General features: G+C 61.1%; 58 protein-coding genes, 1 tRNA gene and 1 pseudogene (2 of these 60 running past the window's edge). 27 read left to right on the forward strand and 33 right to left on the reverse strand.

Going from position 1 to position 55,130, the window contains the following annotated elements:
* Positions 1-298 carry the beginning of a CoA ester lyase gene (locus AB1495_RS08140; protein ID WP_074635934.1) on the reverse strand. Its footprint begins 560 nt before the window's first position, so only the first 298 of its 858 coding nucleotides appear in the window; its start codon is at positions 296-298; its stop codon lies beyond the left edge, outside the window.
* A gap of 174 nt (positions 299-472) precedes the next feature.
* On the opposite strand from AB1495_RS08140, the gene AB1495_RS08145 reads away from it, so the two are divergent.
* The 11 genes from AB1495_RS08145 to AB1495_RS08195 all read left to right on the forward strand — a co-directional run bounded on the left by AB1495_RS08145 (position 473) and on the right by AB1495_RS08195 (position 9,218).
* On the forward strand, positions 473-649 hold the full coding sequence (locus AB1495_RS08145) for a hypothetical protein (RefSeq protein WP_167543140.1): 177 nt from the start codon (positions 473-475) through the stop codon (positions 647-649).
* A gap of 120 nt (positions 650-769) precedes the next feature.
* Entirely contained in the window at positions 770-1,792 is a 1,023-nt protein-coding gene (locus tag AB1495_RS08150; RefSeq protein ID WP_074635932.1) for a PRC-barrel domain-containing protein, read from the forward strand.
* A gap of 189 nt (positions 1,793-1,981) precedes the next feature.
* On the forward strand, positions 1,982-2,944 hold the full coding sequence (gene mdh, locus AB1495_RS08155; protein WP_074635930.1) for a malate dehydrogenase: 963 nt from the start codon (positions 1,982-1,984) through the stop codon (positions 2,942-2,944).
* Between the two features lie 433 nt (positions 2,945-3,377).
* Positions 3,378-3,761 carry a succinate dehydrogenase, cytochrome b556 subunit gene (gene sdhC / locus AB1495_RS08160; protein WP_005851524.1) on the forward strand — a complete coding sequence of 128 codons (384 nt, stop codon included), beginning with the start codon at positions 3,378-3,380 and terminating at the stop codon, positions 3,759-3,761.
* A gap of 11 nt (positions 3,762-3,772) precedes the next feature.
* Positions 3,773-4,144: a succinate dehydrogenase, hydrophobic membrane anchor protein gene (sdhD, locus tag AB1495_RS08165; protein WP_037964988.1), complete on the forward strand. Its 372-nt coding sequence runs from the start codon at positions 3,773-3,775 to the stop codon at positions 4,142-4,144.
* Between the two features lie 31 nt (positions 4,145-4,175).
* Positions 4,176-5,981 (forward strand): succinate dehydrogenase flavoprotein subunit, encoded by a 1,806-nt coding sequence (gene sdhA, locus AB1495_RS08170; RefSeq protein ID WP_074635928.1) that lies wholly within the window; start codon positions 4,176-4,178, stop codon positions 5,979-5,981.
* An 82-nt stretch (positions 5,982-6,063) separates the two neighbouring features.
* On the forward strand, positions 6,064-6,399 hold the full coding sequence (locus AB1495_RS08175; protein WP_005851528.1) for a hypothetical protein: 336 nt from the start codon (positions 6,064-6,066) through the stop codon (positions 6,397-6,399).
* Entirely contained in the window at positions 6,399-7,214 is an 816-nt protein-coding gene (locus AB1495_RS08180; protein WP_074635926.1) for an FkbM family methyltransferase, read from the forward strand. The genes AB1495_RS08175 and AB1495_RS08180 overlap by 1 nt, the downstream gene beginning before the upstream one ends.
* A 53-nt stretch (positions 7,215-7,267) precedes the next feature.
* Positions 7,268-8,047: a succinate dehydrogenase iron-sulfur subunit gene (locus AB1495_RS08185; RefSeq protein WP_074635924.1), complete on the forward strand. Its 780-nt coding sequence runs from the start codon at positions 7,268-7,270 to the stop codon at positions 8,045-8,047.
* Positions 8,048-8,108: 61 nt separating this feature from the next.
* Positions 8,109-8,324, forward strand: a complete 216-nt coding sequence (locus AB1495_RS08190) for a hypothetical protein (RefSeq protein ID WP_009826053.1) — start codon at positions 8,109-8,111, stop codon at positions 8,322-8,324.
* A gap of 51 nt (positions 8,325-8,375) precedes the next feature.
* Complete coding sequence (locus tag AB1495_RS08195; RefSeq protein ID WP_074635922.1) at positions 8,376-9,218, forward strand: DUF1989 domain-containing protein; 843 nt, start codon at positions 8,376-8,378, stop codon at positions 9,216-9,218.
* A gap of 79 nt (positions 9,219-9,297) precedes the next feature.
* On the opposite strand, the gene deoD is transcribed toward AB1495_RS08195, so the two are convergent.
* The 3 genes from deoD to AB1495_RS08210 form a co-directional block, all read right to left on the reverse strand.
* Positions 9,298-10,008, reverse strand: a complete 711-nt coding sequence (deoD, locus tag AB1495_RS08200) for a purine-nucleoside phosphorylase (protein ID WP_074635920.1) — start codon at positions 10,006-10,008, stop codon at positions 9,298-9,300.
* Between the two features lie 82 nt (positions 10,009-10,090).
* Positions 10,091-10,405 (reverse strand): H-NS family nucleoid-associated regulatory protein, encoded by a 315-nt coding sequence (locus AB1495_RS08205; RefSeq protein ID WP_005851537.1) that lies wholly within the window; start codon positions 10,403-10,405, stop codon positions 10,091-10,093.
* Between the two features lie 85 nt (positions 10,406-10,490).
* Positions 10,491-12,554 (reverse strand): protein meaA, encoded by a 2,064-nt coding sequence (locus tag AB1495_RS08210; protein ID WP_083350888.1) that lies wholly within the window; start codon positions 12,552-12,554, stop codon positions 10,491-10,493.
* 109 nt (positions 12,555-12,663) lie between these two features.
* Here AB1495_RS08210 and AB1495_RS08215 point away from each other — a divergent pair, with 109 nt between their 5' ends.
* The 3 genes and pseudogenes from AB1495_RS08215 (at position 12,664) to AB1495_RS08225 (ending at position 17,168) form a co-directional block, all read left to right on the forward strand.
* Positions 12,664-14,010 (forward strand): 1-acyl-sn-glycerol-3-phosphate acyltransferase, encoded by a 1,347-nt coding sequence (locus AB1495_RS08215; protein WP_074635919.1) that lies wholly within the window; start codon positions 12,664-12,666, stop codon positions 14,008-14,010.
* 164 nt (positions 14,011-14,174) lie between these two features.
* A pseudogene (gene ccrA / locus AB1495_RS08220) lies at positions 14,175-15,454 on the forward strand (crotonyl-CoA carboxylase/reductase).
* A gap of 178 nt (positions 15,455-15,632) precedes the next feature.
* A complete protein-coding gene (locus tag AB1495_RS08225) occupies positions 15,633-17,168 on the forward strand; it encodes an ATP-dependent RecD-like DNA helicase (RefSeq protein WP_037964998.1) in 1,536 nt (511 codons plus the stop codon).
* On the opposite strand, the gene AB1495_RS08230 is transcribed toward AB1495_RS08225, so the two are convergent.
* The 12 genes from AB1495_RS08230 to AB1495_RS08285 all read right to left on the reverse strand — a co-directional run bounded on the left by AB1495_RS08230 (position 17,165) and on the right by AB1495_RS08285 (position 27,136).
* Positions 17,165-17,935: a TIGR02186 family protein gene (locus tag AB1495_RS08230; protein ID WP_074635917.1), complete on the reverse strand. Its 771-nt coding sequence runs from the start codon at positions 17,933-17,935 to the stop codon at positions 17,165-17,167. The genes AB1495_RS08225 and AB1495_RS08230 overlap by 4 nt on opposite strands.
* Positions 17,932-18,840, reverse strand: coding sequence for a sulfite exporter TauE/SafE family protein (locus AB1495_RS08235; RefSeq protein ID WP_074635915.1), 909 nt, complete (start codon positions 18,838-18,840; stop codon positions 17,932-17,934). The genes AB1495_RS08230 and AB1495_RS08235 overlap by 4 nt, the downstream gene beginning before the upstream one ends.
* Positions 18,841-18,919: 79 nt before the next feature.
* A complete protein-coding gene (locus AB1495_RS08240) occupies positions 18,920-19,888 on the reverse strand; it encodes an ABC transporter permease (protein ID WP_005851549.1) in 969 nt (322 codons plus the stop codon).
* The gene (locus AB1495_RS08245) at positions 19,888-21,018 is read right to left on the reverse strand and encodes an ABC transporter permease (protein WP_005851551.1); all 1,131 of its coding nucleotides are present in this window, start codon (positions 21,016-21,018) and stop codon (positions 19,888-19,890) included. The genes AB1495_RS08240 and AB1495_RS08245 overlap by 1 nt, the downstream gene beginning before the upstream one ends.
* Before the next feature lies 1 nt (position 21,019).
* Positions 21,020-22,648 carry an ABC transporter ATP-binding protein gene (locus AB1495_RS08250; RefSeq protein WP_074635913.1) on the reverse strand — a complete coding sequence of 543 codons (1,629 nt, stop codon included), beginning with the start codon at positions 22,646-22,648 and terminating at the stop codon, positions 21,020-21,022.
* A 2-nt stretch (positions 22,649-22,650) separates the two neighbouring features.
* Entirely contained in the window at positions 22,651-23,646 is a 996-nt protein-coding gene (locus AB1495_RS08255; RefSeq protein WP_005851554.1) for a BMP family protein, read from the reverse strand.
* Positions 23,647-23,806: 160 nt separating this feature from the next.
* The gene (locus AB1495_RS08260; RefSeq protein WP_244268925.1) at positions 23,807-24,208 is read right to left on the reverse strand and encodes a GNAT family N-acetyltransferase; all 402 of its coding nucleotides are present in this window, start codon (positions 24,206-24,208) and stop codon (positions 23,807-23,809) included.
* Between the two features lie 11 nt (positions 24,209-24,219).
* The gene (tsaB, locus tag AB1495_RS08265; RefSeq protein WP_074635910.1) at positions 24,220-24,876 is read right to left on the reverse strand and encodes a tRNA (adenosine(37)-N6)-threonylcarbamoyltransferase complex dimerization subunit type 1 TsaB; all 657 of its coding nucleotides are present in this window, start codon (positions 24,874-24,876) and stop codon (positions 24,220-24,222) included.
* Positions 24,869-25,429 (reverse strand): NifU family protein, encoded by a 561-nt coding sequence (locus tag AB1495_RS08270; RefSeq protein WP_005851560.1) that lies wholly within the window; start codon positions 25,427-25,429, stop codon positions 24,869-24,871. Before AB1495_RS08270 ends, tsaB begins: the two co-directional genes overlap by 8 nt.
* Positions 25,430-25,527: 98 nt before the next feature.
* Entirely contained in the window at positions 25,528-25,986 is a 459-nt protein-coding gene (locus tag AB1495_RS08275) for a universal stress protein (protein WP_005851562.1), read from the reverse strand.
* 32 nt (positions 25,987-26,018) lie between these two features.
* A complete protein-coding gene (locus AB1495_RS08280) occupies positions 26,019-26,885 on the reverse strand; it encodes a branched-chain amino acid aminotransferase (RefSeq protein WP_037943282.1) in 867 nt (288 codons plus the stop codon).
* A 14-nt stretch (positions 26,886-26,899) separates the two neighbouring features.
* Entirely contained in the window at positions 26,900-27,136 is a 237-nt protein-coding gene (locus tag AB1495_RS08285) for a hypothetical protein (RefSeq protein WP_005851566.1), read from the reverse strand.
* A 124-nt stretch (positions 27,137-27,260) separates the two neighbouring features.
* Here AB1495_RS08285 and AB1495_RS08290 point away from each other — a divergent pair, with 124 nt between their 5' ends.
* Together AB1495_RS08290 and AB1495_RS08295 are read left to right on the forward strand one after the other, a co-directional pair.
* Entirely contained in the window at positions 27,261-27,968 is a 708-nt protein-coding gene (locus tag AB1495_RS08290) for a M48 family metallopeptidase (RefSeq protein WP_074635909.1), read from the forward strand.
* A gap of 9 nt (positions 27,969-27,977) precedes the next feature.
* Positions 27,978-28,328, forward strand: coding sequence for a YigZ family protein (locus AB1495_RS08295; protein WP_074635907.1), 351 nt, complete (start codon positions 27,978-27,980; stop codon positions 28,326-28,328).
* Between the two features lie 17 nt (positions 28,329-28,345).
* Here the strand turns inward: AB1495_RS08295 and AB1495_RS08300 are convergent, their stop codons facing one another.
* The 3 genes from AB1495_RS08300 to rimO all read right to left on the reverse strand — a co-directional run bounded on the left by AB1495_RS08300 (position 28,346) and on the right by rimO (position 31,055).
* Positions 28,346-28,966 (reverse strand): hemolysin III family protein, encoded by a 621-nt coding sequence (locus AB1495_RS08300; protein ID WP_074635905.1) that lies wholly within the window; start codon positions 28,964-28,966, stop codon positions 28,346-28,348.
* Between the two features lie 123 nt (positions 28,967-29,089).
* A complete protein-coding gene (locus AB1495_RS08305) occupies positions 29,090-29,467 on the reverse strand; it encodes a hypothetical protein (protein ID WP_244268923.1) in 378 nt (125 codons plus the stop codon).
* A 217-nt stretch (positions 29,468-29,684) separates the two neighbouring features.
* Complete coding sequence (gene rimO / locus AB1495_RS08310; protein WP_074635901.1) at positions 29,685-31,055, reverse strand: 30S ribosomal protein S12 methylthiotransferase RimO; 1,371 nt, start codon at positions 31,053-31,055, stop codon at positions 29,685-29,687.
* 64 nt (positions 31,056-31,119) lie between these two features.
* Here rimO and AB1495_RS08315 point away from each other — a divergent pair, with 64 nt between their 5' ends.
* A complete protein-coding gene (locus AB1495_RS08315; protein ID WP_074635899.1) occupies positions 31,120-33,063 on the forward strand; it encodes an AsmA family protein in 1,944 nt (647 codons plus the stop codon).
* 169 nt (positions 33,064-33,232) lie between these two features.
* Positions 33,233-34,459 carry a tryptophan synthase subunit beta gene (trpB, locus tag AB1495_RS08320; RefSeq protein WP_005851582.1) on the forward strand — a complete coding sequence of 409 codons (1,227 nt, stop codon included), beginning with the start codon at positions 33,233-33,235 and terminating at the stop codon, positions 34,457-34,459.
* Positions 34,460-34,534: 75 nt separating this feature from the next.
* Here the strand turns inward: trpB and AB1495_RS08325 are convergent, their stop codons facing one another.
* The 8 genes from AB1495_RS08325 to trpA form a co-directional block, all read right to left on the reverse strand.
* Positions 34,535-35,128, reverse strand: coding sequence for a DUF4893 domain-containing protein (locus AB1495_RS08325; RefSeq protein ID WP_074635897.1), 594 nt, complete (start codon positions 35,126-35,128; stop codon positions 34,535-34,537).
* Positions 35,128-35,517 (reverse strand): DUF2237 family protein, encoded by a 390-nt coding sequence (locus AB1495_RS08330; protein WP_074635895.1) that lies wholly within the window; start codon positions 35,515-35,517, stop codon positions 35,128-35,130. Before AB1495_RS08330 ends, AB1495_RS08325 begins: the two co-directional genes overlap by 1 nt.
* The gene (locus tag AB1495_RS08335) at positions 35,514-36,686 is read right to left on the reverse strand and encodes a serine hydrolase (RefSeq protein WP_074635893.1); all 1,173 of its coding nucleotides are present in this window, start codon (positions 36,684-36,686) and stop codon (positions 35,514-35,516) included. The genes AB1495_RS08330 and AB1495_RS08335 overlap by 4 nt, the downstream gene beginning before the upstream one ends.
* A gap of 67 nt (positions 36,687-36,753) precedes the next feature.
* Positions 36,754-37,788 carry a DUF2332 domain-containing protein gene (locus tag AB1495_RS08340; RefSeq protein ID WP_074635892.1) on the reverse strand — a complete coding sequence of 345 codons (1,035 nt, stop codon included), beginning with the start codon at positions 37,786-37,788 and terminating at the stop codon, positions 36,754-36,756.
* Complete coding sequence (pth, locus tag AB1495_RS08345; RefSeq protein ID WP_074635890.1) at positions 37,785-38,516, reverse strand: aminoacyl-tRNA hydrolase; 732 nt, start codon at positions 38,514-38,516, stop codon at positions 37,785-37,787. Before pth ends, AB1495_RS08340 begins: the two co-directional genes overlap by 4 nt.
* Before the next feature lie 152 nt (positions 38,517-38,668).
* A complete protein-coding gene (locus AB1495_RS08350) occupies positions 38,669-39,316 on the reverse strand; it encodes a 50S ribosomal protein L25/general stress protein Ctc (RefSeq protein WP_005851594.1) in 648 nt (215 codons plus the stop codon).
* A gap of 226 nt (positions 39,317-39,542) precedes the next feature.
* Positions 39,543-40,709 carry an alpha-hydroxy acid oxidase gene (locus AB1495_RS08355; RefSeq protein WP_009826077.1) on the reverse strand — a complete coding sequence of 389 codons (1,167 nt, stop codon included), beginning with the start codon at positions 40,707-40,709 and terminating at the stop codon, positions 39,543-39,545.
* A gap of 97 nt (positions 40,710-40,806) precedes the next feature.
* Positions 40,807-41,598: a tryptophan synthase subunit alpha gene (gene trpA / locus AB1495_RS08360; RefSeq protein ID WP_074635888.1), complete on the reverse strand. Its 792-nt coding sequence runs from the start codon at positions 41,596-41,598 to the stop codon at positions 40,807-40,809.
* Positions 41,599-41,775: 177 nt separating this feature from the next.
* Here trpA and AB1495_RS08365 point away from each other — a divergent pair, with 177 nt between their 5' ends.
* From AB1495_RS08365 to AB1495_RS08380, 4 genes are all read left to right on the forward strand, one after another.
* Positions 41,776-41,967: a hypothetical protein gene (locus tag AB1495_RS08365; RefSeq protein WP_005851599.1), complete on the forward strand. Its 192-nt coding sequence runs from the start codon at positions 41,776-41,778 to the stop codon at positions 41,965-41,967.
* Between the two features lie 59 nt (positions 41,968-42,026).
* Positions 42,027-43,124, forward strand: coding sequence for a redox-regulated ATPase YchF (gene ychF, locus AB1495_RS08370; protein WP_005851601.1), 1,098 nt, complete (start codon positions 42,027-42,029; stop codon positions 43,122-43,124).
* 254 nt (positions 43,125-43,378) lie between these two features.
* Positions 43,379-43,468: transfer RNA gene (locus AB1495_RS08375), tRNA-Ser, on the forward strand.
* 181 nt (positions 43,469-43,649) lie between these two features.
* Positions 43,650-44,357 carry an SDR family oxidoreductase gene (locus AB1495_RS08380; RefSeq protein ID WP_074635886.1) on the forward strand — a complete coding sequence of 236 codons (708 nt, stop codon included), beginning with the start codon at positions 43,650-43,652 and terminating at the stop codon, positions 44,355-44,357.
* 107 nt (positions 44,358-44,464) lie between these two features.
* Here AB1495_RS08380 and AB1495_RS08385 read toward each other — a convergent pair whose 3' ends face one another.
* Together AB1495_RS08385 and AB1495_RS08390 are read right to left on the reverse strand one after the other, a co-directional pair.
* Positions 44,465-45,301, reverse strand: coding sequence for an NAD(P)-dependent oxidoreductase (locus AB1495_RS08385; protein ID WP_197145981.1), 837 nt, complete (start codon positions 45,299-45,301; stop codon positions 44,465-44,467).
* A 102-nt stretch (positions 45,302-45,403) separates the two neighbouring features.
* A complete protein-coding gene (locus AB1495_RS08390) occupies positions 45,404-46,606 on the reverse strand; it encodes an FAD-binding oxidoreductase (RefSeq protein ID WP_074635882.1) in 1,203 nt (400 codons plus the stop codon).
* A gap of 305 nt (positions 46,607-46,911) precedes the next feature.
* On the opposite strand from AB1495_RS08390, the gene AB1495_RS08395 reads away from it, so the two are divergent.
* From AB1495_RS08395 to AB1495_RS08410, 4 genes are all read left to right on the forward strand, one after another.
* Positions 46,912-47,454: a sigma-70 family RNA polymerase sigma factor gene (locus AB1495_RS08395; protein ID WP_005851609.1), complete on the forward strand. Its 543-nt coding sequence runs from the start codon at positions 46,912-46,914 to the stop codon at positions 47,452-47,454.
* Complete coding sequence (locus AB1495_RS08400) at positions 47,451-48,146, forward strand: anti-sigma factor domain-containing protein (protein ID WP_074635880.1); 696 nt, start codon at positions 47,451-47,453, stop codon at positions 48,144-48,146. Before AB1495_RS08395 ends, AB1495_RS08400 begins: the two co-directional genes overlap by 4 nt.
* Positions 48,147-48,550: 404 nt before the next feature.
* The gene (gene msrB, locus AB1495_RS08405; RefSeq protein ID WP_074635878.1) at positions 48,551-49,045 is read left to right on the forward strand and encodes a peptide-methionine (R)-S-oxide reductase MsrB; all 495 of its coding nucleotides are present in this window, start codon (positions 48,551-48,553) and stop codon (positions 49,043-49,045) included.
* Positions 49,045-49,434, forward strand: a complete 390-nt coding sequence (locus tag AB1495_RS08410; RefSeq protein ID WP_074635876.1) for a DoxX family protein — start codon at positions 49,045-49,047, stop codon at positions 49,432-49,434. Before msrB ends, AB1495_RS08410 begins: the two co-directional genes overlap by 1 nt.
* On the opposite strand, the gene hrpB is transcribed toward AB1495_RS08410, so the two are convergent.
* Positions 49,408-51,822 (reverse strand): ATP-dependent helicase HrpB, encoded by a 2,415-nt coding sequence (gene hrpB / locus AB1495_RS08415; RefSeq protein ID WP_074635874.1) that lies wholly within the window; start codon positions 51,820-51,822, stop codon positions 49,408-49,410. The two genes, AB1495_RS08410 and hrpB, sit on opposite strands and share 27 nt — an antisense overlap.
* 109 nt (positions 51,823-51,931) lie before the next feature.
* On the opposite strand from hrpB, the gene meaB reads away from it, so the two are divergent.
* Positions 51,932-52,903, forward strand: coding sequence for a methylmalonyl Co-A mutase-associated GTPase MeaB (gene meaB, locus AB1495_RS08420; protein WP_074635872.1), 972 nt, complete (start codon positions 51,932-51,934; stop codon positions 52,901-52,903).
* Here the strand turns inward: meaB and AB1495_RS08425 are convergent.
* The 3 genes from AB1495_RS08425 to fsa form a co-directional block, all read right to left on the reverse strand.
* The gene (locus AB1495_RS08425; RefSeq protein ID WP_074635871.1) at positions 52,900-53,847 is read right to left on the reverse strand and encodes a tyrosine recombinase XerC; all 948 of its coding nucleotides are present in this window, start codon (positions 53,845-53,847) and stop codon (positions 52,900-52,902) included. The genes meaB and AB1495_RS08425 overlap by 4 nt on opposite strands.
* The gene (locus AB1495_RS08430; protein ID WP_005851624.1) at positions 53,844-54,551 is read right to left on the reverse strand and encodes a DUF484 family protein; all 708 of its coding nucleotides are present in this window, start codon (positions 54,549-54,551) and stop codon (positions 53,844-53,846) included. The genes AB1495_RS08425 and AB1495_RS08430 overlap by 4 nt, the downstream gene beginning before the upstream one ends.
* 248 nt (positions 54,552-54,799) lie before the next feature.
* Positions 54,800-55,130: the 3' portion of a fructose-6-phosphate aldolase gene (gene fsa / locus AB1495_RS08435; RefSeq protein ID WP_009826101.1), read on the reverse strand. The gene runs 323 nt beyond the window's last position; 331 of the gene's 654 nt are visible here — the last part of the coding sequence; its start codon lies beyond the right edge, outside the window — the gene reads right to left on this strand; the stop codon is at positions 54,800-54,802.

Consider the following 55,130-nt stretch of genomic DNA (forward strand, 5'->3'; position numbering starts at 1 on the left):
CGACTTTGGGCAGCAAAATGGCGTCGCAGTCCATCTTCGCCGCGGCGCGGGCATCGTCGGCACCCCATTCGGTGTCCAGCCCGTTGATGCGGATCACCTTATACCGGCTGCCGTAGCCGCCGTCTGTCAGCGCCGTGGCGAGTGTTTCACGTGCAGCGGTTTTCTCTTCCGGGATCACAGCGTCTTCGAGGTCAAAGATAATCGCATCGGCCGGCAGCCCGCGGGCTTTGTCTAACGCGCGGGCCTTGGAGCCGGGGATATACAGAACGGAACGCAGGGGGCGGGTGATTTTCGACATTTGCGACTCTCCAAGAAATAATATTGCGTGCAGGTCTGCATTTTTAGACGAAAACTTCAAGCGCAAACGCGCCGCAGCGCAGCGTCAGATAATTTGCGGCTTTAACGCGGCCTTCAGGTTTTGCTGCCAGAAGGAAAGGCGTCTTGGTGCGTGTGTAAGTGTAAGAGGTGTAGAATGGTAAAACTGCTTAACCTGATCGGGCTGGCAACTGCCGCGGCGGCGGTGGTGGCGCTGACGCAGGATGTCGCGGCGGGAACGCGAACCGCAGGTTGTGACGGATACCACAAGATTTCCGCAAAAATTTCGCACCCGCCGCAGGATCAACAAACTAAGGCGGTGGGCCCCATTTGATATGTCATAGATTATAAAAGCGGCGAAAAAAGACGCGGATCGCCGGAACGCAATCGCCACATCATCGTTGATATCACAACCGAGTGATTATCACCCGGAACTTCTAAAGGAGTATCAACAATGAAACGTATTCTTGGCACAACCGCAATCATCCTGAGCTTGACTGGTCCCGCATTTGCAGATGCACATGCAGCTGGTTTTGGTACCGTGACAGCGCAAGAAACTGACTTCTTCGCGTCCGACCTGATCGGCATGCGTATCTACAATTCCGAGACAGAAGTTGAAGCAAACTCCACCATCGCCGCTGACGGCGAAAAGGAATGGGACGACATCGGCGAAATCAACGACGTCCTGCTGGATTCCGAAGGCAACGTTAAGGCCGTTATCCTCGGCATTGGCGGCTTCCTCGGCATGGGTGAGCGCGACGTGAGCGTGAACATGGACGAGATTCGCATCGTGACCGAAGAAGGTGACAGCGACGACCGTTTCCTCGTGGTGAACACAAGCAAAGAGATGCTTGAAAAAGCCCCAGCGTTCGAACGTATGGACGACGAAGCTGACATGGAAACCGAAGCAAACATGGACGCCGACGCCGACATGAAGGCTGACACAGACATGGCAGCGACCGACATGAACGCCGAAGCCGAGGTCGACACAGAGACCGAGATGGAAGCGGATGCCGAAGCACTGGCAAACGAAGCTGAAATGGAAGCCGAAGAAGCAGCCGCTGAAACAGAGCAGGCCGTTGATGAAGCGACCACCGAAATGGCCGACGGGGCAAACGAACTTGAACAAGACATGGAACGCCCCATGCTGACAGCCCCAGCGGTTGAGCGTGAAGGCTATACCAACGCCACAGTCGAAGACCGGAACGCGCTGACCGCAGAAGACCTTGAAGGGTCCTATGTTTACGGTGCCAACGACGAGACCGTCGGTGAAATCGGTGCCCTCGTTATGGGTGACAACGGCGAAGTTGGCCAAGTTGTGATCAACGTCGGTGGTTTCTTGGGCATTGGCGAAAAGCCCGTTGCTGTCACCTGGGACGAACTGCAGATCATGAAGAACGCTGAAGGCGACGACTTCCGCATCTACATCGACAGCAGCAAAGAAGCGCTGAAAGCACAGCCCGAATACCAAGGCTAAGCTTCACGCTCAGTCAAATTCGGCAATAGCTTGCTGAAACGCTGACAAAGACGGGATCGTTTCGAAAGAAACGGTCCCGTTTTTTATGGCTCTGTGCGATGTGACGTGATGCCGGACCAAGCGCAACTTGCACGGTGCGCTTCATTTCGGTATCCCGAAGCGAAATGTAACCCTGTCGGAGTATACCACATGGCCAGACCCAAGATCGCGCTTATCGGCGCAGGGCAAATCGGGGGCACGCTTGCCCATCTCGCAGCAATCAAGGAACTGGGCGACGTTGTCCTGTTCGACATCGCCGAAGGTATCCCGCAGGGTAAGGCCCTCGATATCGCAGAATCGGGCCCATCCGCCAAATTCGACGCGACCATGACCGGCGCGAACGACTACTCTGAAATCGCTGGTGCAGACGTTTGCATCGTGACTGCCGGTGTTGCGCGTAAGCCCGGCATGAGCCGTGATGACCTACTGGGAATCAACCTGAAGGTCATGAAGTCCGTTGGCGAAGGCATTGCTGCCCACGCGCCAGACGCATTCGTTATCTGCATCACCAACCCGCTGGACGCGATGGTTTGGGCGCTGCGCGAATTCTCCGGTCTGCCCCACCACAAGGTTTGCGGTATGGCCGGTGTGCTTGATTCGGCACGCTTCCGTCACTTCCTCGCCTCGGAATTCAACGTCTCCATGAAAGACGTCACGGCGTTCGTTCTGGGCGGCCATGGCGATACAATGGTGCCGCTGACGCGCTACTCCACCGTTGCGGGTATCCCATTGCCTGATCTGGTGAAAATGGGCTGGACCACACAGGATAAACTGGACGCGATCGTTCAGCGGACCCGTGACGGCGGTGCCGAAATCGTTGGCCTGCTGAAAACCGGCTCGGCGTTCTATGCGCCTGCGACATCGGCAATCGAAATGGCCGAAGCCTATCTGAAAGACCAAAAACGCGTTCTGCCATGCGCCGCCTATGTTGACGGTGCCTATGGTCTGGACGGCTTCTATGTCGGCGTGCCCACCGTGATCGGTGCTGGTGGCGTCGAACGTGTGGTCGAGATCGCGATGAACAAAGACGAACAGTCCATGTTCGACAACTCTGTGAATGCCGTCAAAGGCTTGGTCGATGCGTGCAAAGGCATCGATGAATCGCTGAAGTAATACCCTAGGGTGAAGCGGGCGGACGTGGTCGAGATCACAATAAACCCCGCCCGCTGCACCTGCACTTTGCTATTGGACGATCCCGCGGGGTGATGCCAAAGCCGCTCTCTCCCCCCGCTCAGATCAGTCTCCGCAGGTAGCCAAATCTGCCGCGTCGTAAGTTGAAGACATGCGCATCATGCGGCGCGCAAACGGACGCTAGGGGCTGAGTTTCGCCCAAACGGCTGCCGAAAAGCCCGATGAATTTGGTTGGCTTTAGTACTTGTGATCACAGCTTGAAAATTAGTGATCACAAATTGCAGAAATGTCCGGCGCTAACCGAAGGGTTTGGGCAACTGCGCCAATAAACCGCTTCAAATTCACGCCTCTGGACGTGACAGTCCCAAAAATACCGTTATCTATGACCGCAACCTGACGAGAAAAGGAATCCATCATGGCAGATGTGAACCGGGGCAATCGCCCGCTGTCACCCCACCTGACGATCTATCGCCCGCAACTGACCTCCATGACGTCGATCCTGACGCGGATCACCGGCAACGCGATGCTGGTCGCCGCGCTGCTGATCGTCTGGTGGTTCCTCGCGGCGGCAACGTCGGCGGAGTATTTCGATATCGCGAACGGTTTCATCACCAGCTGGTTCGGTGATCTGGTCATGTTCCTGTCGCTGCTGGGGCTGTGGTATCACACGCTGGCCGGTATCCGGCACCTGATCTGGGACAACGGCTATGCGCTGGATATCCCGACGGCTGAAAAGCTGGGCTGGGCCGCGCTGATCGGTTCAGTCGTTTTGACCATCATCACCGCGCTGATCATCTGAGGGATAGACACATGGCTTATTTGACAGACCGCAAACGCGCTATGGGCATGGGCTCGGCCAAATCGGGCACCGCACATTTCTGGGCGATGAAAGTCAGCTCTGTTGCGCTGCTGATCCTGATCCCGCTTTTCGTCTTTACCTTCGGGTCCGCCCTTGGGGGCACCTACGAAGAGATCATCGCCTACTACAGCAGGCCTTTCCCCGCGATCGTCGCCGCCCTGACGCTGATCGTTGGCTTCAAACATTTTAACGACGGTGTCCAAGTGCTGATCGAGGATTACGTCCACGGGCTGTCGCAGAAAGTTGCGATCATCCTGATGACCTGCCTCAGCTATGGTGCGGCCGCGGTTGGCGTTTTCGCCATCGCCCGCATCGCGCTTTAACACACGCCTACGCTATACCGGAGACCGAGACATGGCTGCATATGAATATGAAACGCATGAATATGATGTCGTTGTCGTGGGGGCTGGCGGCGCTGGCCTGCGTGCGACACTTGGCATGGCAGAGCAAGGGCTGAAAACAGCCTGCGTGACCAAAGTTTTCCCGACCCGTTCGCACACGGTTGCGGCGCAGGGCGGTATCGCGGCGTCGCTGTCCAATATGGGCCCCGATAACTGGCAGTGGCATATGTATGACACGGTCAAGGGCTCTGACTGGCTGGGTGACACCGATGCGATGGAATACCTCGCACGCGAAGCCCCAAAAGCGGTCTACGAGCTTGAACACTACGGTGTGCCTTTCTCGCGGACCGAAGCGGGCAAGATCTACCAGCGTCCCTTCGGCGGCCACACCACCGAATTCGGCGAAGGCCCCCCCGTGCAGCGGACCTGTGCCGCCGCCGACCGGACCGGCCACGCGATCCTGCACACGCTTTACGGTCAGTCGCTGAAGCATAACGCGGAATTCTACATCGAGTATTTCGCCATTGATCTGATCATGTCGGATGATGGCGTCTGCCAAGGCGTGCTGTGCTGGAAGCTGGACGACGGCACCATGCACCTGTTCAGCGCCAAGATGGTTGTTCTGGCGACAGGTGGCTATGGCCGTGCCTATTTCTCGGCGACATCGGCGCATACCTGCACCGGCGACGGCGGCGGTATGGCGGCGCGCGCGGGCCTGCCTTTGCAGGATATGGAATTCGTGCAATTCCACCCCACCGGCATCTATGGCGCGGGCTGTCTGATCACCGAAGGCGCGCGTGGCGAAGGCGGGTATCTGACCAACTCCGAAGGCGAACGCTTTATGGAGCGGTATGCCCCCACCTACAAAGACCTTGCCAGCCGCGACGTTGTCTCGCGCTGTATGACGATGGAAATCCGTGAAGGCCGCGGTGTGGGCGAGAACAAAGACCACATCCACCTGCACCTGAACCACCTGCCCAAGGAAACGCTTGATCTGCGTCTGCCCGGTATCTCTGAATCCGCGCGTATCTTTGCAGGGGTGGACCTGACCAAGGAACCGATCCCGGTTCTGCCGACCGTACACTACAACATGGGCGGTATCCCCACCAACTATTGGGGCGAAGTGCTGGCACCGACCGAAGACGCGCCGGACCGCGTGGCACCGGGCCTGATGGCCGTGGGCGAAGCGGGCTGTGCCTCGGTGCACGGGGCGAACCGCTTGGGCTCGAACTCTCTGATTGACCTTGTGGTCTTTGGCCGTGCCGCCGCGATCCGCGCGAAAGAGGTCGTCGACGCAGAGGCACCCGTGCCAACGCCGAACCAGAAATCGGTCGATGCCGCCTTTGAACGCTTCGACAGCCTGCGCTATGCCAAGGGCCAGATCCCGACCGCCGAGCTGCGCCTTGAGATGCAGAAAACCATGCAGGCCGATGCTGCGGTTTTCCGTACCGACAAGACGCTGAACGAAGGCAAGGTCAAGATGGACGAGGTCGCCGGCAAGATCGCTGACCTGCACGTGACCGACACATCGCTGGTCTGGAACTCTGACCTGATGGAAACGCTTGAGCTGACCAACCTGATGCCGAACGCCGTGGCCACCATCACCGCCGCTGCTGCCCGCAAGGAAAGCCGCGGGGCGCATGCCCACGAAGATTATCCTGATCGCGACGACGAGAACTGGCGCAAGCACAGCCTCGCGTATTTCGACGGGAACGCGGCATCGCTCAGCTACCGTGGTGTGCACCTTGACCCGCTGACCGAGGAATCCGAAGGCGGGATCGACATGAAAAAGATCGCACCCAAAGCACGGGTGTATTGATCTGAAACCCTGCCTCCGCTTTTGGGGGCAGGGGACCAAACCGGGGGCCATGCCCTCGTCCTGCAGGCGGAGGGCAGGCGACATGAAACAGTTTATCGCTATGACCATGATTTTGGCCGCGTCCGCTTGTGCGCAAGCAACGCAGCAGGTCGACAGCATCGCCCGCGAAGGCACCAAGGGGGTCATCACCGAAACCCTTGCCACGCGCTTTCCACAGGTGCCCAAGCAGCTGATCACGCCCTTCACCGATTGTATCGTCGACAATGCCGATGCGGCTCAGGTGCGCGTTTTCGCCAAATCCGCCGTGATCGGCGTGGATGACACCACCGTCGCCACCGTGCGCGCGGTACTGTCGCGCCCCGAAACCGTGCAATGCCTGTCGCGTTCCGCTGGCAGCGTCCCGGGATTGCTGGGCTAATGGGTCACCCGAACGTCACGCCGGATACGCAGGGCAAGGATGTAGGCCATATGGCCGATCTGCGCGCGCAATTCCGTGACGGGGACACCAGCGAACGCACCCGCATCAAGGCGCAGCTTGGCCCCACAGAGGTAGAATTCGCTGACATCCGCATGGTGGTGGACCCGCGCGATAACTATACCGAAACCTGCCTTTGGCTGAACGAATACCCGCCCGAGATCAAATCGCTGGTGGCTTTGGTCGAACTGGTGGAAGACCGCAACATGCTGGTCTTTGACATCGGTGCCAACTGCGGGGCCTATTCGATCCCGCTGGCGATGGCCGCAGGCGACGGGTCGCGTGTTGTGGCATTCGAACCCAACCCGCTGATGATTGGCCGGCTTGGCATGAACATCGCGCTGAATAATCTGACCGACCGTGTCCGTATCGAAGGCTGCGCGCTGTCCGACCGCGAGGGCGAGGCGATGCTGAACTTCCGCGGGCACAATTACGGTCAGGCATCGCTGCTCCCGATCGAGGGCAAGCAACAGAACGGCGGCGTGCTGGTGCCCACACGGCCCCTGTCCGCCTTTACACACGCCGCACGGCACCATGACGGCACGATCCTCAAGATCGATGTCGAAGGGGCCGAGGAGGTCGTGCTGAACCCCATCCTCGCGCAGGGCAAATCCGGCGGCTGGCTGCCGGATGCGATCTTGATAGAGGTCCGCCATGCGGATCAGTGGGACGGCGACCTTTGTGCAGAGATACTGGCCGCCGGGTACCGCCGAACCCTGCGCGCCGAGGGAAATGCGCTTTACATCCGAAAGACGTAAGCGCCAGAATTGTAACGAACTGGGCAACTGCCCGACAGACCAGGAGAAGCGATATGGTTCAACTCACGCTCCCCAAGAACTCCCGGATGACGACCGGTAAAACATGGCCCAAACCCGAAGGTGCCAAGAACCTGCGGCAGTTTCAGGTCTATCGCTGGAATCCGGATGACGGCAAGAACCCGGCCATCGACACGTATTTCGTCGATATGGAAACCTGCGGCCCGATGATTCTGGACGCGCTGATCAAGATCAAGAACGAGATCGACCCGACTCTGACCTTCCGCCGGTCCTGCCGCGAAGGCATCTGCGGATCCTGCGCGATGAACATCGACGGGATCAACACGCTGGCCTGTACCTATGGCGTGGACGAGGTGAAAGGCGCGGTGAAGATCTATCCGCTGCCACATATGCCCGTGGTCAAGGATCTGATCCCCGATCTTACGCATTTCTACGCGCAGCACGCCTCCATCCAGCCGTGGCTTGAAACCAAAACGGCAGAGCCCGCGAAAGAATGGAAACAGTCGATCGACGACCGTGCCAAGCTTGACGGGCTTTATGAGTGCATCATGTGCGCCTGCTGCTCGACATCCTGCCCCAGCTACTGGTGGAACGGCGACCGCTACCTCGGGCCAGCCGCATTGCTGCACGCCTACCGCTGGATCATCGACAGCCGCGATGAAGCCACAGGCGAACGTCTGGACGATCTGGAAGACCCGTTCAAACTGTACCGCTGCCACACCATCATGAACTGCGCCAAGACCTGCCCCAAGGGCCTGAACCCTGCCGCAGCCATCGCCAATATCAAGAAGATGATGGTCGAACGCACCGTTTGATCCCATCGCAACCTGCGCCTCCCGCTGCCCATTGGCGCGGGGGGCGTGACATGTGCCCCCTATGATCCTGATTGCCTTTGCCATCGCTTTTGCGATCGTCGCCTATGTTGCCTACCGTGATAAAGCGGTGCGTGGATGCCGCTGGCGCAAGGACAGTACCCGCGACAAAGGCAGCCTGCAGTTCTACCACTGTGTCGCCTGCGGAGCAGAGGCCTATACCGCCACCCAGTCGGCCCCCCGCGACTGCAAGGCCAATGTCGGCGGCCGGCCTCTCTGACGCCGTGCGCGATGGCCTCAGGATCGGACCCAACCGTCAGGAGTTTCCGCTATGACACCGCCCCATGATGCCGACGCCCGCCGCGCTGTTGCGCCCGTGATCTGCTATCCCGTCGAAACGCTGCCCGTGCCTGACATGGCGCTTTACGGACGCGCGCGCGAAACGCTGACCAAAGTGGACGAGGCCACCGTCGCCCCTCGTGACGCAAGCTGCTTTACCGTGCCTGCGGGACATTTCTTTCGGATCACCTCGGTCGAGGGGCCACAGGTCGGTGATCTGAACCTCTGGTCGCGAGACGATCTGTCCGAACGGTTCTACTCCGGCAAAACCCGCGCGCTTCATGGCACGCATATCACCACAGGACAGCGCATGTGGAGCAGCTTTCCCACGCTGCGCCCTATGGCGACGCTGACCCATGATACGCTCGACTGGTACGGCATGGATGCCTTCGGCGGCTCGGTGCATGATGTGATCGGCACGCGCTGCGATCCCTATACCAACCAACTGTTGTCGGGCGGGCAATACCACCATTGCTGCCACTCCAACCTGATCCGGGCCTTGGCGGATCATCAGGGCATGTCCTACGCCGAGGCAGAGCCTTTCGTGCATGACGTGCTGAACGTCTTTATGTGCACCGGCTTTACCCGCGACACCGGCCAGTATTTCATGAAGGCTAGCCCCGTGCGCCCCGGCGACTACCTTGAGTTTTTCGCCGAGATCGACCTGCTCGGCGCGCTCAGCGCCTGTCCGGGGGGGGATTGCTCCGCCAAACACTCCTCGGACGTTGCCGCCTGCTATCCGCTGCTGGTAGAGGTGTTCGCCCCCGCCAAAGGCGCGCTTGAGGGGTGGCAAAGCCCGTCCCCCAACGGCTACGACCGCAGCCACGGGGGCTAAGGGATCGGGATAGCGCCCGGCCGTGCTTCCAAATGGGTATAAATCCCCCGCGGAGCGTCCGCCGGGGGATCATCGTGCATCAGCTATTGGGGAAAGCCGCCTTTAGCGCGATTTCTACCATATCGCCAAAGGATTTCTCGCGCTCTTCCGCGGGCAGCGCCTCGCCGGTTTGCAGGTGGTCGCTGACCGTCAGCACCGCCAGCGCACGGCGTTTGTGACGCGCGGCGAGGGTATAAAGCTCTGCCGCTTCCATCTCGACACCCAGAATTCCGTGGCGGGTCATCTGCTCGTCCAGATCGGGGCGTTCGGCATAAAAGACATCCGAGGAATAGATCCCGCCGACATGGGTTTTCGTGCCTTTCGCCTCTGCCGCGTCCACGGCAGCACGCAGCAGGGACCAATCGGCGCAGGGGGCGTAATTCATCTCGCGGAAGATACCGGAAGAAGGCGAGGTAATTGTCGTGGCGGTCATGGCAATAATGACATCGCGAATACCAACCTGCGGCTGCATTCCGCCACAAGATCCAATCCGAATAAGGGTTTGCGCGTTGTATTCGGAAATCAATTCATTGGCATAAATCGACAGCGAGGGCATCCCCATGCCAGAGCCTTGAATAGTGACGCGGTTGCCATTCCATGTGCCGGTGAAACCCAGCATGCCGCGCACTTCATTTACAAGTTTTGCATCTTTAAGGAATGTTTCCGCAGCCCATTTCGCGCGATACGGGTCGCCGGGCATAAGGACTGTTTCGGCAATATCGCCGGGTTTTGCGCCAATATGGATTGTCATAGGATGCTCTTTATATTTCCAAAGCCAAAGGGATGCGCCGAGGGGACGCAATAACCGCACGCTGTGCGCATGTCAGGCTGATTTACAGTTCCAACGTTTCCGGATCGGTGCCGCTGGCGATCAGGTCGCGGAACCAGTTGGGCTGGCGGCCCTTGCCGGTCCATGTCTGGCTGGGGTCTTCGGGGTTGGCGTATTTCGCGGCAGCTTTCGCGGCTTTGCCCTTTTTCGCACCGCCGGATACTTCATCCAGCGAGAACCCGTATTCGGCGGCTGCTTTTTCAGCGGCTTTGCGGGCTTCTACGCGGTCGCGTTCATATGCGTTCTTAATCGCCATCTTCACGTCTTCCAAATGCTGTTCCAGCTGTTTGTGGGACATTGTGCTTAGATCAATACTCATTCTCGCTCATTCCTTTGTCGAAAAGCCAATTAATGCTTTACGCCAAAAGAATGAACAAACAAAGAGTTTTTGAATTGGCCGCTTTTTATTCGGCGGCCACAGTTTCGGGATCGGCGAGTGTGACGATGTCTGCCATAATTGTATTCAATTCAAAGTCTTTTGGCGTGTAAACACGAGCGACTCCCATAGCGCGCAATCTTTTGGCGTCTTCTTCTGGAATAATACCACCCACGATTACGGGAATGTGGTCCAATCCGGCGGCGCGCATTTGTTTCATTAAATCCTCGACCAATGGAATATGCGATCCCGAAAGAATCGAAAGCCCGACAACGTGATGTTCTCCTTCAGCGGCGGCGGAAACAATTTCCGACGGCGTCAGGCGAATACCCTCATAGGCAATTTCCATGCCGCAATCGCGGGCGCGCACGGCGATCTGCTCGGCCCCGTTCGAATGGCCGTCGAGCCCCGGTTTCCCGACAAGAAAACTCAACCGTCGACCCAGACGGGTGCTGACGGCATCCACGGCGTCGCGCAGGTCGTCCAGCCCCTCGGTCTTGTTTGACCGGCCCGAAGCAACGCCTGTTGGCCCACGGTATTCGCCGTGCACGCTGCGCATCTGTTCGGCCCATTCGCCGGTGGTAACCCCCGCCTTGGCGGCGGCGATCGACGGCTCCATTACATTGCGCCCTTCGGCAGCGGCGGCGCGCAGATCGGCCAGCGCCTTGTCCACGGCGGCCTGATCACGGCTGTCGCGCCATGCGTTAAGACGGTTGATCTGGTCGGCCTCGACCGCGGGGTCCACGACCATGATGCCGCCATCACCCGTCATCAGCGGCGAGGGTTCGCCCTGTTGCCACTTGTTCACGCCCACGACGATGGTCTCGCCGGCCTCGATCCGACCCAGACGGTCGGCGTTGCTTTCGACCAGACGCGACTTCATATAGTCAATCGCCGAAATCGCGCCGCCCATATCGTCAAGGTTCGCCAGTTCGGCCCGTGCGCCCTCTTTCAGCGCTTCGACCTTACGGTCCACGGCGGGGTTGCCATCGAACAGGTCGTCAAACTCCAGCAGGTCTGTCTCGTAGGCCATGATCTGCTGCATCCGCATCGACCATTGCTGGTCCCACGGGCGCGGCAGGCCAAGCGCTTCGTTCCACGCGGGCAGCTGCACGGCGCGGGCGCGGGCGTTCTTTGACAGGGTCACCGCAAGCATCTCGATCAGGATGCGGTAGACGTTATTCTCGGGCTGCTGTTCGGTCAGCCCAAGGGAGTTCACCTGCACCCCATAGCGGAAGCGGCGATACTTCGGGTCTTCAACGCCATAGCGGTCGCGGCAGATTTCGTCCCAAAGGTCGCCAAAGGCACGCATCTTGCACATCTCGGTGACAAAGCGGATGCCCGCGTTCACAAAGAAAGAGATCCGCCCCACCAGCATGGGGAAGTCCTCTTCGGGGACGCGGGGACGCAAGGCGTCCAGTACGGCGGTGGCGGTGGCAAGGGCAAAGGCCAGCTCTTGCTCGGGCGTGGCACCGGCCTCTTGCAGGTGGTAGGAACAGACGTTCATCGGGTTCCACTTGGGCACGTTGGTATAGCAATACTCGGCCACATCCGCGATCATCTTGAGCGACGGGGCAGGCGGGCAGATATAGGTGCCACGCGACAGGTATTCCTTGATCAGGTCGTTCTGCACGGTGCCTTGGAGCTTGGACACATCCGCGCCCTGTTCCTCGGCCACAGCAATATACAGCGCCAGCAGCCACGGCGCGGTGGCGTTGATCGTCATCGAGGTGTTCATCTGCTCAAGCGGGATATCCTTGAACAGGCTGCGCATATCGCCCAAATGCGCCACGGGTACACCCACTTTGCCGACTTCGCCGCGCGACAGGATGTGATCACTGTCATATCCGGTCTGGGTGGGCAGGTCGAAGGCGACCGACAGGCCGGTCTGCCCTTTCAAAAGGTTCGCGCGATACAGCGCATTGGATGCCTCGGCGGTGGAGTGTCCGGCATAGGTGCGGATCAGCCAGGGGCGGTCTTTTTGCGGTTGCGACATGGGGCGGCCTTTCGTGAATCGAATGGGTAATATTCTTGCGCTGGTCGATTGATACGTGAAATAATCAGGCTCTGTCAATTCGCTGCATCGCGGCATGGGCGAAAGCCGCTGCGTTACGGTCGCGCGTGCCTTGTCTAGGGGGGCCCTATGTGTGGTTGACTGTTTTATGTTGCCCAGACAGCGCGGGTCCTGCAAGGGTTGGGCGATGACGCAAACGATTGAACTTCCCGTCTGGCTTTTCGCGGTGATCCTGCTGTTCGCGGCTGTGACCGCGCTTAGCCATTTTTTGTTGCCCTCGGTCCGGTGGTTCTTTCGCAGACGGCTGGAGAAAGCTGTCGCACAGCTGAACACGCGGCTGACCCGCCCGATTGAACCGTTCAAGCTGGCACGGCGGCACGATATGATCCAGCGGTTGATCTATGACCCGCAGATCAGTCAGGCGATTGTGGATCACGCGCGCGCCGAAGGTATCCCCGAGAACGTCGCCTCCGAACAGGCGCGCCGCTATGCCCGCGAGATTGTCCCGAGTTTTAGCGCCTTTGCTTATTTCAGCTTTGGCATCCGGCTGGCGCGGTTTCTGGCGAATGCGCTGTATGATGTGCGCACCGGATCGCGCAACGACGCGGTGATCGAAGGTATCCCGTCAGACGCCACGGTCATCTTTGTGATGAACCACCGCAGCAACATGGACTACGTGCTGGTGACCTACCTCGCGGGGGAGGCGTCGGCGCTCAGCTATGCTGTGGGGGAATGGGCGCGTGTCTGGCCGCTCAGCCGGTTGATCCGGTCGATGGGGGCGTATTTCATCCGGCGCAAGTCGCGCGGCGCGCTGTATCGCAAGGTCTTGGCCCGCTATGTGCAGATGGCAACCGAAGGCGGGGTGACCCAGGCGATCTTCCCCGAGGGCGGGCTGAGCCTGAACGGCAAGTTGATGCCGCCCAAGATGGGGCTGCTTGGCTATGTGCTTGAGGCAGAGTTGAAAGACCGCGATGTCGTCTTTGTGCCGGTGGCGATCAACTATGACCGCGTGCTGGAAGACCGCGTGTTAATTGCTGCGGACGAGGCAGGCACCCGTCGGTTCGATGCGCAAATCTCGGTCATTTTGAAATTCATTGTTCGCAAGATCTGGCTGCGTCTGCGCGGCAAATTCCTGCGCTTTGGCGAGGCGGTGGTCGTGTTCGGCACGCCGGTACATTTGCGCGACTATGGCGACGCGCCGAATGTAGACGGGCTGGCGCAGGATCTGATGGGGCGGATCGAACACGAGATGCCGCTATTGTTCGTGCCCTTGCTGGCGCGGGTGCTGCTGCTGGCGGAAAAGCCGCTGGATGGCGTCGCGCTGGAACAGGAAATGCAAGGCATGGCAGCGCGGGTCTCTGACGCGGCTGTGGTCGGGACGCAGGACTTCGCCGCCAATGTCGCCAGAGCACGTGATCATCTGGTGCAGCGCGGGATGATCACGGCGTCGGATCGTGGCTATGCTCCTGCCGACGGGCAACGCCCCGCCTTGCGCTTCTACGCCAACTCTATCGCCCATTTCTTTGACAGATAGGTCACACAAGCGAAACTACTGCCGAAATTGCTGCGGCTGCAAAGTCATAAAATTACAATTAGAGACCAAATGGTGTTGCATTGTTGCGTGAAGGATCATATTCCACCAGTAGACGCCGCGATTCTGCACTGCGGCACAAACCTATTCTGACTGTGGAGACCGACATGGCCTTGGACACGAATATCGCGCAATACGACGCACCGGAAAAAGACCTTTACGAGATCGGGGAAATCCCGCCTATGGGCTACGTTCCAAAGCAGATGTACGCATGGACCATCCGCAAGGAACGCCACGGAAACCCAATACCGCGATGCTCGAAGAGGTCGTGGACGTGCCGACGCTCGACAGTCACGAGGTGCTTGTCCTCGTGATGGCTGCGGGTGTGAACTATAACGGTGTCTGGGCTGCCTTGGGCAAACCCATCAGCCCCTTCGACGGCCACAAGCAGCCCTTCCACATTGCGGGCTCTGACGCGTCGGGCATCGTCTGGGCGGTTGGCGACAAGGTAAAACGCTGGAAGGTCGGCGACGAAGTCGTGATCCACTGCAACCAGGATGACGGCGACGACGAAGAGTGCAACGGCGGCGATCCGATGTATTCTCCCAGCCAGCGTATCTGGGGCTACGAGACCCCCGACGGATCCTTTGCCCAGTTTACCAATGTGCAGGCGCAGCAGCTGATGCCTCGCCCCAAGCACCTGACATGGGAAGAGGCCGCTTGCTACACGCTGACGCTGGCCACTGCCTACCGGATGCTGTTCGGCCACGAGCCTCATGACCTGAAACCGGGCCAGAACGTGCTGGTCTGGGGCGCCTCGGGCGGTCTGGGGTCCTACGCGATCCAGCTGATCAACACTGCTGGCGCGAATGCGATTGGTGTGATCTCGGATGAATCCAAGCGGGACTTTGTCATGGATCTGGGCGCCAAGGGCGTTCTGAACCGCAAGGACTTCAACTGCTGGGGCCAGATGCCCACCGTGAACACGCCCGAATATGCGGCTTGGTTCAAAGAGGCGCGCAAGTTCGGTGCCGCGATCTGGGAGATCACAGGCAAGGGCGTGAACGTCGACATGGTGTTTGAACATCCCGGCGAGGCGACGTTCCCAGTGTCCACCTTCGTCTGCAAAAAGGGCGGCATGGTCGTGATCTGCGCGGGGACTTCGGGTTTCAACCTGACTTTCGACGTGCGCTATATGTGGATGCACCAGAAGCGTTTGCAGGGCAGCCACTTTGCCCACCTCAAGCAGGCGTCGGCCGCCAACAAACTTATGGTAGAGCGCCGTCTTGATCCGTGCATGTCCGAAGTGTTCACCTGGGCCGATCTGCCCGACGCGCACATGAAGATGATGGCGAACGAGCATAAGCCGGGCAACATGTCGGTACTGGTGCAATCGCCCAAGACCGGCCTGCGCACGCTCGAAGACGCGCTGGACGCGAAAAAATAAGTCGGTGACCCCCGTTCAGGGGGCGCTGACGACCGGCTGACCAGACACCCGCGCACCAATCCATCGGTGCGCGGGTGTTGTCGTATTTGGCATCACGCGGCGGTTTGGCACGGGCTGATTGCGCGAATAGCGGCGATGCCATCTGGCCCCCGGTGCCGCGCTGAATTAGGGTCGCGCCATGACAGTACCTGCCCTTACCTATTCCGCCGATCAGGCGGCTGCCTTTGACAGCGTGACCGAGATGTTGCGCCATGCGGGCATCGATCTGGATGACAATCTGCTGATGCCCCCTGCGGGCGGGGCGGACCAAGTGCTGGCGGTGACCGGCAAGGCGGGGTCGGGCAAAACACTGCTGCTGGCAGAACTGTACAAGGCGCTGGAAAATGCCGGCGTCGACATCGTTTCGGGCGATTACGAGCGCAAGAAGAAAGACAAGCGCACGCTCGCCATTCTGGCCCCCACCAACAAGGCGGCATCCGTCCTGCGGCTGCGCGGTGTGCCCGCGACGACGATCCACCGCATTCTCTATACGCCGGTCTATGACCCCGAATACGAACGCATCGCGGAATGGCTGGCGGGCAGCGGTGAACGCCCGGTGATCGAGGGGATGAACGAAGTCTCGCTGGACCGCGCCTTCGCGTTCTACGAGAACAATAAATCCATTCCCGGTGCCTTGGCCGCTGCGGGTCTGCGCGGTAGCGATTTCATCACCGGATGGAAGCGTCGCGAAGAACCGCTGGATATCGGGTTTGTTGATGAAAGTTCGATGCTGGACGACAAACAGTTCGAGGATCTGAAAGAGATCTTCCCGACGTTGCTGCTGTTTGGCGATCCGGCGCAGTTGGCACCGGTGGGGCAGTCGGGCACGATGGTGTTTGAAAAGCTGCCCAAGGAACGGGTGCTGAACCTTAGCCGAATTCACCGGCAGCAGGCCGACAACCCGATCCTTGATCTGGCCCATGCGCTTGCCGACCCTGACCTGAGTTTTGAACAGTTCGAGCGTATGGTCGAAGACGCGTCAAAGAAGGACGACCGTGTCGTCTGGGGCCAGCGGGTAGAAGTGGACTTGATGGCGCGGTCGCCTGTGCTGGTCTGGCGCAATGCCACGCGCATCCGACTGATCAACGCGTTCCGGTCGGTCTATGGCGCGCCCGAAGACGCGCTGCTGGAGGGTGAGCCGCTGATCTGCGACGGGATCGAGCTGCCGTTGAAACATCGCAAGAAACGGCTCGACCTTGAAGCGCGGGGCCTGATCAAGGGCGCGCAGGTCGTTTATCTGGGGGCCGGGCGCAAGCCGGGCTTTAGCCGCCTGCATGTGATGGGCGCGGAAGACCCGCAAATCTCTGCCGCGTCGATCGTGAAGATCGAAAAACCGGACGAGGAAGAACCCTTTATCCCCTTTGCCGCGCGCATGGGAGCGACGTTTTTGCATGGGGCGGCGGTGACGATCCATAAGGCGCAGGGTAGCCAGTGGGACACGGTGCAGGTCTTTGCGCCCGACCTTTATGCAGCGGCGCGGATGGGCCGGTCAGAGGCGGGGCAACCGCTGTGGAAGCGGCTGGCCTATGTGGCGATCACCCGCGCGCAAGAGCGGTTGATCTGGGTCGTGCGCAACCGCCTGTCAAAACCGTCCGGAATGCTGCGGGTGGACGATCTGCGCGCGGCCCCTGCCGCCCCGCTGAGCCTTGAGACCCAGACGGATGATCCCGCCTAGCGGCGCAGCGCCGCAAAAAGGCTAGAGGCCCCCCAGCCCGCCGCGATGGCAATCGCCAGCGACAGCAGCCCGTAGACCAGCGCATTTTCCCGCGACAGGTTGAACAGCCAGCGTTCCAGCCCGACCTTGCGCACGTCGATCAACGTCCCGTATTGCGCCACGACGGACCCGTTGCGGGTCAGGAAAATGCGGGTGTTGTAATCGCCCTCGATCAAGGACGCGGGCAGCTGCACCGTCGCGCGGAACAGGGTCTGTTCGTCCACGGTCACGCCTTCCTCGTCCAGTTGATACTGGTTCGCCTTGCTGCGGATGCGCACCAGCGCGTCCGAGAATGCGGCGGAATCCTCGATATTCATCGGCGCACCGACCGACCGGATCGCCCGCGGGACAGAGACTTTATAGCGCAGGTCCTCGGTGCGGTTCAGCACGTCCTGCAAGGGGCCACTGGTGGCGACGGCATAGAAGCTGGGGGCGCGGTCGACCTCGACGGCGGCGGTGTTCACCCAGATGCCAAAGGTCTTTTCCTTGCGCCGCACCGTGACCGGGGCCGACGGGCCGGACACGGTCACCACGACCTCAAGCTCGGGGCCTTCGGGGATCGGTATCTCGCGTTTGACGGCCCCGAAGATGATGATCTCGGACCCGTTGAAATTGGTAGAGATAGAGACTTCGCTTTGGTTCAGGCCCAGCACAATCGCCTCGTCCGCGGTGGCGGAGAATGACAGGCAGGCCAGCGCTGCCAGCAAAAGGGCACGCAGACGGATCATGATGTGAACCCGACGGAATAAAGCTCTGCCGGTTGCAGCAACAGTTCCAGTGCAAGCTTGCCGCAGACGACCAGCACCAGCAGTGCAAGCAGGATACGCAGCTGTTCCGCCTTGAGCTTGGTGCCAAGGTTGGTCCCGAACTGCGCGCCGATCACCCCGCCGATCAGCAGTAGCACGGCCAGTACGATGTCGACGGTATAGTTGGTGGTGGCGTGCAGCATCGTGGTAAACGCGGCGACAAAGATGATCTGGAACAACGAGGTCCCCACAACCACCTTGGTCGGCATCCCCAGCAGATAGATCATCGCCGGCACCATGATAAAGCCGCCGCCCACGCCCATGATCGCGGCCAAAAGCCCGACAAAAGCCCCGACCAGCAGCGGTGGGATGACCGAGATATAAAGCCCCGTGACCCGAAAGCGCATCTTGAACGGCAGCTTCTGGATCCACGTGTGTTTCTTGCGCGGGGGGCGTTTGCCGCTGCGGGTCTTGTACATCGCGTTCAGCGATTCAATCAGCATCAGCCCACCGATGATGCCAAGGAAAACGACATAGCACAGGTTGACCAGCAGATCGACCTGACCCAGCGATTTGAGGTAGTTGAAGATGGTGACGCCCGCCGCGGCCCCGACCAGCCCGCCCGCCAGCAGCACGCTGCCCATGCGCAGATCCACCGTCTTGCGTTTCAGATGCACCAGCAGCGCCGAGAAGGAGGAGGCAACGATCTGGTTCGCGCCGGTCGCCACAGCGACCGCAGGGGGAATGCCGATAAAGAACAGCAGCGGCGTGATCAGAAAACCGCCCCCGACGCCGAACATGCCGGATAGAACGCCCACGATACCGCCCAACCCCAAAAGGAGGAACGCGTTGACCGACAGCTCGGCAATGGGCAGGTAAATTTGCATAGAAGCAGTTAGACCGATCCAAAGGTTGAAATCAATCGTGGATGCTGCGCCGCCGCAATCTGCGACGGCGCGGGGAGCGTTAACGCTCTTTGACGTAGGGCTCGCCGCCGGCACGGGGCGGGATCGCCTTGCCGACAAAGCCTGCGAGGATGATCACGGTCATCACATAGGGCAGGGCGGCCAGCAACTGGCCCTGAACCTTGAAGTTCACCAATGCCTCGATCACGTCGGGGCGGGTTTCCAGCGCGCCGAACAGGCCGAACAGCAGCGTGGCCCACAGCGCGTACCACGGGCGCCACTTGGCAAAGATCAGTGCCGCCAGAGCGATATAGCCACGGCCTGCGGACATATCCTTGATGAAGCCGGCCTGCAGCGCCGTGCTGAGGTAGGCACCGGCAATACCGCAAAGTACGCCACAGATCAGCACCGCGGCATAGCGCAGCCCGATGACGGAAACCCCAGCGGTATCCACCGCAGCGGGGTTTTCGCCCACAGCGCGCAGACGCAGGCCAAAGCGTGTCCGATACAGCAGCCACCATGTCGCAGGGACCGCGAGGAAGGCGAGGTAGACAAGGATCGAATGGCCCGAGATCAGCTCGGCATAGAGCGGGCCGATGATCGGGGTCTGGGCGATGTCATCGGCAAAGGGCAGGGTGATCGGATTGAACCGCGCCCCGCCGATCAGCGACGGCGTGCGCCCGCCTTGCTGGAACCAGTCCTGCGCGATCAGCACCGTCAGACCGGCGGCAAGAAAGTTGATCGCGACGCCGGAAATCAGCTGGTTGCCGCGGAAGGTGATGGAGGCAAGCCCGTGTAGCAGGCTCAGCGCCATCGACGCGGCGATGCCGGCCAGCAGCCCCAGCCAGACGTTCCCCGTCAGCGACGCCACGGCCGCCGAAAAGAACGCCGCCGCCAGCATCTTGCCATCAAGGCCGATGTCGAAAATACCGGCGCGTTCGGAAAACAGACCGGCAAGGCAGGCCAGCAGCAGCGGTGTGGCAAGGCGCACGGTGCTGTCGAACAGTTGGATAAGCGTGATATAATCCATTATTCAGCAGGCTCCACCGGTTTGCGTTCGGGCTTGGGGGCCCGTGCGGCGCGCAGCGCCAGAAAGATTTTCTCGAGCGGCATACGCACCATGTTGTCCAACGCTCCGGTAAAGAGGATCACCAGCGCCTGAATGACGACGATCAGCTCGCGCGGGATCGAGGTCCAGAGCGCCAGTTCAGCACCGCCCTGATAGAGGAACCCGAACAGGATCGCGGCAAGGAAAACGCCCAAAGGATGGCTGCGGCCCATTAGCGCCACAGCGATCCCGATAAAGCCCGCGCCTTCCGTGGCGTTCAGCACCAGCCGTTCGGCTTCGCCCATGACGTTGTTGATCGCCATCATGCCCGCCAAACCACCCGAGATGATCATCGCGATCATCGTAATCTTGACCGGAGAGATACCGGCGTATTTCGCAGCCGATTCCGAATGGCCATAGGCGCGGATCTCATACCCCAGCCGCGTGCGCCAGATCAGCACCCACAGGAAGATACAGGCCGCAACCGCCACCAGAAGCGAGATATTGGCGGGCGCTGCCTTGGAAAACTCGATCCCCAGCGGGGCAAGGATATCATGCAGCGTCGGTAGTTTGGTCGCGTCAGGAAAGCGTGCCGTTGCGGGGTCCATGCTGCCTTGGGGGCGCAGCATATTAACCAGAATATAGTTCAGCACCGCCGCTGCGATAAAGTTGAACATGATCGTGGTGATCACGATATGGCTGCCCCGTTTGGCTTGCAGGAACGCGGGGATCGCGGCCCAGGCGGCGCCGAACACGGCAGCCATCGCAGCTGCACCGATCAGGGCCAGCGACCAATGGGGCCACGGGATATACAGACAGGCCAGCGCCACGCCCAAACCGCCCAGCATCGCCTGGCCTTCACCACCGATATTGAACAGCCGCGCGTGAAAGGCGATGGCAACGCAAAGGCCGGTGAACATGAAGTTCGTGGCGTAATACAGCGTATAGCCCCAGCCATAGGTGCTGCCCAAAGCGCCGGACACCATCAGTTTGACGGCAGCAACAGGGTCTTCCCCGATGCCCAGAATGACCAGCGCCGACAGGATCGCTGCCAGCAATAGCGAAATCAAAGGCACGAGGACGACCTCGGCCCATTTTGGCATTACGTCCATGTTACACTTCCTTATGCGGATCGCCGCCCGCATGGGCCAGATTGTCTTCGATCTCTTCGATGGAATGGGGCGCATCGGTATCGGTGATGCCCGCCATCAGCAAGCCCAGTTCCTTTTCATCGGTCTGACTGGCGTCGCGGATGCCCATGACCTGACCGTCGAACATGACAGCCACCCGGTCGCTGAGTGCGAGAATCTCTTCCAGCTCGACCGAGACCAGCAGGATCGCCTTGCCCTGATCGCGCAGGGCGACGATCTGTTCGTGGATGAATTCGATCGCGCCGATATCCACGCCACGGGTCGGCTGTCCGATCAGCAGCAGGTCGGGGTTGCGTTCGATCTCGCGCGCCAGAACGATCTTTTGCTGGTTCCCGCCGGAAAAGTTCTTGGCCGCCAGTTTGGGGTTTGGCGGACGCACGTCGAAACGTTTCATCTTTTCAACGGTGTCGGCCTTGATCGCGACGCTATCCATCAACATGCCGCTGCGGTAGGCAGGATCTTTGTGATAGCCGAAGGCGGTGTTTTCCCACGCCTGATACTCCATGATCAGACCTTCGCGCTGGCGGTCTTCGGGGACATGGGCGATGCCGTGGTTGCGGCGGGATTGGCCGTCGGATTTGTTGCCGGTCAGGTCCAGTGCCGTGCCATTGACGCGCACGCTGCCCTTGCCGGTCTGGTATCCGCCCAGAACCTCAAGCAGTTCGGACTGGCCATTGCCGGCCACCCCCGCAACGCCAAGGATTTCGCCCGCGCGAACTTGCAGATCGATGCCGCGCAGACGCTCGACGCCCTTGTCATCAACGACGCGCAGCCCTTCGACATCCAGAATGACCGGGCCGGGGGCCGCGGGTTTCTTGTCAACACGCAGCAGGACCTTGCGGCCGACCATCAGCTCCGCCAGTTCGGCGGGCGAGGTTTCGGCGGTCTTGACGGTGGCGGTCATCTCGCCGCGGCGCATGACCGATACGGTGTCCGTCGTCTCCATGATCTCGCGCAGCTTGTGGGTGATCAGGATGATCGTCTTCCCTTCGGAGCGCAGACGCCCGAGGATGCGGAACAGCTGGTCCGCCTCGGCTGGGGTCAGTACGCCGGTGGGCTCATCCAGAATGAGGATATCGGCCTGACGATACAGCGCCTTGAGGATTTCTACCCGTTGCTGCATGCCGACGCCGATGTCTTGCACCAGCGCGTCGGGATCGACCTTGAGCCCGTAGTCATCGGCCAGCTTCATCAGCGATTTGCGCGCCTTGGCCAGCGACGGTTTCAACAGCCGCCCGTCTTCGGCACCCAGAATGATGTTTTCCAGGACCGTGAAATTTTCAACCAGTTTGAAGTGCTGGAACACCATCCCGATGCCTGCGGCAATCGCGGCCTGGCTGTCAGGGATGTCGGTTTTTTTACCGGCGATAAAGATGTCGCCTTTGTCAGCTTTGTAGAATCCGTAAAGGATCGACATCAGCGTCGATTTGCCCGCGCCGTTTTCCCCGATGATCCCATGGATCGTGCCGGGCATAACGCGGATAGAGATGTCTTTATTGGCCTGTACCGGACCAAAGGCCTTGGAGATGCCTTTCAGCTCGATCGCCGGAGCGGCAGTTTCCTGCCGCTCCGTATGTATTGCAGTGCTCACGCTTAGAAGCTCAGGCTCGGGCAGCTGTCGTCGGACATGTAGTCATGTACCTCAAGCGACCCGTCTGCGATCTTGGCTGCTGCTTCATCCACAGCGGCCTGCATTTCAGCGGTAACCAGTGCCTTGTTGTGTTCGTCAATCGCGACGCCCACGCCTTCGTTGCCAACGCCCATGACGTTAAAGCCTTTTTCCATGCCGGGGCCATCGGACATCGCGTCAAACACAGCGTTGTCCACGCGTTTGATCATCGAGGTCAGGACTTTGCCCGGGTGCAGGTGGTTCTGGTTGCTGTCCACGCCGATCGACAGGATGTCTTCGTCCGCTGCGGTTTGCAGAACGCCAACGCCTGTGCCGCCCGCGGCTGCATAGACAACATCAGCACCCTGGCTGATCTGCGCTTTGGTCAGTTCGGACCCTTTTACGGGGTCGTTCCATGCGGCAGGGGTCGAACCTGTCATGTTCGAGATCACGGTCGCGTCGGGGTTCACGGCCAGAACACCTTGGGCGTAGCCGCAGGCGAATTTACGGATCAGGGGGATGTCCATGCCGCCGATAAAGCCGACAGTGTTGGATTCAGAGGCCATCGCCGCCATCATACCGACCAGATAGGACCCTTCGTGTTCGTTGAAGACAACGGAACGGACGTTGGGCGCGTCGACAACCATGTCGATGATGACAAAATCGGTATCAGGGTAATCGCCTGCCACCTGACCAAGTGCATCACCAAAGGCAAAGCCGGTCATCACGATAGGGTTGGAGCCCGCTTCGGCGAAACGGCGCAGCGCCTGTTCACGCTGTGCTTCGGACTGCAGTTCGATCTCGCGGAAGCTTTCACCGGTCTCTTCGGCCCAGCGTTGCGCGCCAGCAAAGGCGGCTTCGTTGAAGGATTTGTCGAATTTGCCGCCAAGGTCGAAGATCAGGGCGGGTTCGGCCAGTGCCGCACCGGCACTAAGAGCCGTGGCCGCAGCAGCGCCGAGGAATTTGGTCATAAGGGTCATGGAGTGTCTCCCGGTTTATTGTGTTGGGGCGCAAGCGCGAAGCCTTTGCCCGGTCGCAGTTCCGTGCTTGCGCCCGGTTCCGTCGATCAGATGTACGATACTGCGTAGCCCATGGGTAGGGTCAACCGGATTCTCAAGCGCTTGGGGATGATATTGCCTATTAACCGTGCGTAAACTGACGCGAAAAGATCAATGCATCAACGGAGGACGCATCTTTACGCTGATAATACCCGCGACGTGTCGCGGTCTGGCGAAACCCTGCGGACGTGTAAAGCGCGATGGCAGCGGTATTGTCGGCGGCGACCTCTAGAAAGGCGGTGTCGGCCTGCGCTTCAAGCCCGTCCATCCAGCGTTGCAGCAAGCGGCGGCCAACGCCCTGACGTTGGGCTGCGGGATCAACGGCGAGGGTCAGCAGCTCTGCCTCTCCCGCGATGAGGCGGGTCAGGGCAAAGCCCTGCGGTTCCGCCAGATACGTCACAAAGGGGGAGGCCAGCAGATCGGCGATCTCTTGCGCCGTCCACGCACGGTCGTGCACAAAAGCGGCGGCGTGAATCCGCGCCATGTCCTGCGGCGTCATGAAAAGATCGCGGGCGGTGTGTCGCGGGCCGGGGCGGCATCGGCGGGGCGCAGATACAGCGGGGCAGGGCGCGGGGTCCGGGTGCCAAGCTTCGTGGCGGCAATGCGTGCCGTTGCCTCTGCCACGGGCATACGGGGGGGCAAGGCGGTGCCGTTACAAAGTGCTGCGATCATATCGGCCTGATGACCCACACAGACGGGATCAGCGCGCGAGGGCACTGAAGGCAGATCATCCAGCCCACACATCACAGGGTCGCGGTCGTCCATCGTGCCGAACACCTGCACGAACAGCTTGTCCTGCCGCGCATCGATGCTGCTAATGACGACGCCCTCATGCCCGAAGGCCAGCGCCTGAAGATGCGAAACCCCTATCGCGGGCACCCCAAGGCCAAGCGCGAGCCCGCGCGCGGCCGAGACCGCAATGCGGATCCCGGTGAAGTTCCCCGGCCCGATGCCGACGCCAATCGCGGTCAGATCGCTATAGGCCACATCTGCGCTGGCCAGCACCTCGGCACATAGGCCAAGCAGCCGTTCGCCCTGACCCTTGTTCATCGGTTCCTCGACGCTGGCGATGATCTGGTCGCCCGACAGCAAAGCGGCCGCACAATGTGCGGCCGATGTATCAAACGCCAGGAGAAGAGGCGTCTTAGGCAACCGGGCGTACCTCGGTTACTTCGGGGATGTAGTGGCGCAGCAGGTTCTCGATGCCCATTTTCAACGTCAATGTGGACGATGGGCAGCCCGCGCAGGCCCCTTGCATGTGCAGATAGACAACGCCGCGCTCGAACCCGTGGAAGGTGATGTCGCCGCCGTCCTGTGCCACGGCAGGGCGCACGCGGCTGTCCAGCAATTCCTTGATCTGGCCCACGATCGCACCGTCTTCGCCGGTATGCTCCGCATGGCCCGATGCGTGGTCATGGCCGGTTTCCATCACGGGCTGACCGGATTGGAAATGCTCCATAATCGCGCCAAGCAGGGCGGGTTTCAGGTGGTCCCATTCGATCCCGTCAGCCTTGGTGATGGTCACGAAATCGGTGCCGAAGAACACGCCGGTCACGCCTTCGACAGCGAACAGACGCGTGGCCAAAGGCGAGGCGCTGGCGGCTTCGGGGGCGGGGAAATCGGCGGTGCCCATCTCTAGCACGGTCTGACCGGGCAGGAATTTCAACGTTGCGGGGTTGGGCGTGGATTCGGTCTGAATAAACATCACATGCTCCTGAAAGGGTTGATGCAGATATGCGACCTGAGCGCGCGCAAGTCAAGGTTTGGAACGATTCTAAGTTTGCGACGGGACGCGGTGCCGCCTCAGGTGATCATCTCGAGCCGTTCTTTGCTCATGTCACCGGGGACGATGGTGATCGGCACCGGCAGCGAGCCTGCGTTGCGGGAAAGCTGGGTCACCAAGGGGCCGGGGCCAGATTTCTTGTCTGTGCCCGCGCCAAGGACCAGCACGCCGACTTCGGGGTCATCGGCCAGCTGGTTGATAATCTCGTCCACGATCACACCTTCGCGAATGACCAGCGCGGGCTCCACGTTCAGCCGGTCGCGCATCCATTTGGCGAATACCTCGAAATGCACCTCGATCCGCTCGCGGGCTTCTTCGCGCATGACCTCGGCCACACCGATCCAGTGATTGAATTCGTCAGGCGGGATGACCGACAGCACCACCACCCCGCCGCCAGAGTTGGACGCCCGCATCGCGGCAAATCGCATGGCGTTCAGGCATTCGCGGCTGTCATCCAGCACAACCATAAATTTACGCATAGCATCCTCCTGTTGAACGGCGGGGGGCGGGGTCAGCCACGGTCAGAGGCCGCCCAATCCCAATACATCTCGCGCACGCGGCGGGTCATGGGGCCGATCTGGTACTGCGTGTCGTCAAAAGCTTTGACCGGCGTGACCTTCATCATATTGCCGGACAAAAAGACCTCGTCCGCGGCATGGAAGTCATCAAAGCTAAGCACTGTTTCGTGCACCTTGATCCCGTCGGCGCGCATGTTCGACATATGCCGCGCGCGGGTGATACCGGCCAGAAACGTGCCATTGGGGATCGGGGTGAACACCTCGCCATCCTTGACCATGAACACATTGGCAGAGGCCGATTCGGCGACATTGCCCATGGCATCGGCGACCAGCGCGTTGCCAAAGCCCTTGGCGCGGGCTTCAACCATCATGCGGGCGTTGTTGGGATAAAGGCAGCCCGCCTTGGCGTTGACGACGTTGTCTTCAAGCACGGGACGCCGGAAACGGGTCCGTGTCAGCGTCGTGGCCGCATCGGGTGCCGCCATAGGGATCTGTTCAAGGCTGATGGCAAAACCGGTCGCGTCCTTTAATGGCACGATCCCCAGCTCGTCGCCCGCCAGCGCCCAATACATCGGGCGGATATAGACGGCGGCGTCCTTGGGGTAGCTTTTCAGACCCTCGCGTACCATCTCGACCATATCGGCGGTCTCGACCGTGGGGGTGATCATCAGCGCCTTGGCCGACCGGTTGATCCGCGCGCAATGCGCCTCCAGATCGGGGCTGAGACCGTCGAACAGCCGCGCCCCGTCAAATACGGTCGTGCCCAGCCATGCACCGTGGTCAGCCGCTTTGATGACAGAGATGTCACCCTCGTGCCAACTGCCTTCGTAAAATGTCTTGATATCTGTGCCAGTGGCCATTGCGTGTCCTTTGGTTACCGCTTGGGCGCGGTGCGGTAGATGCCCTCGGGCAGGTTCAGCGCGGCTGTCAGATCGTGCAGCTGCTCGGGCGAGAGGCTGATCTTGCAGACAGAGTTGGTGCGCGGGTCCCATTGCTCGAATGTGATAACGCTGGCAAAGGCCTGCACCGTCACATCTTCACGCAAGGGTGCTTTGCCTTCGTCGATCAGAGTGATCACACTGGCATCGAATTCGTGTTCAATCGTAAACATAAAGGCACAGTATTCTTTCGGCGGTCCAATGCAAGGGCAGCACTGCGCCGTCTGTTCAAATCCGCGCCGCCGCGTTAAAACGGTGGCAGATCTATTCGTTGCCCTTTTGAGGATGCGTTACGTGATGTTGAGATACTGTCTTGCTCTGGCTGCTGCGGCATTTATGGCTGCCTGCGAACCGACGCCCATGTCGGGGCCTGTCTCCACCCAACCCGAGCAAGGGCAACCCGCTAGTTTTTCCGCCAATGAATCCGCCCGCAGCTTTATCCGCGTGTTGCAAACGGTCGAACCTGTCGCCGAACGGGAATGTCGCGTGCGGACCTCGCAGGTGAATTGCGATTTCAATATCGTGGTCGATGACCGCCCCGGCCAGCCCGCCAACGCCTACCAAACCGAGGATAAGGCCGGGCGTCCGGTCATCGCCTTCACCCTCGCCCTGATCGCGGATGCGCGTAACGAGGACGAGCTTGCCTTTGTCATGGGGCACGAGGCTGCCCACCACATCGAAGGGCATATCGCACGCCAGCAGCAGAACGCGGTCGCCGGTGCGGTGATCTTTGCCGGTCTCGCCACGCTGAGCGGGGGCGATGCGACAGCGGTCGAATCGGCACAGCGCCTTGGGGCGCAGGTGGGCGCGCGGACCTATTCCAAGGACTTCGAGCTTGAGGCAGACGCCTTGGGCACCATTATCACCGCACGCGCAGGGTATAACCCGCTGCGGGGGGCCGAATTCTTTACCCGTATTCCTGACCCCGGTGACCGTTTCCTGGGCACGCACCCGCCCAATGCATCGCGTCTGGATACCGTACGGCGGACCGCGGCGGGGCTGTAACGGCACCGCATGAAGCAGCTTGGCCAGATACTGTCGGACCGCGGGTCGAAATATGCCGTGTCAGGCTGCCCCGCGTCCGACCGCGCCGCCGTGGATGCCGCGCTGAAAGAGCTCAAGCGCGATAAATCCTATGCCAAGGCAACCCACAACACCTGGGCGGTGCTGCTGTCAGACGGCGGCCCGCTGAAAGGCGATGATGGGGAATCCGGTGCGGGGATGGTGATCATCCGGATGCTAGAGCGTGAGGGTCTGGAGGATCACTTGATCGTGGTCACGCGCTGGTACGGCGGGAAACATCTGGGCGGTGACCGGTTCCGCAACGTGCAATCCTGCGTGCGCGCCTATCTGGACGCGGCCTGACGCGGCCTGACACGGGCTTACAAGCTGATAGAGATGGCGGCGAAAAAGCAGATAGAGGCGGCAAGCACAAAGCTGTGCCAGATCGCATTCTGAAAGCGCATGCCGGGGTGTGCAAAGACGATCGTCCCCAGCGTATAGATCAACCCGCCGATGCCAATCAGCGTCAGCGCCGTGGTGGGCAGGCTTTGCCACATTGGCCAGACCAGCAGCACAGACAGCCACCCCATGCCAAGATACAGATAAAGCGACGCTTTGGAGTCCGTGCTCCAGAAAGACAGTTTGGCGACCGCGCCGATAATGGCCAGCGCCCAGACCACAGCGAGGATGCCATAGGCGAACCCCGTTCCGATGAGCACAACAAACGGTGTGTAGGTGCCCGCGATCTTGAAGTAGATCGCCGCATGGTCAATCCGCCCCAGCAGGGCGCGGGTACGATCAAACGGTAAAAGGTGGTAAATCGCCGACGCCAGAAGCGACAGGACAAAGCAGGCCGCATAAACCAGCGTCGGTGTAAGCTGCTCCCCCTGGCTTGCAGCATAGGTCGTCAGCAGGATTGTTGCCGGTATCGCAAATCCCAGACCCAACACGTGGATCGTGCCATCGGCGAGAGTGTCAGCGGTTGGGTGCGGATAAGCCATAGGTCAAATCTAGCACCCGTTTGCAACATTCCCATGTCAGATTTCGCCTAATTAATGGCGCTTTGGTATCTCGGCCTATCCATTCGTATAGGAGGTTATGCCGACGCGTGGCGCGCGTCCGGATCAACGGGGTTTATTGCCGTCGATCCAGCGCGACATCATCGTCTTGTCGCGGAAACACTCCTGCGGGATATCGCGGCGCTTCAGACGGGCGATGCGTTCGGCAAAAGCGACCTGCTTTGACGAAGGATACTGCGAAAACGGCCCGTCCACCGGCTTGGGCTTATGGGCGTCGATCCATTCAGACAGCGCGGCGCGGTCGGTCAATGCCCGTTTTGGCACAGGCGCGCCGGTCTTGAGGCTAAGCGACGTAGCATACTGCATCTGCTTCTCCGTCGGCGGCAAAGCGGCGCGCGCGTCGCGGGCTGAAACATCTGTATGGGCAGGTACGGCCCCTTGATCGGGATCGAACATGCCGGGAAACTGCGGTTGGTAGGACATTGTGTAGGCCCCCTTGTTCTGGTTGGAACATATATAGAACATCACCTGCGCTTTTTCAAGGGTTTCACCTCTGATACGCCATCATGTTTCTATATGTAGGGTGCAGATTGAAGATTTCCACAACATGGGCGGTGGGTGCAGTCGGACCTGCCTGCGCGAATAGGAACGCCAGGGCGCTCGGATTGTTCCACGGTTGAGAAGGGGGGAGGGCGGTGGCCTAGACCACGCGCCCCCAAAGATCGTATTCGCCGGCTTCTTCGACTTCGACGGTCACGATCTGGCCAACGCTCAGGTTTTCGAACCCTTCGTCGATGAACAGGTTGCCGTCGATCTCTGGCGCGTCTGCCTTCGTGCGGCAGGTAGCGGCCTCGTCGTCGATTTCGTCGATGATCACATCCATGCGGCGACCGACTTTGGCTTCCAGCTTGGCGGCCGAGATGGCTTGCGCCTTCTCCATAAAGCGGTCCCAGCGGTCTTGTTTGACCTCGTCCGGCACGTGATCGGGAAGCGCATTTGACCGCGCCCCGTCAACGTTTTCGTACTGAAAACAGCCCACGCGATCCAGCTGCGCCTCGTCGAGCCAATCCAGCAGGGTCTGGAACTCTGCCTCTGTCTCTCCGGGGTATCCAACGATGAATGTCGACCGCAGGGTGATGTCGGGGCAGGTGTCACGCCACGCGGCGATTTCATCCAGCGTCTTAGCCGCCGCCGCAGGGCGGGCCATGCGTTTCAGCACGTCGGGATGCGCGTGCTGGAAGGGAATATCCAGATAGGGCAGTACCAGACCTTCAGCCATCAGCGGGATCAGGTTGCGCACATGGGGATAGGGGTAGACGTAATGCAGCCGTACCCACGCCCCGAGCGACCCCAGATCACGGGCCAGATCGGTGATATGTGCGCGGTGGCCACGGTCTTCGGCATGTTTGATATCGACGCCGTAGGCCGAGGTATCCTGAGAGATCACCAGCAGCTCGTTCACGCCGTTCTGCACCAGCTTTTCAGCCTCGCGCAGGATCGCATGGGCAGGGCGCGATTGCAGGCGGCCGCGCATGTCGGGGATGATGCAGAACTTGCACTTGTGATTACAGCCTTCCGAGATCTTCAGATAGCTGTAGTGGCGCGGCGTCAGGCTGACGGCCTGCGCGGGCAGCAGATCGATAAACGGATCGGGCGAGGGCGGCACGGCCCCATGCACCGCGTCCAGCACCTGTTCATATTGGTGCGGGCCGGTGACGGCCAGAATACGCGGGTGATGTTCGCGGATATAATCCGGCTCGGCCCCGAGGCAGCCGGTCACGATCACTTTGCCATTTTCGTTCAGCGCCTCGCCAATCGCGTCAAGGCTTTCGGCCTTGGCGGAATCAAGGAACCCGCAGGTGTTCACAATCACCGCATCCGCCCCGGCGTAATCCGGCGACACGCCGTAGCCTTCGGCGCGCAGGCGCGTCAAAATCCGTTCGCTGTCGACCAGCGCCTTGGGGCAGCCGAGCGATACCATGCCGATGGTCGGCTGGCCGGGGCGGGACGGATTGCTGATCTGGGCCTTTGGCGCAAGATCGGGGCGTAGATTTGGTGGGTTTGTGCTCATGAACTGCGCTATAAGCCATGCAAAGGGTCTGGGAAAGGCCCCGCATCAGGCAAGGAGACGGGCGATGAAGTGGATTATTCGGGCAATTGGCATACTGCTGCTGATTTTGGTGGTCGCGGTGGGGTCGCTGTTCTTGCTGCCCGCCGACCGTATTGCGCGAATCGCGGCGGACCAGCTGCGCAACCTGACAGGGCGCGAGGTCACGATCACGGGCGATGTGGGGTTGACCTTCTGGCCGGTGCTGGGGGTGACCGCAAGCGGGCTCGAGGTCGGGAATGCCGATTGGGCCAAGGATGGGGCGATGCTCTCGGCCGCCAATGCCGCCATCGGGGTTGATGCGATGGCGCTGATCCGGGGCGAGATCAAGATCACCAACATTGAAGCCCAAAGCCCCACCATCCGGCTGGAGCAACGCCGCGACGGGCGCGCCAGCTGGCAGTTCAGCGACGGGGGCGGCGCGGCAGCCATCGAGACCGCTCCGACCGCGCCTGCGCGCAGCCCGCGCCCGCTGACGATCCAGCGGCTCAATATCACCGACGCCACGTTGATCTATGATGCCGAGGGCAGCGATCTGGTGCGATTTGACGGTGTGGACCTTTCGCTCGACTGGCCCGATCGGGCGGGCGATGCGGTGATCAAGGCCGCCCTGCGCCCCGCGGCCGATCGCGTGTCGATCGAGGCGACGATCAACCGGTTTGACCAATTCCTGAACGGCGACATCCGCCCGCTGCGTGCCCGTGTAGACACCAAGGGCGGCGGCGTCTCGCTGACCGGACGGGCGGGGCTGACCGGCGCTGTCGCGGGGGGTCTTTGGCTCAAGACATCGGACACGGGGCGTTTTCTGGCAGCGCTCGGGGTGGGTGACATCGCACTGCCGCAGGGCTTGGGAAAGACGGCGGATATCAACCTTGATCTGACCCTGACGCCCGACCGGCGCTTGGCCCTGCGAGAGGTGGTGGCCGATCTGGGCGGGAACGCCCTGACCGGCGCGGCGGATATCACGCTGAACGGCACGCCCGATGTGAACGCGCAGATCAACGTCGGCGCGCTGGACCTGACCGGCTTTGCAGGCAGCGCCCCCAGTGGCACCGCGCCCGCGTCCAGCACCCCCGCGCCTGCGTCCCCGACAGGGTGGTCGAAAGCACCGATTGATGCCTCCGCGCTTTCCGCCTTCAACGGCGAGGTCGCGCTGCGCGCAGATAGCATCGATCTGGGCACGCTAAGCTTGGGCGCGACGCGCGTATTGCTGCGCAACGACCGGTCGCGTCTGGTCGCCGAGCTGCGCGAGATCAGGGCCTATGCCGGTGTGATCAGTGGCGAGTTCGTGGTCAACAACCGCAACGGCCTGTCGGTGGGCGGGGCGCTGAACGCGACCTCCATCGCCATGCAGCCTTTGCTGCAACAGACCGCAGGGCTGGGCCGGTTCCATGGTACAGGCGATGCAGAGGTATCCTTCCTCGGGTCCGGCGCATCGCTGGACGCGATCATGCGGTCGCTTAGCGGATCGGGCGCGGTGAATGTCGGGCGTGGGCATATCGAGGGGATCGACCTTGATGCGCTGATGGGCAATTTCGACGTCGAGGGTGGCACGACGGTCTTCGATTCCCTTGCCGCGACATTCGACATGGATCAAGGCGTGCTGCGCAACGACGACCTGCTGATGCAGCTGCCGAACTTTACCGCCACGGGCACAGGGCAGGTGGGGCTGGGGGCGCAAACGCTTGATTATACCGTCACGCCCAAGGCACTGCGGGTGAACGGCGATCGGGGGCTGGCCATTCCGGTGCGCATCTTCGGGCCGTGGGCCGCACCGCAGATCAAGCCGGATTTGCAGGCGGCGCTGGACATGAACTTTGCCAAGGAAAAGGAACAGGCCCGCCAAAAGCTGAACGAAAAGCTGGAGGAGGAACTGGGCGTATCGCGGCAGGACGGGCAATCGGTCGAGGATGCGGTGAAACAAAAGGTAGAGGACGAGCTGCGGCGCGGGCTGTTGAAGCTCTTTGACTAGCGGCGCGCCACACGGGCGGTGTATTTCCAAACCCTCAGTTTGGAAAATTGCAATTTTCCGTGGCGTTTTATGGGCGAGGGGCGGTACGGGCCCTTCGCCGCCCCCACCCCGTCTTTACCTGTCGCGGCGGGGGCGTTAAGGCTGGTCGCCAAGCGCAAGGAGCACCTCCATGGACAATGATCTTTTCAACTCTTTCATGACCGGACCTGACGAGAATGGCCGCTTTGGCGATTTCGGGGGGCGGTTTGTGTCGGAAACCCTGATGCCGCTCATCCTCGAACTGGAAGCGGAATATGAAAAGGCCAAAACGGACGACAGCTTTTGGGCCGAGATGGACGACCTGTGGACCCACTATGTCGGTCGCCCCAGCCCGCTGTATTTCGCAGAGCGTCTGACCGAACATCTGGGCGGTGCCAAGGTTTACATGAAGCGCGACGAGCTGAACCACACCGGCGCGCATAAGATCAACAACGTGCTGGGCCAGATCATTCTGGCGCGGCGCATGGGCAAGAAACGTATCATCGCGGAAACCGGCGCGGGCCAGCACGGTGTGGCGACGGCCACCGTCTGTGCCAAGTTCGGTCTGCAATGCGTTGTCTATATGGGCGCGCATGATGTTGAACGGCAGGCCCCCAACGTCTTCCGCATGCGTCTGCTGGGTGCCGAAGTGATCCCCGTAACCTCGGGCCGTGGGACGCTGAAAGACGCGATGAACGACGCGCTGCGCGATTGGGTCACCAATGTGCGCGACACATTCTATTGCATCGGTACGGTCGCAGGGCCGCACCCCTATCCGGCGATGGTTCGCGACTTTCAGGCGATCATCGGCAAGGAAGTGCGCGAACAGATGGACGCGGCCGAAGGCCGTCTGCCCGACACGCTGGTCGCCGCGATCGGTGGCGGGTCGAACGCGATGGGGCTGTTCTATCCGTTCCTTGATGACAAGGACGTCAATATCATCGGCGTCGAAGCCGGAGGCAAGGGCGTGAACGAAAAGATGGAGCATTGCGCATCATTGACCGGTGGCCGCCCCGGCGTGCTCCACGGGAACCGCACCTACCTGTTGCAGGACGACGACGGTCAGATCCTTGAAGGCTTCTCTATCTCGGCGGGTCTGGATTACCCCGGGATCGGGCCTGAACATTCCTGGCTGCACGACATTGGCCGCGCACAATATGTGTCGATCACCGATAAAGAGGCGCTTGAGGCGTTCCAGCTGAGCTGCGCGCTTGAAGGCATCATTCCTGCGCTCGAACCCAGCCACGCGCTGGCGCATGTGATGAAGATCGCACCAGAGCTGCCCAAGGATCACATCATCTGCATGAACATGTGTGGGCGCGGCGACAAAGACATTTTCACCGTCGCTAAGGCGCTTGGTTTTGACATGAAGGTCTGAGGATCAGACGAAAGCTTAGACACTGACGATTACGAAGGGGGCGGCGCATCGCCCCCTTTTCTTTTGGCGCTGGCCCTATCGGGTCAGCTCTAGGATATCAAAGTCGCTTTCGACCACCGGCGCGGGAAACATCAGCCGCGCCCGCTGGTTGCTGACACGTTCGAACACCGCGACATCGGGTTGCAGGGTGCCATCTCCGGCAAAACCGGGTGGCAGGGCGTCGTAAGCGGGCGGCACCTCTCCCGCGACATAGCCAACGCCAGCATAGACCGCGCGCCCGTCTCGCAGCGTGATGACCCCCTTGGTGCGCTGCGACCCGCTGAGCTTTTCAAACAGATAGCCGTTGCCCTGAAACGTCAGGCGGCATTTGAACGGGCTATAGACTACCAGCGCGGGAAGGCCGCCCAGTTTCATCGTGCGGCAGGACCAATCGCCGGCCAGCCCCTCGTCAAAGGCGACTTGCGGCGTGCCTGACAAGGCGCGCGACAGGGCGGTCAAGTCATCCGCGCTGCCGCTTTGGAACGCTTGCAGCAGGGCATCGCCCGCCGTGGCCTCGAACCGGTCGAGGCGGAGCTGCTCTTGCGGGCGCAGGGCGTCTTGGGCGATGGCTGGGGCGGCGCAGAGCACTGCGGTCAAGGCCGTAGTCAGGGCAGCAGTCAGGCGCAGCATCAGTCTGCCCCGCCGTTCGGGCGCAGGGCATGAGCCTGCAGGATGTTCAGCGGCACGATATCCAAGGCGCGCTGATGGGTTGCCTCAAGATGCACCTTTGGCGCGCAGCCCTCGTCCGCCGCTTGCAAGAAACGCCCCGCACAAAGACACCACGGATCGCCCGCCGACAGTCCGGCAAAGCCGAATTCGGGGCGCGGGGTGCTGAGGTCATTGCCGACATATTTGGAATAGGCCAGAAACTCGGCCGTCATGATCGCGCAGACCGTGTGGCTGCCCTGATCGGCGGCACAGGTGTTGCACGACCCGTCGCGGAAAAAGCCCGTGACGGGGGCGCTGCCACAGACGGCCAGCGGGCCGCCAAGGATATTGATGCTTTCGTCAGGTGTCATGTGCCCCCCAAGGCTGCGCTGATCTGGCGGAAGATGGCGATGTTCTGATCGCTGACCCCGGCCTCGCGGAACTTGCGGTCGGCGGCATTGGTCGCGATCACCACCCCGTCAGCGCGGTTGATGTAGATATACTGACCATACACACCGCGGGCCATGAATTCACCCTCTGTCGCGCCTTGGGGAATCCACCACTGATAGCCATAGCCGATCTGCCCCTCTGCCGTCGGGGCCGATGGCGCGGTAGAGGCGGCGACCCAGTCTGCCGGTACAATCTGCTGACCGTTGTAGCGACCGTTTTGCAGGAACATCTGCCCCATGCGCGCGTAATCGCGGGTCGTCAGGTTCAACCCGCCCAAGACAAAGGCGACACCCGCGCCGTCCGTCACGTAATAGGGCGCGTGCTCAAGACCCATGGGGGTGATGATCTTTTCCGACAAAAGATCGGTGACGGACCGGCCTGTTGCCCCCCGAACGACCATGCCGATGACATGGGTGTCGATCGACACATACTGCCACTGGCTGCCGGGCGTGGTGAACGTATCTTTCAGGCTTGCAGTGAAATCGTCCAGCTCTCCGCCAAGGGCGAGGGCGCGGCCCATCTTGTTGATGTCGGAATCCGGGTCGAGGTAATCTTCGTCAAAGGTAACCCCGCTGGCCATGTTAAGCACGTTGCGCAGCGTCGCCCCGTCATAGGCGGTGCCTTTCAGCTTGGGCGCATAGGTCGTGACGGGGTCGTCAAGCGATGCAATCGCCCCTTCGTCCAGTAGGATACCCACAAGCGCGGAAAGGTAGCTTTTGGCGACAGACCAGCTGATCCGCAGATCATCGGGCTGGGTGCCTTTAAAGTAGTTCTCATAGACAATCTGACCATCTTTCAGCACAACCAATGCCGTCACATCCCGCGCTTCGATCCAGTCGTTGACCTCGGCAGGGGGGGCGTATTCGGGTCCATAAGACAGCTCTGCCGTGGGGCCATCACCGCGCGACAGGGGTTTGGACAGGAAGGCGTCGTCCATATGGCTGAAGTTATGCACGATCTTGTCTTCGGCAAAGAGCGAGTTCACCGCCAGCAGCCGCGTGATCTCTTCGCGCTTCCACAGGCCGACAACGACCACAGCCACCACGAGAGCCAGTAAAATACGGCCCAGCCATTTCCCGAATGTGCGCATGAAATCCTCCCTGATATGCGGGGATACCCAAGCACGAAGGCTGCGGTGGTGCCAGATAAACTTGGCGTCAGCCGGTGTAGGTCCAATCGATCCAGCGACCGTGGAAATCGACCCGCGCCAAGGGCAGGGTGATGTCACCGGGCCAGAGCCTGAGCGTCAGCGCGGCCCCCTTGAGGCCCGATCCGTCCTGCTCCATCGACAGCCATGCCAGCGGGCGGTTGCGCGTGGCGCGTTTGCCAGCAGCCTCGATCAACGCCTTGCCACGGGCCTGTGCCGCTTTGGGGAAATACTGCCACGCGACGGTGTGCTGGATCAGGTGCAGGCACCCTTCGGGGGATTGGGGCAGGGTGCGGGCCAGCCAGTCAATCGCATCGCCGCGTTGCACCTGTGCCGTCATGACAGAGGCCGCGGTCCGCGTCAGTGTCAGGCGTTCGGGTTGGTCCGCCCAGATATAGGACATCAGCCGCAACAGGTGGTCGGGCCGCGTCGGGTCCAGCGAGTTCAGATCAACACCGCGACGTTTTTCGACCTGCGGGTTGATCGCCGGTGGCAATTTGCCTGTCCAGTCAGGCGACAGCAGGATGGTGGACATGTTCGACCCGAAGCGATGCCCCTCGATCTCGAGCACGAAGTGGTCCCACATCAGGTTGAGCCCGCCGCTGGCCCCAAGTTCGGACAGGCGGATCGGCAGATTGAAATGCTGCGCCGCGACGCGGGCCCCCGCGATCAACGCGGCAGAGCGGCGGACCTCGTTGGTTTGCGGTGCGCTGTCGGTCCAATCAAGCAAGAAGGCTTCATGCGTGGTGATCGCGTCGCGCACGGCCTCTGACAGGGCTTGGTCGCTCGCCTTGTGCGGGGGGTAAACGGCCATCAGCGCAGGCGCTTTGCGTTTCAGCACCAGCGCATGCAGCCCGCCCGCGATGCGCAGGGGAAGGGACGCGCCCGACGGGCCGATATCCCCTTTGAACGCCGCAAATTTACGGCCAAGGGCTGTGTCGGCGGGCCAGTCCCGTGCCAGCACGCCCATCAACTGCCCCATGAAGGGAGACCCAAGTGCGATGCAATGCCCGGCTTGCTCTTCAAAGGCGGCTTGCAGTGTCACTTGAACCGGTCCAACAGTTTTTGCATGGCGCTGCGGTCGTCGGTTTGGGGGGCAGGCTCTGCCTTGGGTTGCGTTGGGGCCGGCTGCGCGGGCTTTGGCGCAGCGGCTTGAGCTTTGGCCGCAGTGCCCGCGGGTTTCTTGGTGCCCGTGCCGGATCGTGGCGGGGCAACACGCAGGGCCACGGCGTTCATGAACTTGGCCGTATCGCCGCGCGCCAGATCCGCAGCACCGTCGCTGATCCCGCGCAATACGTCATCCAGCCACTCCTGCTCTGCCTTGGCAAAGTCGCGCAGGACATAGCCCGGTACGGCGTCCTTATGCCCCGGATGCCCTACGCCAAGGCGCACACGGTCATAGTCGGGACCGATATGCGCATGGATCGACCGCAAGCCATTATGCCCCGCATGCCCGCCGCCGGTCTTGCATTTCACCTTGCCGGGGGCGAGGTCGATTTCGTCGTGCAAAACGATCACATCCGCCGGTTCAAGCTTGTGAAACCGCATGGCGGATTGCACCGACTGACCAGAGTTGTTCATGAATGTCTCGGGCTTGAGCAAGACCACGCGGTCCGCGCCAAAACGCCCTTCGACCGTTAGCCCGTTGTGCTTGGTCTTCCATCCGGCAAAGCCGTGGTCCTGCGCGATGCGGTCCAGCGCCATAAAGCCGATGTTATGCCGGTTGCCCGCGTATTTGGCACCCGGATTGCCAAGCCCTACGATCAGTTTCATGCGGACCCCTTTGAATGGATAAAAACGTTTGTTTGGCCAAGGATAGCAGACCGCGGGGCCAAACGAAATAACGCCCCAACGAAAAACGGGGCCGCCCATGGCGACCCCGTCTCGACCCATCCGCACCCGCAGGCGCGACGGATATATCGGTATCAGTCTTCTTTGACTTCTGTTGCGGGCACTTCGTCTGCTGCAACATCTTCGTCTTCATCATCGTCCTGGCTGGCCAGACCGGAAGGCGCGGAAATCTGCGCGATCACGAAGTCACGGTCGATGACCGGCTTGGTGCCGTTTGGCAGCTTCACGCTCGAGATGGTGAGGCTGTCGCCGATTTCCAGTTCGGAAACGTCGATTGTGATGTGATCAGGGATATCGCCTGCGGTCACAACCAGTTCGACTTCGGGACGAACCAGCGTCAGAACGCCACCTTTTTTCAGGCCGGGGCTGACTTCTTCGCCTTCGACTTCAACCTGGATGAAGAGGTTGATTTTGGTGGTGCGCTTCAAACGCATCAGGTCAACGTGCGTTGGCAGGTCTTTAACAACGTGACGCTGAACGTCGCGGCAGATGACGCGGACGTCTTCTTGGCCTTCAACCTTGAGGTTGAACAGGGTCGCCTTGAAGCGGCCTGCGCGCAGTTTGGTCAGCAGCTTGTTAAAGTCCAGGTTGATCGGCAGCGGATCAAGGTCACCACCGAATACGATACCAGGAACCATGCCGTCGCGGCGTGCCTGACGAGCGGCGCCCTTGCCTGTCCCCGTGCGTTCGAAAGCTTCAAGATCAGGAATCTCTCCAGCCATTGTAATCTCCAATATGTTTAGGGCGGACATCCTCCAAGGCTGTATGTCCGCGTGAAGCCGCGCGTATAGACGGGTTTGGGCGTTTGGGAAAGACTAAAACGCCGCTTTTGCGCAAGTTGGCCTTGGTTTGCGACCTATGCGGGGCGGGGCAGGGGCTGCGCGCAGGGTTTTCGCCCGCCCTGACATATCAGCCAAGGCGGGCGTATCATGCGAAGAAGGCGCAGGTTCAGGGCTGCCAGTCGCCTTCAAAACCTTTTGGAATAAGCAGGTTATGCTTGCCCAAGCCCGCGACAGAGGTTTCACCGCAAAGCGCCATGGACAGGTCGAGCTCCTTGTGGATGACCTCCAGCGCCGAGGTAACCCCGGCCTGACCCATCGCACCAAGCCCGTAGATGAAGGCGCGCCCGATATAGGTGCCCTTGGCCCCCATCGCCATCGCCTTGAGCACGTCCTGACCGGACCTGATTCCACTGTCCAGATGGACTTCGATCTGGTCGCCCACGGCCTCCAGGATTGACGGCAGCGCCCGGATAGAGCTGATCGCCCCGTCCAGCTGGCGCCCGCCGTGGTTGCTGACGATGATCGCATCCGCCCCGACTTTCAGCGCCATCCGCGCATCGTCGGCGTCAAGAATACCCTTGAGGATGACCTTGCCGCCCCATTGCTCTTTCAGCTTGGCGATCTTGCCCCAGTCGAGGGTGGGGTCGAATTGCTCTGCCGTCCATGCGCCGAGGTTGGCTGTGTCGTCGACGCCGTGCACATGGCCCACGATATTGCCGAAGCTGCGCCGCTTGGCCCCCATCATGCCGATGCCCCAGCTCCATTTGGTTGCCAGATTGGCGAGCGTTTTGGCGGTCAGCTTGGGTGGGGCGGACAGGCCGTTCTTCAGATCTTTGTGGCGCTGGCCGAGGATTTGCAGATCAAGCGTGATGACAAGGGCCGAGCATTTGGCATCCTTGGCGCGCTGGATCAGCCGCGCGACATAGTCTTCGTCGCGCATGGTATAAAGCTGGAACCAGAAGGGTTTCGTCGTCGCCTCTGCCACATCCTCGATCGAATTGATGGACATGGTCGACAGGGTGAAGGGCACGCCAAAGGCTTCGGCGGCGCGGGCGGCTTTGATCTCTCCGTCGGCGTGCTGCATGCCGGTCAGCCCGACAGGGGCAAGTGCCACAGGCATCGCCACATCCTGCCCGATCATCTGCGTCTTGGTGCTGCGCCCGCTCATATCCACGGCGACGCGCTGGCGCAGGCGGATCTGTTCAAAATCGGTCGTGTTCTCGCGAAAGGTTTGCTCTGTCCAGCTGCCCGATTCCGCGTAGTCATAGAACATCCGCGGCACGCGGCGTTCATGCAGGCGCTTGAGGTCGTCGATGGTGGTGATCACGGGCATGGTGGCAAGTTCCTATGTATTGGTCAGATGATCTAACCAATACGGCCCGTTGAAATCAATTGCTTTACGCCACGACATCGGGCGTCGGGCGGGGCGCTCAGGCCCGGTGCGCACCATCCGACAGGGTTTTGACAAAGCTTAGCACGTCTTCGACAGGCAGCCCATCTGCGATTTTTGACACGATGGCAGAGCCGACAACAACCCCATCAGCAACGCTTGCAATGGCTTCGGCTTTGTCTGGGGTGTTCACGCCAAACCCGACAATGACGGGCAGGCCACTGGCGTTCTGAATGCGCTCAACCTCGGGGGCGACATCGCCCGCATCCGCTTCGGCAGAGCCGGTGATGCCGGTGATCGACACGTAATACACAAAGCCCGAGGTGTTCTGCACAACCCGCGGTAGACGTTTGTCATCGGTCGTAGGGGTCGCAAGGCGGATAAAGTTCATACCGGCGGCTTGCGCGGGCAGGCACAGCTCGGCGTCTTCTTCCGGTGGCAGGTCCACGACGATCAGCCCGTCCACGCCGGCCGTCTTGGCCGCCTCTAGGAATGTATCCACGCCTTTGGAATAGATCGGGTTGTAATAGCCCATCAGCACGATCGGGGTCGTGTCATCCTGTTCGCGGAACGCCGCAGCAAGCGCCAGCGTCTTGTCCAGCGTCATCCCGCCTTCAAGCGCGCGCTGTCCCGCCAGCTGAATGGCAGAGCCATCGGCCATCGGATCGGTAAACGGCAGCCCCAGTTCGATAATATCGACGCCCGCGCCAGGCAGGCCGCGCACCACCTCGAGCGACGTGTCAAAGTCGGGATCGCCTGCCATCACATAGGCGACAAAGGCTTTCTTGCCTTGGGATTTGAGGTCAGCGAATTTGGCGTCGATACGTGTCATGAGGGCGGCCTTTTTACGTTACCCTGCTGCAATGCCGAATATATCACGGGAAATCAATCCAACTCCGCCGGTGGGCTTGGGCGATTTTCCGAAAAACAGGTGCCAAGGGCGTTGGATTTATGCAGGTGTGCATAACATAGTCCTTTAAATCCCGCCGCCGGTGCCTACATTTATCGCATGAATTATGTACTCGCCCTGCTGTTGCCGCCGCTTTCCATCCTGCTGACAGGACGGATCTTCACGGCGATTATCGTCTTCCTGATCTGGATTCCGGCCGTGATCTTTTCGGGCGGGTTGACCCATCCGATGTTCATCGTGCTCGCATGGATCCTGATTTACCAGACGCACGAGGACCGACGCCTGCGCTAAGACTTGCGCAAAGGCGGCCAAAACCCTAGGACAACGCCAACTTATAAAGGATGCTTGTCATGGGCTTTAAGATGGGAATCGTGGGTCTGCCGAATGTCGGCAAGTCGACCCTCTTCAACGCGCTGACCAAAACAGCGGCAGCGCAGGCGGCCAATTTTCCGTTCTGCACAATCGAACCGAACGTCGGTGAAGTCGCGGTGCCGGATTCGCGCCTTGATAAACTCGCGGCGATTGCGGGCTCCAAGCAGATTATCCCGACGCGGATGACCTTTGTGGATATCGCAGGCTTGGTCAAAGGGGCGTCCAAAGGGGAAGGCCTCGGCAACCAGTTCCTGGCCAATATCCGCGAGACGGACGCGATCGCGCATGTGCTGCGCTGCTTTGAGGATGGCGATGTGACCCACGTCGAAGGGCGCGTGGACCCCGTGGCCGACGCCGAGACCATCGATACAGAACTGATGCTTGCCGATCTGGAAAGCATCGAAAAACGCCGCGCCGGTCTGGTCCGCAAGATCAAGGGCAACGATAAAGACGCAGCGCAGCAGGACCGCCTGTTGGCCGCCGCGCAAGAAGCTATCGAGAACGGCAAGCCCGCGCGCACCGTCGAGGTTGACGCGGATGACGCCAAGGCTTGGCGCATGCTGCAATTGCTGACGACCAAGCCCGTGCTTTATGTCTGCAACGTCGGCGAATCCGAAGCGGCCGAGGGCAATGCCCTTTCTGCAAAAGTCGCTGAAATGGCCGCGGCGCAGGGCAATAGCCATGTCGTGATCTCTGCCCAGATCGAGGAAGAAATCAGCCAGCTGGAGCCCGAAGAGGCCAGCATGTTCCTGGACGAGATGGGGCTAGAGGAAGCCGGGCTTGATCGGTTGATCCGCGCGGGCTACGAGCTGCTGCACCTTGAGACATACTTCACCGTCGGCCCGAAAGAGGCCCGCGCCTGGACGATCAAGGCTGGCACCTCTGCGCCGAAAGCCGCTGGCGTGATCCACGGTGATTTTGAAAAAGGCTTCATCCGCGCCGAAACCATCGCTTATGACGATTTCGTGGCCTTGGGCGGTGAAGGCCCCGCCAAGGAAGCCGGCAAGATGCGCGCCGAGGGCAAAAGCTACACCGTCAAAGACGGCGACGTGCTGCACTTCCTGTTCAACACCTGATCCAATCCGGCGGGCCGCTTTCCAGGCGGCCCGCCGATCTGGCGCGTGAGCGGCCCCTCCCGCTGCCATCGCGCCACTTCTCTGCCCGCCTCCCCCCTCGACCCACGAATGCCCCCGGCCCGCGCCGCGCGCATAGCGCCGCAAGCCGTATCCCGCCCTCGATATCCTCCGCTATCCCCGCGATCCCGACATTCCCGGTATTTTCTGAGATTATCGCTTGTGCCCCATGCGTTTTCTTGGATATACGCGTCGACGGAGACGTGGCCGAGTGGTCGAAGGCGCTCCCCTGCTAAGGGAGTAGGCCCGGAAGGGTCTCGAGGGTTCGAATCCCTTCGTCTCCGCCATACACCTCGACATTTTCTACATACTTGATCAGGTGTTGCGCGGCCCGAGATGGGGCGCGACGTTGCGCTTGGCTTTCCGCTCTGACAGTTTCGCCGCCACCCGCCTTTTGCAAACCGTGCGCCCATGCTTTCGCGAGGAAAGGAGGTGGGGTAGAGGGGGTGTAATACTCAGGAGCGGATCATGGAATTAAAGAACAAGCGTATCATCGTCACTGGTGGCAGTGATGGTATTGGGCGGCATATTTGCCTTAAACTCGCGGCAGTAGGGACGCGTCTGGCCATTCTGGGGCGCGATGCTGACCGTCTGGCTGCGGTAGAGGCTGAATGCGTCGCCGCTGGAGCCAGCGAAGCGATCGGCATTGCGTGTGATGTCCAGAACCCGGATGCGATCAGCGGGGCGGTAGAGCAGGTGACAGCCGCATTTGGCGGGCTGGATATTCTGATCAACAATGCGGGCATCTGGCACAAAACCGGCCCGCTGGATGAGATCCCGCCGCAGCTTTTGCAGGCGACCGTGCAGACCAATCTGACGGGTTTGATGCAGATCACGCAAGCCGCCATTCCGGCGCTGCGCGCGAATGACGAGGGGATCATTCTTAATGTCGTTTCCAAGTCCGGCGTCGTCGCGCAGGCCGGGCAATCTGTCTATACCGCCACGAAATACGGGGTGCGTGGCTTTACCGAGGTGCTGAAAGCGGACGAGGAAAACACCGGCGTGCGCGTGGGCGGCGTTTACCAGTCGGGGACAAACACGGGGATGTTCAGCAAGGCGGGGGAGGATGTGCCCAATCATATCTTTACCGAGCCCGACGATCTGGCGGATGTGGTGGTCTTTGTGCTCTCGCGGCCGCCAAAACTGTGGATCCACGATATCCGCATCGAATTGTGAGCCGCGGGCGCATCTGTCGCGCCTGCTGACAAGACGGGTGCCATTCCAAACATCGCGTCACGTGAAGCATGCGGGCGGGGGGTAAAGCCCCGCCCGCCCTCAAGGCATCAGGTGGTTTTCTTGTCGTTGACGATGTTCATCGACGCCACGCCGCTTTCGCCGAGGTCGACCGCGGCAAAGGGGCCACCGTGGTGCATTTGGCCGGGGTCTTTCAGATCGACCGGTGGTGCTTCGGCAAGGATCTTCTCGGCGAACTGCTCTGCGTTGTCTTTCGGGCGATAGCCGAGGAAGGACGCTTTGGCATTGTCCACCGGCGCGCGGTCGTTGTTGGAGACGCCGTAGACCACGCTGAAGCCGACCGATGGCGTATCGATGGCGCGGGTGACCAGCTGGATCAGATCGTCATAGGACAGCCACGATCCCAAGGCACGGGTGTTGTTGACCTGTGCGCAGCTGAGGATGCGCAGGCACACGGCCTCTAGCCCGCGTTTGTCCCAATACATGGACGCAAGGTCTTCGCTAAAGCATTTGGCGAGGCCGTAGAATGTATCGGGCTTGTGGGGCGCGTCGATGCCGATGAAGTCGGACTTCTTGTGCATGCCCACAGCGTGGATGGACGAAGCATAAACGACCCGTTGAAGCCCGTGCTGATAGGCGGCTTCCCACACGTTGTAAGATCCGACGAAATTCGGCCCCAGCAGTTCCTCGAAGGGTTTTTCATCGACGATGGCGCCGAAGTGGACAACCATGTCCGCACCCTCCAGCAGCGGCGCGATCTGGTCATAGACGGCGACATCGGCCTTGGCGTAGCTTTCGCCTTCATAGAGCGTGCCGATGTCATCGACGATGTCGGTGCTGACCAGTTCTTGGCACATCTTAGACAGGGGTTCACGCAGGTAGGACCCAAGCCGCCCTGCGGCCCCCGTCAGAACCAGTTTCTTCATCATGTCGTTTTCCTTCCACTATCGTTTTGCGAGGCCAAGCAAGGCTGCGCGCCCGCACAAAGGGGTGTTGCCTGGCATGGGTATGTCATCGGGGCAGGGGGATCAAATCACCGCCTTTTCAATCAGCGATTGGTTTTCCTCGATCCGGCGGTAGGCGTAGGGGCCTAGGTCCAACGTGCGGTATGCGCCATAGGCGATCCATTCAGCGATGCCACGGCCAAGGGCGGGTGCCTGTTGCAGCCCGTGACCGGAGAACCCGTTCAGGCACAGGAAATTCTCGACCACACTGTGCGGCCCGACAATCGCGTTCTGGTCCAGCGTGTTGTAATCGTAGTGCCCGACCCATTCGTTGATCACCTTGACCTGATCGAACTGCGGGACGCGGGTGGCGATGGCGGGCCACACCTTGTCTTCCCAAAGGCTGTGATCAAAGGCAAAGTCGTCATAGGCGACCGCAGGATCTTCGCGCGGGGGGCAGCCCGCCATGTAGTATTTCCCTTCGGTCCTGAAATGCACGCCGGACGGGTCGATTGTCAGCGGCAGGTCGCGGTCCAGCGGTTTGGCGGCATCGAACACAAAAGTATAGCGTTTGCGCGGCTCTACCGGGAGGGTGATGCCGGCCATGCCCGCCGTCGCGGCCGCCCGCGGGCCAGAAGCGTTGACCACCGTCCCGCAGGCCACCGTCGCGCCGGATTTCAGCATGACATGGGTGACGGATGTGCCATCGGCGGCTTTGGTCATCGCGGTCACTTCGTCGTGCAGGTATTCCACGCCGTTGCGGCGGGCCATGCGCTTGAACCAGTTAAACATGGTGCCGCCGTCGAAATAGCCTTCATCCACGCGGTTGTGGTTGGCGGCAATGATGTCATCAAGCTGATAGAACGGATAGGCGGCGGCGACTTCGGCGGCGGTCATGTGCTGCGTGCCCGCCCCCAGTGCCACCTGTATCTGCTGGTTCTGTTGCAGCGTCTGCGCAAACTCGGGCGTGTCCGCGAGGTAGAGATAGCCAAAATTTTGCAACGCCAGATGCGGCACCTCTGGATCATCGCCCATAAACCGGCGGAAGTTCTTGATAAACTCGGCCCCGAACTGCGACACCTTCACGTTGATGGCCGAGCTGAACTGCTGGCGGATGCAACTGTTGGTATGGCTTGTGGCGGCGTATTCATAGGTGGGGTCACGTTCGACCACCAGAACCTTGCCGTCAAAACCGGCCATCTGGGTCAGCCACCATGCGACCGACGATCCAAAGATCGCGCCACCGATAATGACAACGTCATAGGTGCTGTGATTGGGCTGCGGCATCGCGATACTCCTTCCACATTTGGGCCACATAGGGGCCAGACAGAGGGGATGCCGTGCAGCGGTGTACATCAGAGCAGCCCTGCCACGACTAAACGCGCAACACCGTCCCCCGTCCATAGCTTGTGAACGCGGGGGGCAATTTCCGCGCCCGCATGCCGCGCGATAGATTACCCATTGGCCAACGCGATGCGCCTGGGTTACACAAAACCGTCCAATGACAACGCTTTGCTGGACAAATGTAGTGAGTGCCGTAGGTTTCGGTGTAACGCTGGAAACCCGTTCAGGTGGAGAAAAGGCCCGTGCAAATGGACCGACAAGAAATCGAAAACTTGATTGCCCGTGTCGCGTTGAAAGACCGCGCGGCGTTTGACCAGCTCTATGATCGTGTTTCTGCGAAACTTTTCGGGGTTTGTCTGCGTGTGTTGAACAAACGCGCCGCAGCAGAGGACGCCATGCAAGACAGTTTCGTCAAAATCTGGAACAATGCCGATAAGTATAATGCCAATGGCCTGAGCCCGATGACGTGGCTGATCACCATTGCACGAAATACCTCTATCGACCGTCTGCGGGCCCGCAAAAAAGGCCATCAGGACGTGAACACGCCCGGTTTTGAACTTGTTTCCCCCGGTCCCACGCCCGAACAATACGCCGTTGCCTCGTCAGAGGCGTCGCGCCTGTCGGGCTGTCTTGATACGCTGGAAGAAGACCGTGGCAAAGCCATTCGGGGTGCCTATCTGGATGGCGAGACCTATTCCGATCTGGCCGAACGCTTCGGCGTGCCGCTGAATACGATGCGAACCTGGCTGCGCCGTGGCCTGATCGCCCTGCGGGAGTGTATGAGCCAATGACCCAAACGCCTGAAACACCCCATGATGATGATCTTCTGGCCGCCGAAATGGTGCTGGGCCTGTCGTCTGACGACGATATGATCGCGGCGCGTCATCGCATTGCGACTGAACGTGATTTCGCAGACCGCGTTGTCTTCTGGCAGGAACGCCTGACCGCAATGACCGACGGAATCGATCCCGTCTCGCCGTCCGCGCGCGTGAAGAAAAAGCTGATGGCGCAGGTCTTCCCGAAGCAGCGGGTTTCGATCCTGCAACGTTTGTGGCTCTGGCAGGGGATGGCGATGGCATCGCTGCTATTTGCGGGCTACCTTGGCGTGCAACTGCTTGAGATCAACACACGTCCGGGCGACGATCAACCGACCGTTCTGGCGGCACAGCTGGTCAGCGACACCAGCCCGTTGCAAGTGTTGGCCGTGGTCGAACCGGTCAAGCACGAGATCGCGCTACGCCGCGTTTCGGGCGCCGCGAACGAGGGGCGTGTGCTAGAACTTTGGGCGATCCTGCCCGATCAGGCTCCGGTTTCCTTGGGCGTTCTGCCCGACAGCGAGACGACGCGGATTCTTGTTCCGGCAGAGCTGCGCAGCCAGGCGGCACAGATCACGCTGGCGATTTCGGATGAACCCGTCGGCGGCTCGCCCACGGGGGCGCCTACGGGCGATGTCCTGGCCGCAGGGGCTATGTCTGAACTGTAATCCGGGTTTTATCGGGGTCGCTGACTATTCAAACAAAGACTTCGTCCGCTTTCATGTGGGCGAAGTCGTTGTTTCTTAACGGTATTTGAGAAAGTTTAATAAAAACTTTGGTTTTTTGCGTTTTCGGTGAAACTTCTCGTTTTCTACTTCCGTGTATTTCCACAACTCAGGCCGACACTGGTTGCAAGCCCATGTCGCTGAGGGACCGTGCCGTGTTTTTGGCGGGGTTTGGTAACGAGTTTGTTGGCGTGGAACCATGCATTCCGCCAACGGGTTTATCCAGTATCGGCACCTCGCGTGCCTTGTAACGAGTACCGCCGGATGTCAGCGCCATGCGCGACGTCCGGCGGCCCTTTCAACAGACATCCAATCTATCCGCAGTACCGCAACCTTAAGGGGGCATTATGAAACGCCGGAATTTCCTGAAATGCACAACGATGACGATGGCGGCCTTGCCGTTTGGCGTAGGGGGGGCGGCGCAGGCCGGGACCGTGGCACAGGGCGACTTTGAAGTCAGCCGCACCCCTGCCGAATGGCGCGCGCAACTGGGCGATGACGCATATGCCGTCCTGCGCGAGGGGGATACCGAACGCGCATTTACCAGCCCGCTGAACGATGAGGTCCGCAAAGGCGTGTTCCATTGCAAGGGTTGTGATCAGGCGCTTTATAGCTCCGAGACCAAGTTCAAAAGCGGCACCGGCTGGCCAAGCTTCTTCGCCCCGCTGGACGATGCTGTCGAAACGATGCCGGACAAGGGTTTCTTTACCACGCGGACCGAGGTGCATTGCGACCGCTGCGGCGGCCATCTGGGTCATGTGTTCGATGATGGTCCTGCACCCACGGGCAAACGCCACTGTATTAACGGTTTGGCGATGACCTTTAAGCCCGCCGCCGCCTGATGCAGCGGGTTGAGAGAGTTGCGATTTACACGGGCCGCCTGCTTTTGGCGGCCCTTTTCGTCGCGGGATTTGTGCAAAAGCTCGTGGACCCTGCAGCGGCGCAGGGTTTGCTGTCGGATCGCGGATTGCCCGTGTTCCTCGTCTGGCCCGCGATGCTGTTCAACGGGGTGGCGGCGATCAGCCTGATCTTCGGTCTCTGGCTCGCCCCCATGAGCGCAGCACTCGCGCTTTATTGTATGGCAACGAGCATTTTCCACTTCATCCCTGATGACCCGTGGCAGATGTCGATCTTTGTCAAGAACTGGGCGATTGCGGGCGGATTACTGGTACTCGCAGGGCACGCTGCGCAACACCGTCGGGGCTCAGGTGCCGCGGGGTTTGGCCCGTAGCGTCGGATCGGCCTGCGTCGGGTCTTCGGGCCAAGGGTGGCGCGGATAGCGGGCGCGCATGTCCTTGCGCACATCGGCATAGGACCCAGCCCAAAACCCCGGCAGATCGGTGGTCACCTGCACGGGTCGCTGCGCGGGGGACAGCAGCGTGATCTGCAAGGGCTGCCCTGCGATCATGGGGTGACGGGTGGTGCCAAAGACCTCTTGCAGACGCAGGGCGATCTGGGGCTGCGTTTCGCTATAATCAATCGCGATCTTGCGCCCCAGCGGCGTGGTGAAATGCGCAGGCGCGGCACGATCAAGCGCTTGCTGGTCGTCCCAGCTCAGCCGCGCGGTCAGGGCAGGCAGCAGGTCAAACGCCTTCCAGTCGGCGGTGCTGCGGACACCTGCCAGATGACCGGGCAACCAATCCTCCAAGGTCTCAAGCAGGTGATCCTCGCTGAAATCGGGGAAACCATCGCCCATCAGCCGCGCCCGCGCCAGAAACAGCGTTGCCGCTTTGCCGGGCATCAGACCCAGCTGCCGCACCCCGTCGAGCATGGCCTGCGCGATGTCTTCCGCAGGGGCGTCGGACCACGCCCTGTCGTCCAGCACCAATGCACCAAAACGTTCCTGCTGCCGCGCCAGCACGCGGCCCTCGCGGCGGGACCAGACGCAGAGTTTATGCCATCCGATTTGATCCGCGAAGCTGCCCCGCAGATCGCTGTCGGAGAGGCGCGCGGCTTGGCGAATGCGTGCTTCTCGAGGGTCGCCGTCAAGATCGGTCGCCACCAGCAAACGTTCCCCCGCCAGCGGATCGCTCTCGGGCAGGATCGCGCCTTTGCCGCCCGACATAACGTATCGCGGCGCGTCGCCCTTGCGCCGCAGCGCCACCCTATCGGGGTAGGCAAGGGCCGCCAGCACCCCCAGCGTATCGGGGCCGTCGCCGGTTTGCCCTCTGGCCAGCCGTTTGGCGTCTTGCTTGATGCGTGAAAGGGCTGCGTGGTTGACCTCGGCCGGGACGCGCTTGCCCGCGACCGCATCCAGCCGCAGCGCCAGATCGACAGAGCCGCCGCGCAAGGGGTCACGCTCCGACAGGATCGCGGCCAGCGTCGGGGCGCTGCGCCCGCCTTTGGCAACCATATGCGCCAGACGGGGATGCAGCGGCATCTTGGCCAAGCTTCGGCCATGCTCTGTGATCCGACCTGTCGCATCCAGCGCGCCCAGCATGTGCAGCACGGCCTGTGCTTCGGCCAGACGGCCTGCATGAGGCGGGGTCACGAACTTCAGGTCATCGGCCTGCGCCCCCCAGACTGCCAGCTCTAACGCGAAGGCGCATAGATCGCCGGCCTCGATCTCGGCGGGGGGGTAGGCGGCCAGCGCGCCTTCCTCGCCACGGGTCCATAGTTTGAACGCAGTGCCTTCCGACACACGCCCCGCACGGCCCGCGCGCTGCGTCGCTTCGGCGCGGGTCACGCGGTCGGTGATCAGCCGCGACATGCCAGAGGACGGATCGAACTGCGCCCGTCGCGCGCGGCCCCCGTCCACCACGATCTGCACCCCTTCGATGGTCAGCGAGGTTTCCGCGATAGAAGTCGCGAGCACGACCTTGCGGCCCGTTTTGGCCGGGGCAATCGCAGCGCGCTGCGCTTTGAAGTCCATCGCGCCGAACAGCGGGGCGAGCGTGCAATCGGCGGGCAGCCGTCCGGTCAGCGCGCTTTCAACCCGTCGTATCTCGCCTTCGCCGGGCAGGAACACCAGCGCCGATCCGGGGGCGGTATCCAGCGCGTGCAACACCAGATCGGCGACTGCCTGCTCGAACCGTTGTTTGCCTACGGGCCGGTCCAGCCAATGGGGCGTCACCGGAAAGCTGCGCCCTTCGGAGGTGACCACCGGAGCCTGCATCAGCGCAGCGACGGGGCCGGCGTCCAGCGTGGCGGACATGGCGACGATCAACAGGTCATCGCGCAGCGCTTCGGCTACCTCTAGGCAAAGCGCGAGTCCCAGATCAGCGTTCAGGGATCTTTCGTGGAATTCGTCAAAGATCACCGCGCCGACACCGGGCAGGTCGGGGTCGTCTTGCAGCATGCGGGTCAGAATGCCCTCGGTCACGACCTCGATACGGGTGAATTTGCTGACGGCGCTGGCACCGCGGACGCGAAAGCCCACGGTTTGCCCCGGTTCTTCGCCCAAGGTCGCAGCCATGCGTTCGGCGGCTGCACGCGCGGCAAGGCGGCGTGGTTCCAGCATCAGGATGCGGCCGTTGGTCAGCCCCGCGTCCAACATCGCCAGCGGCACGCGCGTGGTCTTGCCCGCACCGGGGGGCGCTTGCAGCACAACGCGGCCCTGACCGCGCAGCGCGTCGATCACCTGCGGCATCACGTCATCAATGGGAAGGGTAAAAGCCATAAGCGTGGTTATGGTCGAAACCCGGCGCGGGGCCAAGACCCGGCCTCCGGTCTGGACATTTGCGCCGCCGGGATCGAAACATGGGCCAAAGGCGTGAGGGGCAGGACCTATGAACATCGACGATCTGGCAAAGGGTATCGCAGCAGGGGAGCGCCGCGCGCTGGCGCGGGGGATCACCTTGATCGAATCCGGTCGCGAGGATCACCGCGCACAGGCGACAGAGCTGCTTGCCGCGCTGCCCAAGGGGCGCGAGGCGCTGCGGATCGGGTTGTCGGGGACGCCGGGTGTGGGGAAATCCACCTTTATCGAAAGCTTCGGCATGATGCTGATCGGGCGTGGGCTCAAGGTCGCGGTGCTGGCAATTGATCCGTCCTCTTCGCGTTCGGGCGGGTCGATCTTGGGGGATAAGACGCGGATGGACCTCTTGTCGCGCGAACGCGATGCTTTCATCCGCCCGTCGCCCAGCCAGACGCATCTGGGCGGCGTGGCCCGCCGCACCCGCGAGGCGGTGACCCTGTGCGAGGCCGCAGGTTTTGACGTGGTGCTGATCGAAACGGTCGGCGTCGGCCAGTCAGAGACGGTGGTGGCAGAGATGTCCGATGTTTTCATGCTTTTGCTGGCCCCTGCGGGCGGGGACGAGCTGCAAGGCGTCAAGCGCGGCATCATGGAGATGGCGGATATCATCGTGATCAACAAGGCCGATGGGGATCTGAAACCCGTCGCGTCGCGGACCTGTGCCGATTACGCCGGTGCCCTGCGGTTGCTGCGCAAACGGCCACAAGACCCCAAGGGGTTTCCCAAGGCGATGATGGTGTCAGCGCTGGAGGAAAACGGGCTGGACGAGGCATGGGCAGAGGTAGAGGCGCTGACCGAATGGCGCCGCGCCGAAGGGTTCTGGCAACATGCCCGTGCCGCACAAGCCCGCTATTGGTTTGAACAGGCGGTAAAGCAGGCGTTGCTTGCGCAGTTGGAAAAGCCCAAGGCCAAGGCCGCGTTGACCGAGCTTAGCGATCGTGTCGCACAGGGGCTGGCGGACCCCACCAAAGCCGCGCAGGATTTCGTCACCCAGCTGGACCGTTAACTGCCGCCGCCCGCCTTGGGGTGGGCGCGGTTATAGACATCCATCAGACGCGCGGTATCGACAGCCGTATAGGCCTGCGTGGTCGAGAGCGAGGCATGGCCCAAAAGCTCTTGGATCGCACGCAGATCGCCCCCCGCATCCAGCAGATGCGTGGCAAAGCTGTGGCGCAGCGCGTGGGGTGTGGCGCTGGCGGGCAGGCCAAGCTGCATCCGTGCATCCGCCATCACCTGTGATATCGCCCGCGCCGCCAAAGGCCCGCCGCGCACTGCGCGAAACAGCGGCGCATCCCGTTCCTTCCCAAAGGGGCAGACGCGCAGATAGGCATCCACGGCATCGCGCGCCGCAGGGAGTACGGGCACCACCCGTTCCTTGCCGCCCTTTCCGATGATACGCAGCACCTCGGGCAGGGGCGCGTCGGCCCCCTTGAGGCCAAGCGCTTCGGATATCCGCAGCCCGCACCCCCACAGCAGGGTCAGGACCGCCACATCCCGCGCGGCCACCCAGGCATGACGCGACTGCATTTCCACGCTGTCGATCATCGCCTGAGCGGCATCAATCGCCAAGGGGCGGGGCAGCTTTTTGGGAAACTTCGGCGATCTGGTAGACAGCACGGCGGTAGGCTCGAACCCCTCGCGCTCTGCCAGCCAGCGATAGAACGCCTTGACCGCCGACAGCTTGCGCGCCATCGACCGTGGCCCGACATCCCCACTGCGGGTCTGCGCCATCCAGGCACGCATGTCCGAGATGGTGATCTGTGACAGCGCGCCCAAGCCTTGGCTGTCGTCCTTGTGCAGCGTCATGAACGCAAGGAAATCGACCAGATCCCCCTGATAGGCGGTAAGCGTGTTCTCGGCAGCCCCTTTCAGGGCGCGTTGATGATCCAGCCAGCTTTGCAGGGCGTCCCGCGCGGCGGGGCTGATCAAAAGCGCGTTTGCCCCGCTCAAGACAGCCAGCGGCGCATCGTCCGCTCGAACACGCCAGCGAAGAAGCCCAGCAGATCGGTGCCCTGTTGCGGGCTGAACATATGCGGGTCTTCGGAGCCAAGGATCAACAGGCCCGGCAAACGGCCCGCGCCAAAGTTCAGTTTCAGGCAGGCTTCCGACCGGATCCAATCCGCCGCGCCGCCGTAGATATGTTCGGGGCTGTGTTGCACACCGCGCAGGGTCACCTGACGCACCGTGCCGCCGCGCCCGTGCGACAGGTAGTCGTCGATAAACCCCGGCTCGGCGACGTTCAGCACATCGCCCAAGCGCTTGATCGCGGGATCGTCGTCATTCTCGGCAGATTCCAGCACCAGCCGCACAGCGTCGACCCGCAGGATATCGGCAACCTCGCCCCCGAGATCCTTGAGGAAGGGTTCGAAGTCTACAGGGTCAAGCATGCGCAGGATCGCGCGGTGGATCTGGTTGGTCCCCGCAAGGTTTTCATAGGCCGCGGCGATGACGTTGCGGTGCGTGTCCTCAAGCCGGTCCAGACGGGTTTCCAGCCGATCCATGGCGATGCCGCGCAGATCGACAATATTGCCCCCCATCGCGCGTTCATTCGCGGCGATCAGGGCCTGCATCACGTCGTTGTCGTCAAGAATGACGTCGGGCTGTGAAATAATCGCTTCCCGAAGGGAATCTTCGATCTTGTGGTTACTGCTCATGCGGGTCTCTTTTTATATTTGGCACTGACATAGCATGCGCGTCAGGCTAAATCTGCTTTTTTCTTTTGGCGTATGGCTGGTTTTTCGGCGTCAAACCGCCCGTTCGCCGCGCATGGACGGGGCAGAGGCAGGGCGAAGCTGCTGCGGTTTTCTGCGAGGGCACGGGCCAGCTACGGGCACATGTAGATCGTGGTGGGCACGCGCAGCCTGCGACGCGCGTGCCCCTTTGTCGTCGCCTTAGGGCGGGATCAGAGGATGTTCTGACCTGTCTTTGCCCAATCGGCCATGAAGGTCTCGAGCCCCTTGTCAGTCAGCGGGTGCGCGGCCAGCTTCTTGATCACTTCTGGCGGGGCGGTCATGACATCGGCACCGATACGCGCAGCGTCCAGCACGTGGTTCACGGTACGGATCGACGCGGCGAGGATTTCAGTCTCGAACCCGTAGTTGTCATAGATCGTGCGGATGTCCTGGATCAGGTCCATACCGTCAAGGTTGATGTCATCCAGACGCCCGATGAATGGCGAGATGAACGTGGCACCGGCCTTGGCGGCGATCAATGCCTGGTTCGCCGAGAAGCAG

The organism is Sulfitobacter pontiacus, assembly GCF_040790665.1.
Classification (GTDB): Bacteria; Pseudomonadota; Alphaproteobacteria; order Rhodobacterales; family Rhodobacteraceae; genus Sulfitobacter; species Sulfitobacter pontiacus.

Excerpts from the sequence above, each read along its gene's own strand:
- AB1495_RS08145 (WP_167543140.1), top strand. The coding sequence starts at position 473 with ATGGTAAAACTGCTTAACCTGATCGGGCTGGCAACTGCCGCGGCGGCG.
- AB1495_RS08150 (WP_074635932.1), top strand. The coding sequence starts at position 770 with ATGAAACGTATTCTTGGCACAACCGCAATCATCCTGAGCTTGACTGGT.
- mdh (WP_074635930.1), top strand. The coding sequence starts at position 1,982 with ATGGCCAGACCCAAGATCGCGCTTATCGGCGCAGGGCAAATCGGGGGC.
- sdhC (WP_005851524.1), top strand. The coding sequence starts at position 3,378 with ATGGCAGATGTGAACCGGGGCAATCGCCCGCTGTCACCCCACCTGACG.
- sdhD (WP_037964988.1), top strand. The coding sequence starts at position 3,773 with ATGGCTTATTTGACAGACCGCAAACGCGCTATGGGCATGGGCTCGGCC.
- sdhA (WP_074635928.1), top strand. The coding sequence starts at position 4,176 with ATGGCTGCATATGAATATGAAACGCATGAATATGATGTCGTTGTCGTG.
- AB1495_RS08175 (WP_005851528.1), top strand. The coding sequence starts at position 6,064 with ATGAAACAGTTTATCGCTATGACCATGATTTTGGCCGCGTCCGCTTGT.
- AB1495_RS08180 (WP_074635926.1), top strand. The coding sequence starts at position 6,399 with ATGGGTCACCCGAACGTCACGCCGGATACGCAGGGCAAGGATGTAGGC.
- AB1495_RS08185 (WP_074635924.1), top strand. The coding sequence starts at position 7,268 with ATGGTTCAACTCACGCTCCCCAAGAACTCCCGGATGACGACCGGTAAA.
- AB1495_RS08190 (WP_009826053.1), top strand. The coding sequence starts at position 8,109 with ATGATCCTGATTGCCTTTGCCATCGCTTTTGCGATCGTCGCCTATGTT.
- AB1495_RS08195 (WP_074635922.1), top strand. The coding sequence starts at position 8,376 with ATGACACCGCCCCATGATGCCGACGCCCGCCGCGCTGTTGCGCCCGTG.
- deoD (WP_074635920.1), bottom strand. The coding sequence starts at position 10,008 with ATGACAATCCATATTGGCGCAAAACCCGGCGATATTGCCGAAACAGTC.
- AB1495_RS08205 (WP_005851537.1), bottom strand. The coding sequence starts at position 10,405 with ATGAGTATTGATCTAAGCACAATGTCCCACAAACAGCTGGAACAGCAT.
- AB1495_RS08210 (WP_083350888.1), bottom strand. The coding sequence starts at position 12,554 with ATGCCGCGATGCAGCGAATTGACAGAGCCTGATTATTTCACGTATCAA.
- AB1495_RS08215 (WP_074635919.1), top strand. The coding sequence starts at position 12,664 with ATGACGCAAACGATTGAACTTCCCGTCTGGCTTTTCGCGGTGATCCTG.
- AB1495_RS08225 (WP_037964998.1), top strand. The coding sequence starts at position 15,633 with ATGACAGTACCTGCCCTTACCTATTCCGCCGATCAGGCGGCTGCCTTT.
- AB1495_RS08230 (WP_074635917.1), bottom strand. The coding sequence starts at position 17,935 with ATGATCCGTCTGCGTGCCCTTTTGCTGGCAGCGCTGGCCTGCCTGTCA.
- AB1495_RS08235 (WP_074635915.1), bottom strand. The coding sequence starts at position 18,840 with ATGCAAATTTACCTGCCCATTGCCGAGCTGTCGGTCAACGCGTTCCTC.
- AB1495_RS08240 (WP_005851549.1), bottom strand. The coding sequence starts at position 19,888 with ATGGATTATATCACGCTTATCCAACTGTTCGACAGCACCGTGCGCCTT.
- AB1495_RS08245 (WP_005851551.1), bottom strand. The coding sequence starts at position 21,018 with ATGGACGTAATGCCAAAATGGGCCGAGGTCGTCCTCGTGCCTTTGATT.
- AB1495_RS08255 (WP_005851554.1), bottom strand. The coding sequence starts at position 23,646 with ATGACCCTTATGACCAAATTCCTCGGCGCTGCTGCGGCCACGGCTCTT.
- AB1495_RS08260 (WP_244268925.1), bottom strand. The coding sequence starts at position 24,208 with ATGGCGCGGATTCACGCCGCCGCTTTTGTGCACGACCGTGCGTGGACG.
- AB1495_RS08270 (WP_005851560.1), bottom strand. The coding sequence starts at position 25,429 with ATGTTTATTCAGACCGAATCCACGCCCAACCCCGCAACGTTGAAATTC.
- AB1495_RS08275 (WP_005851562.1), bottom strand. The coding sequence starts at position 25,986 with ATGCGTAAATTTATGGTTGTGCTGGATGACAGCCGCGAATGCCTGAAC.
- AB1495_RS08280 (WP_037943282.1), bottom strand. The coding sequence starts at position 26,885 with ATGGCCACTGGCACAGATATCAAGACATTTTACGAAGGCAGTTGGCAC.
- AB1495_RS08285 (WP_005851566.1), bottom strand. The coding sequence starts at position 27,136 with ATGTTTACGATTGAACACGAATTCGATGCCAGTGTGATCACTCTGATC.
- AB1495_RS08290 (WP_074635909.1), top strand. The coding sequence starts at position 27,261 with ATGTTGAGATACTGTCTTGCTCTGGCTGCTGCGGCATTTATGGCTGCC.
- AB1495_RS08295 (WP_074635907.1), top strand. The coding sequence starts at position 27,978 with ATGAAGCAGCTTGGCCAGATACTGTCGGACCGCGGGTCGAAATATGCC.
- AB1495_RS08300 (WP_074635905.1), bottom strand. The coding sequence starts at position 28,966 with ATGGCTTATCCGCACCCAACCGCTGACACTCTCGCCGATGGCACGATC.
- AB1495_RS08305 (WP_244268923.1), bottom strand. The coding sequence starts at position 29,467 with ATGTCCTACCAACCGCAGTTTCCCGGCATGTTCGATCCCGATCAAGGG.
- rimO (WP_074635901.1), bottom strand. The coding sequence starts at position 31,055 with ATGAGCACAAACCCACCAAATCTACGCCCCGATCTTGCGCCAAAGGCC.
- AB1495_RS08315 (WP_074635899.1), top strand. The coding sequence starts at position 31,120 with ATGAAGTGGATTATTCGGGCAATTGGCATACTGCTGCTGATTTTGGTG.
- trpB (WP_005851582.1), top strand. The coding sequence starts at position 33,233 with ATGGACAATGATCTTTTCAACTCTTTCATGACCGGACCTGACGAGAAT.
- AB1495_RS08325 (WP_074635897.1), bottom strand. The coding sequence starts at position 35,128 with ATGCTGCGCCTGACTGCTGCCCTGACTACGGCCTTGACCGCAGTGCTC.
- AB1495_RS08330 (WP_074635895.1), bottom strand. The coding sequence starts at position 35,517 with ATGACACCTGACGAAAGCATCAATATCCTTGGCGGCCCGCTGGCCGTC.
- AB1495_RS08335 (WP_074635893.1), bottom strand. The coding sequence starts at position 36,686 with ATGCGCACATTCGGGAAATGGCTGGGCCGTATTTTACTGGCTCTCGTG.
- pth (WP_074635890.1), bottom strand. The coding sequence starts at position 38,516 with ATGAAACTGATCGTAGGGCTTGGCAATCCGGGTGCCAAATACGCGGGC.
- AB1495_RS08350 (WP_005851594.1), bottom strand. The coding sequence starts at position 39,316 with ATGGCTGGAGAGATTCCTGATCTTGAAGCTTTCGAACGCACGGGGACA.
- AB1495_RS08355 (WP_009826077.1), bottom strand. The coding sequence starts at position 40,709 with ATGCCCGTGATCACCACCATCGACGACCTCAAGCGCCTGCATGAACGC.
- trpA (WP_074635888.1), bottom strand. The coding sequence starts at position 41,598 with ATGACACGTATCGACGCCAAATTCGCTGACCTCAAATCCCAAGGCAAG.
- AB1495_RS08365 (WP_005851599.1), top strand. The coding sequence starts at position 41,776 with ATGAATTATGTACTCGCCCTGCTGTTGCCGCCGCTTTCCATCCTGCTG.
- ychF (WP_005851601.1), top strand. The coding sequence starts at position 42,027 with ATGGGCTTTAAGATGGGAATCGTGGGTCTGCCGAATGTCGGCAAGTCG.
- AB1495_RS08380 (WP_074635886.1), top strand. The coding sequence starts at position 43,650 with ATGGAATTAAAGAACAAGCGTATCATCGTCACTGGTGGCAGTGATGGT.
- AB1495_RS08385 (WP_197145981.1), bottom strand. The coding sequence starts at position 45,301 with ATGAAGAAACTGGTTCTGACGGGGGCCGCAGGGCGGCTTGGGTCCTAC.
- AB1495_RS08390 (WP_074635882.1), bottom strand. The coding sequence starts at position 46,606 with ATGCCGCAGCCCAATCACAGCACCTATGACGTTGTCATTATCGGTGGC.
- AB1495_RS08395 (WP_005851609.1), top strand. The coding sequence starts at position 46,912 with ATGGACCGACAAGAAATCGAAAACTTGATTGCCCGTGTCGCGTTGAAA.
- AB1495_RS08400 (WP_074635880.1), top strand. The coding sequence starts at position 47,451 with ATGACCCAAACGCCTGAAACACCCCATGATGATGATCTTCTGGCCGCC.
- msrB (WP_074635878.1), top strand. The coding sequence starts at position 48,551 with ATGAAACGCCGGAATTTCCTGAAATGCACAACGATGACGATGGCGGCC.
- AB1495_RS08410 (WP_074635876.1), top strand. The coding sequence starts at position 49,045 with ATGCAGCGGGTTGAGAGAGTTGCGATTTACACGGGCCGCCTGCTTTTG.
- hrpB (WP_074635874.1), bottom strand. The coding sequence starts at position 51,822 with ATGGCTTTTACCCTTCCCATTGATGACGTGATGCCGCAGGTGATCGAC.
- meaB (WP_074635872.1), top strand. The coding sequence starts at position 51,932 with ATGAACATCGACGATCTGGCAAAGGGTATCGCAGCAGGGGAGCGCCGC.
- AB1495_RS08430 (WP_005851624.1), bottom strand. The coding sequence starts at position 54,551 with ATGAGCAGTAACCACAAGATCGAAGATTCCCTTCGGGAAGCGATTATT.